Source organism: Akkermansia massiliensis (assembly GCF_018847375.1).
GTDB lineage: Bacteria > Verrucomicrobiota > Verrucomicrobiia > Verrucomicrobiales > Akkermansiaceae > Akkermansia > Akkermansia massiliensis.
Genome location: NZ_CP072036.1, coordinates 2,760,100 through 2,817,770, shown reverse-complemented (window position 1 = coordinate 2,817,770; position 57,671 = coordinate 2,760,100). Strand labels below are relative to the sequence as shown.

The following is a 57,671-nucleotide window of genomic DNA, read 5'->3' as shown; positions in this document are numbered from 1 at the left end:
GCCATCCGGAAGAGGGCGGAACACGGCATTTTCGGCTACACGCGGGTTCCGGATTCCTATTATGAGGCGGTCACGAACTGGTTTGAACGCCGCCACGGCTGGAAGATCAGTCCGGAGTGGATTATTTACACCACGGGGGTGGTGCCCGCGCTGTCCGCCATCATCCGGGCCCTGACGGCTCCGGGGGACAAGGTGCTGGTGCAGACGCCCGTGTACAATTGCTTTTTTTCCTCCATCCACAATAACGGGTGCGTGGCGGAAACCAGCCCGCTGAAGTACGAGAACGGGAAGTACGCGCTTGACGCGGAGGACCTGGAGCGGAAGGCGGCGGATCCCGCCGTCAAGCTCCTGCTCCTGTGCAATCCCCACAATCCCGCCGGGCGCGTCTGGACGAGGCCGGAGCTGGAGAAGATCGCGGATATCTGCCGGAGAAACGGCGTGCTGGTGGTGGCTGACGAGATTCATTGCGAACTGACGTATCCCGGCCATCCCTACACGCCGTTCGCCTCCCTTTCGGAGGAGGCCCTGCGCCATTCCGTCACCTGCATTTCCCCCAGCAAGGCCTTTAATCTGGCGGGCATTCAGATCGCCAATATCGTCGCGGCGGATGAGGAGGTCCGGAGGAAGATTGACAAGGCTATCAACATCAACGAGGTGTGCGATGTCAATTCCTTCGCCGTGGATGCTCTGGAAGCGGCCTACAACGGCGGAGAGGACTGGCTGGAGGAGCTGAAGCTTTACCTTTACGGGAATTACGAGACGGTCCGGGACATGCTGGGCGAACGCCTACCGCAACTCCGCGTGCTGCCGCTGGAGGGAACGTACCTGGTCTGGATAGATTGCTCCGCGCTGGGGCTTTCCTCCGCGGAAATTGTCCGTTTGCTGGAGGAAGAAGGCCGGGTGATGGTGAACGGCGGCGAAATGTACGGGGAATCGGAGGGCTGTTTCATCCGCCTGAACATCGCCTGTCCCCGGAAACTGCTGCTTGAGGGGGTGGAAAGAATCTGCCGTACGCTGGGCGGCCGCGTTTCCGGAACATGAACGCGGCCGGCGGCCTGAAAGGTCTCAATGGAGAGAGCGCGAAGAACGATCATCAAGAACAAACAATCAAGTTGCCATGAGAAACAATATGACGAGAAGAGCGTGGCTCCAGTCTTCCACCGCGGCCCTAGCGTGCCTGGCCTTGCCGGAATATGCGCTGGGCGCGGCCGCGGAGAAGAACGGAGCTTCCAGGGTATGGATGACGAAGGAGATTTCTCCGGAGGCTCTCGTAAGAATTTACGAGGCCCTGGGGCGTCCGGCCACGGGAAAGGCGGCCGTCAAGATCAGCACCGGGGAGCCGGGCGGCCGCAATTTCCTGAGTCCGGCCCTGATCAAGGGCCTGGTGCACCGCGTGAACGGCACCATCGTAGAGTGCAATACGGCTTACGGCGGCAAGCGGTCCCGGACGGAAGACCACCTACGTGCCGCGAAGGAGCACGGTTTTTCCGACATTGCCAGGGTGGACATCATGGACGCGGAGGGAGAGTTCACCATTCCGGTGAAGGACAGGAAGCACCTGGAATACGATATCGTAGGGAACCATTTGAAGAATTATGATTTCATGATCAACCTGGCCCACTTCAAGGGGCACGCCATGGGCGGCTTCGGCGGCGTGATCAAGAACCAGTCCATCGGCGTGGCTTCCGCAAGCGGCAAGGCGTACATCCATTCCGCCGGAAAAACGCGGGACGTTGCCGCCGTGTGGAACAATCTGGCCGCGCAGGACGACTTTCTGGAGTCCATGGCCGCCTCCGCTCAGGCGGTGGCCGATTACTTCGGGGACAGGATTCTGTATATCAACGTGATGAACAAGCTGTCCATTGACTGCGATTGCGATGCCCACCCCCATGACCCGGAGATGAAGGGCATCGGCATTCTGGCTTCCCTTGACCCGGTGGCGCTGGACCAAGCCTGCCTGGACCTCGTTTACGCCGTCAAGCCTTCCGCCGGAGACAACAGCAAACCCCTGATCGAGCGCATTGAAAGCCGTCATGGGCGGCACACGGTGGATTACGCCGAACAGATAGGCCTGGGTACCAGGAAGTATGAGCTGAAGGAGCTGGAACCGCAGGAGGGCGTTTAACGGAGTATTTTCCTTTCAATATCAAAAATAATAAAAAACAGAAACAGTTATGGAAGAAGTTACATTAAACAACGGAGTTGTCATGCCTATCCTGGGCTTTGGAGTTTTTCAGATTCCCGACGCCGCAGAGTGCGAGCGCTGCGTGCTGGACGCGATCGGCGCCGGCTACCGTTCCATTGATACGGCCCAGATTTACAGCAATGAGGAGGCCGTAGGCCGCGCGGCGGAGAAGAGCGGGGTGCCGCGCGAGGAATTGTTCCTCACCACGAAGGTGTGGATTACCAACGGCGGGTATGAAAAGGCGAAGGCTTCCATTGACGAGTCCTTGCGCAAACTGCGCACGGATTACGTGGACCTGCTGCTCATCCACCAGCCCTTCAACGATTATTACGGCACTTACCGGGCCATGGAAGAGGCTAACCGGGCCGGAAAGGTCCGTGCCATCGGCGTGAGCAATTTTTATCCGGACCGTTTTGTGGACCTGGCGGAGTTCTGCGAGATCAAGCCCGCCGTCAACCAGGTGGAAACGCACGTGTTCAACCAGCAGGTGAAGGCCCGGGAGCTGATGGCGAAGTACGGTACCAGGATGGAATCCTGGGGGCCCTTCGCGGAAGGCCGCAATGGATTTTTCACGAATCCGGTGCTGAAGGACATCGGAGAGAAGTACGGCAAGACTCCGGCGCAGACGGCCCTGCGCTTCCTGATCCAGCGCGGCGTCATCGTCATTCCGAAGACGACCCACCGGGAAAGGATGGAGGAGAATTTCAACGTCTTTGACTTTGAACTTTCCCAGGAGGACATGGGGGCCATCGCCAGGCTGGACCGCGGAGAGAGCCTTTTCCTGTGCCATCAGGACCCGGAGTCAGTCCTGTACCTGATCAATTACGTAAAGTAATAATTCACCTCAAGTATTGGAAAGATGACAGGGCATTCATTTAAAAGGTTTTGCGCGGCTTTCTCCGCCTGCATTTGCTGTGCAGGGAGCTTATCCGCTGAAAACAATAACGCCAACACGGACAGGATCATGAACGAACAACTGAATTTAACGCAGGAATGGGACAAGGTGTTTCCGAAGAGCGACAAGGTAGACCACCGCAAGGTAAGCTTCCGCAACCGCTACGGCATTACGCTGGCCGCGGATTTGTATATCCCCCGGAAGGCCGGCGGAAAGTTGCCGGCTATCGCCGTTTCCGGCCCCTTCGGAGCCGTGAAGGAACAATCTTCCGGGCTCTATGCCCAGACGATGGCCGAGCGCGGTTTTCTAACGATCGCGTTTGATCCCTCGTATACGGGAGAGAGCGGCGGGGAACCCCGTTATGTCGCTTCCCCGGACATCAATACGGAGGATTTCTCCGCAGCCGTCGACTACCTCTCCACACGCGACGACGTGGACCCCGAACGCATCGGAATCATCGGCATTTGCGGGTGGGGCGGCATGGCGGTGAACGCGGCGGCTATCGACACCCGCATCAAGGCGACGGTAGCGTCCACGATGTACGATATGAGCCGCGTGAACGCGAACGGCTATTTCGACGCGATGGACGCCGACGCCCGTTATGAGCTTCGCAAGCAACTGAATGCCCAGCGCACCGCCGATGCGAAGAACGGTTCTTATGCGCTCGCGGGGGGCGTGCCCGATCCCCTGCCTGACGATGCCCCAGGATTCGTGAAGGATTACTACAATTACTATAAGACGCCCCGCGGCTACCACAAGCGTTCGCTCAACTCGAATGGCGGATGGAATACCACCTCCGCGCTCTCGTTCATCAATATGCCCCTCCTGGCGTACAGCGGTGAAATCCGCAGCGCCGTGCTCATGATTCACGGAGAAAAAGCCCATTCACGCTATTTCAGCGAGGATGCCTTCAAGAAGTTGAAAGGGGACAACAAGGAGCTGATGATCATTCCCGGCGCGAGCCATGTGGATCTCTATGACAATCAAGCCGGGGTTATTCCTTTCGGCAAAATCGAGCAGTTCTTTCAGGAGCATCTGAAATAAGGAGGTTCTGCGGCTGATTTTGAAGGGAGCTGATTACGGTGAGGGACTCAACATGATAAGCCGTCTGCCGGTTGTTCGCAGGGGAAGGACAGCGTTCTTCCCGTTCCGGCGGGGTTCAAGCCATTTTAAGCAAGAGACACATGATACTGATTTTCGGAGCATTGCTGGCGGTTTACGTTTTCTGCCGCGCCATTCTGCCGCTTAGGCTGAAATGGGGCTGGAAGGCCCTGCTCGCCGTCCTTCTGGCGGTGGCGGCGTTCAAATTCCATCTGCTGCATTTGTTCGGCGGCCCCATGTTTTTCTCCCCGGTTCTGCCGGAAGGCGTCCTGCTGGCGGCCGCATGGCTGTTCTCCGTGCTTTTCTTGTTCTTTTTCCTGCTGCTGGCGGCGGACGTGGCGCGCCTCCTGTATTTGCTGGTTCTGTTCTGCCTGCGGAAGAAGAAGACGGAACGGTTCCGCATCATCGGCAACCGGGTGAATCTTGCCCTGCTGGCTTTCGCCGCCGTACTGGCTACCGTGGGGATGGCCGGAGGAACCGGGGTGCCGCGGGTGAAGGAGGAAACGATTTCCGTGAACCATCTGCCGGATGGGGCGGACGGCCTGACAGTCGCCGTGCTGGCGGACCTTCATGTGGACGGCATCACGCGGGCGGACCGCATCAGGAAAATTGTGGAACGCACGAATGCCCTGAATCCGGACATCGTCATTATTGCCGGGGACTTCGTGGACGGGACGGTTCCCGTGCACGGGGATGATTTGAGGCCGCTTGCGGATTTGAAGGCCAGGTACGGGGTGTTTGGCGTGCCGGGCAATCATGAGTATTATTCCGGTTATGAGGAGTGGATGGAGTTCCTGCCCACCCTGGGCATCCGTATGCTTCACAATGAACATGTGCAGACGGGCGGGGGCGCGGTAGTGCTGGCGGGGGTGACGGATCCTGTAGCCGGCATCATGGGAAAGGAGGTGCCGGATATACGCAAGGCGCTGGCGGGAGCCCCGGAAAAGGGGGTGCGCATCCTCGCCGCCCATCAGCCGCGGCTGGCCCCGGAAGCGGCGGAGCACGGCGTGGACCTCCAGGTTTCCGGCCATACGCACGGCGGCATGATTGCCGGCATTGACCGGCTGGTGGCCCGGTTCAACGAGGGCTTTGTGTCCGGATTGTACACGGTGGGGGGTATGAAGCTGTATGTCTCCAACGGGGCGGGGATTTGGAACGGCTTTCCCATCCGCATCGGCGTTCCTTCGGAAATCGTGCTGATCCGGCTCCGGAAAGAGGAATAAGAGTGTTTAGAGTGGAGTGGGTGCAATCTTTGGAACAGATGAGGGAAAACATGTTGACTTATAGCTGCTCTAACGTTTAGACAGGAAGAAGGAACAAGGGTCGTGCACGGAGACTGCCGGATGAAGCCGTTTTTCTTCCCGGGCTGTTTTCTGCGCGGCCTTCCAACCCAGACATTAAATTCATGAAAACAATATCAATGATATGCACGCTGGCGGCCGCCCTGATGACGGGGGCCGGATGCTCGGGACAGGAACAGCCCAAGGTTTCCGTGGAACCTGCCAAGGTGCTCGTCGCCTACTATTCATGGGGCGGCAATACGAAGTACGCCGCCGCGCAGATTCAGAAGGCGACGGGCGGAACCCTGTTTGAAATCAAGCCGGTCAAGCCTTACCCGTCCGGGTACCGGGAATGTACGGTACAGGCCAAAAAGGAGATTCAGGAAGGCGTCAGGCCGGAGCTGGCCGCCAGGGTGGAGGACATGGGCAAGTACGACGTGATTTTCATCGGCAGTCCCAACTGGTGGAGCACGATTGCGCCTCCGGTCGCCTCTTTCCTGGCAAGCCACGACCTTTCCGGCAAGACGGTGATTCCGTTTGTGACGCACGGAGGCGGCGGCATGGCGCGCTGCGGGGACGAGGTGCGGAAGCTGTGCCCCAAGTCCACCGTTCTCAAGGGCGGAGCTTTTGCCGGGGAAGGCATCCGGACGGCCAGGCCCGCGCTGGTCAAGTGGGTCAATGACACGATCACCATCAACAAATAATGCTCCTTATGAAACGAACCCTTGCGGGAATGGCTTTTTCCCTTGCCTGTTTGATGAACCTTTCAGAAGCCCAAACCATGAATAACGATACAAGCGCCTTGTCGCCAAAAGAACAACAGATTGCCGCCATCAGCGCCCATACGGCCAGGGGCGACATGCCCGGCCTGCGGAACGCCCTGACGGCGGGGCTGGATGCCGGACTGACCCTGAACGAGCTCAAGGAGGTGCTGGTCCAGATGTATGCCTATTGCGGTTTTCCACGCAGCCTGAACGCTCTCAATGAGTTGATGGTTCTGGCGAAGGACCGCGCCTCGCGCGGCATCAATGATACGGTGGGAGCGGAGGCGGGAGCGCCGCCCGCCGGAAAGAGCATCGACTTCGGCACGGCCAACCAGACGAAGCTTTGCGGCGCTCCGGTGAAGGGGGATCTTTTCCTGTTCGCCCCGGCCATTGACGAGTTCCTGAAGGCGCATTTGTTCGGGGACATTTTCGGCCGCGACAATATGGACTGGAAGACCCGGGAGCTCGCCACCATCGCGGCCCTGGCCGCCATGACGGGCACGGAAAGCCAGTTGAACTCCCACATCCGCATCGGGAAGCACAACGGCCTGACTGACGGGCAGGTGGAGGCCATTCTGGCCGTATCCGCCGCTGCCGGGAAGAAGGACGCCTTCCCCAAAGGGGAGCCGGCTCCGGCCAATTTCACCGGAAAAGCCTGGGTAGCCATGCTGGTGGACAACAGGGATTACGACATGTCCGCCTATAACGTCACCTTTGCCCCCGGCACGCGGAACAACTGGCACAGCCATTCCGTGGGCCAGGTGCTGTTCTGTACGGAAGGCACGGGATACTACCAGGAGCGCGGCAAGGCCGCCCGGCGCCTGACGCCCGGTTCCGTGGTGGAAATCCCGGCCAATACGGAGCACTGGCACGGCGCGGCGCCGGACAGTGAGTTCGTGCACCTCGGCATCACGCCCAGGGCGGCTTCCAACAGGACGGCGTGGGGAGGCCCCGTGACCGATGCGGAGTATGCGGAGGCGACGGGAAGCAAATAAAAGCGCAGGGATTTTCCGGCGTTTCCTCCTTTTCCTTCGGAGAGGGGGGAAGCCGGGAAGGTTTTTCTCCTTGACGGGAAATGAAGGAAAAAACGGGGCGTCCGGGAATTCCACTGGAATTCCCGGACGCCTCCTGTTGCGGATTTAAGGGAAAGCTTATTCTTCCGGAGCGATGTTCGGTTCGCTGGCGCTGACGTGGTTCAGCGGATTGCAGCTGTCCGGCCTGTGGTTGTTCAAAAGATCCTGGTAGAATTTCTTCTTGTACTTCAAGACTTCCATCTGTTTTTTCAGGATGCGAAGCTGTTCACGGAGGCTTTTCTCCTGCTTGAAAATCAGTTCGGCGCGTTCCGGAATGGTGGTGTCCCCTTCCTGGCACAGGTCGATGTAGTGCTTGACGCCTTCAATCGGGAGGCCCGTCATCCGGAGGCAGTGAACCAAGCGCAGCCAGCCCAGGGTGTAGTCTGAAAACATGCGGGCATTGCCTCCGCTGCGGTCCACGTCCGGAATCAATCCGGCGTTTTCATAGTAGCGGATGGTGTAGGCGGACATCTCCATCATTTCCGCAACCTGTTTCACGGTATATTTGGGAGTGCGGTCATAGGAAGGCCGGTAGGAGCTGGATGGGGTCTTTTGTGTGATCATTGTGCAGTTGATGGCTTACAGTTACTCTAATATACTACCGGTTGCGGGATGGCAAGCGTTTTGCGTTGCCTCGCGGGCAATAACGTGTTCATAAGGCAGGGAAAACGGCTGGGACCGCCTTCCGGCGGACGGAAGGGTTTTCTGACTGACTAATTGCCGGATGAAGGAAAAGGGGAAAGGCCGGAAAGCCGTCTCCATGGTTGCTCCTGGAGAAGACGCCGGAACATGAAAAAGGCTGTTCCGGTGAAGGAACAGCCTTGATTCATTGGAAGAAAGCACATTTCAGGCGCGTACCCTGCGGCGGCGCAGCATCATGGCGGCAAGCCCCAGCAGGCCCAGGGAGGCCGCGGCCGGTTCGGGGACGGCCAGCGTCCCTTCCAGGGAAAGGTCTTCCACGGTGGCGTTATCTCCTCCCCGGCCTCCGGAGCTTCCCACCACGGCATAGACCTTGCCGTTGCCGTTTTCCTTCATGGCTCTCAACTGGTCTTCCGTGAGGTCATAGTGAACGTTCCAGGGGGAGCCGTCATTGTTCCTCGTTCCCTTGCAGAGTTCCACCATTTCCCCGTCCCTGGTTTCATACCAGACGGAATACGTGTACGTTCCGGTGGTTCCGGACGGGGTGAGGTTCATGCTGAAGCTCAGGCCGGAGTAATCCTGAATGTTTTCAATGGTCATTTTCAGACCGAAGCAGACGCCCGCCGTGCCGGGCATGCTGGGCAGGTTGATGGTCTGGTCTTCCGTGTTGGAGGTGGCGTTCCCCCAGCGCATGTCGCCGTTGCCGGTAGTGGTGTACCATCCGTCAGCCCGGGAACCGAGCCAGTTTTTAACGTCGTCTCCCGTGATGCCGTCCCCGGCAAGGCGTCCCGCTGAGTTGTAGCCCTGGCCCGTCATGGCGCCGATGTCGGGCATCAGCTCGACGGTTGCCGCCGCAGCGACGCCTGCCAGAGAGGCCACGGCCAGGTGGATGATGAGGTATAATGCTTTCTTCATATTCGTGTGGAATGATTGAATTATTCGCAAACTACCGGATTAACAATCCGCGGAGCTCCGGAGACGTTTCAAACGGGAACGAAGGAAAGCTCAAATGCATGGTTAACAAACACTTTCCCGTTTTCTTCCAAGCCCGCATACTGCCTGGGAATTGGGAACTCCCGGCCCTAATGGATACTCTCGCCGGAGCAGGATGGCGGCTATTGAAGGAGAACCTCCGCTGCGCTGCGGAAAGATTTTTTACCCACGAAAGGCGGGAGCCTTCCGTTCCCAGGCGCGGGAGGTGCAAATCCACCGTTTCTTTTGCAGGTTGCCTTTCGCCTGGAAAGGACGGGAGCCTGCTCCTCATCTCATGGCTGTTTCCTTTCCCAGACGCGTCTTTCCCGGAAGTTCGGGCTTCCCTGCTTCGTTGCGGAACGAAGAGAAAATCTATTGCATCAGGAACAGAAGCTGACGATTTACGGAGTATGGACAAGGGAAATTTCCCGAAAACGTTTTTCTTTCAGATGTTCATGCTTGACTCCGGATTGTTAATCCGATGCATGGTCTTCTCTATGTTTTAGGTAATTGAAACAGAATATATTATGGAGACGTTAAGAAGGTGTTTTCCTGCGCTGGTGATGCTTGTAGTTGGCAGCCGCGGGGGAGGAATACCTCAATAAAGGGAGGCGGATGGAGCCAGTGCCTCCCCGTCCGTTTCCTGAAACTCCGGTTTCACGGCTTTCCTTCCGCCGGACGGGGGCCCGGTCAGGAATTGTCCGGAGCGGGAAGTGGGGGCCGGCGTGCGCCGTGTCCCGGCAAGTCCGGGAATTCCCATGGAAAAGGGTCAAAGGGTTTGACGGGCTTTTCCGGCCCGTTACAATGAGACCGCTCCGGGATGGAGCCTGCGCCATGATTATTGCCTCCCTTTCCGATTCCGCCCGTTACGAGTCTTTGAATCCCCTTTTCCAGCGGGCTTTCGATTTTGTCAGGGAGGCCGGTCCGGCTTCCCTGGAACCGGGCCCCCATGTCCTGGAGGAAGACGCCCTGATTGTGATGGTGAATGAGCCGGCGATGAAGAAGCCGGAGAAGGCCCGCATGGAAGTGCACGACAGGTTCATTGACATCCACGTTCCCCTTTCACGGGAGGAAGGGTTTGCGTGGAAGGACCGCTCTGCCCTGGAAAAGCCTTCCGAACCGTTCAACATGGAAAAGGACGCGCAGCATTACGACGATGCGCCGGACACCTCTTTTACCGTGAAGCCGGGGCAGTTCGCCGTCTTTTTCCCGGAGGACGCCCATGCCGGCTGCATCGGGGAAGGGGCTCTCCGTAAACTGGTGATTAAAGTCAGAACGGCCTGACCCGCCTTCCGGAAAGATGGTCCGGCGCCGGAACAGGCCGTTCCTCCACGCCCGCTCCGGCTTGCCTGCCGGCGGGGCAATCATTCAATTTATTCCTCGTCTTCCACCCTCGCGTCCTGCTTGGGGTCCTGCGGAGCATTTTCCGGAATCCAGACGGCCACGTTGCCGCCGTGGACGAGGAACTGGCCGTTGCCTTCCTCGTCAATGGTGACGGTTTCCTCCACGTTTCCGGTGGCTTCCTTCCAGGTTTCCCCGGCGTGCTGCTTGCCCACGTTCATCACCTTGTCTCCGTCCTCCCCGTTGGAGATGAGCACGGCCACGCCGGAATGCGGGTGGTCGTCATCCCCCACGCGGGTGAAGCCGATGGTGTTCGGGTGGTCAAAGTAGTAGTTCTGCTCCCCGAAGGCATGGTTTTTACGGATTTCCAGCAGGTTGTCGATGATGCCGCGGTGCATGGGCGGGTTGCCGCTTACTCCGTAGTAGTCCCCGTAGAAGATGCAGGGATAGCCTTCCTTCATGAGCAGGATGAGCGCATAGGCGGAGGGCTTGAACCAGTCTTCCACGGCTGATTCCAGGGAGCTGCCCCACTGGGAGTCATGGTTGTCCACAAAGGTGACGGCCAGCGTGGGGTGGTTCTGGACCAGGGTGCCGTCCAGAATCTTGGAAAGGTCGTAATCACGGCCCTGCTTGGAAGCCTGGTACATGTTGTAGTGCAGGGGCACGTCAAACAGGTCCACCTTGTAGCGTTCCTCCTTGAGGTATTCGTTCAGGGAGTCCAGGTCCTGCTTCCAGTATTCGCCCACGGCGTAGAAATCCTCTCCCCTGTCCTTGCGGACGGCGGCCAGGAATTTCTTGATGAACTCGTCATTGATGTGCTTGATGGCGTCCAGCCTCATGCCGTCCAGGTCCAGTTCCCGGGATACCCATACGCCCCATTTTTCCATTTCTTTCACCACTTCCGGGTGGTCGAAGTCCAGGTTGGCGAACATGAGGTAGTCATAGTTGCCGTTTTCTTCATCCACGCCTTCGCTCCAGCTTTTCCCGTCCCCCATGATCTTGAAGATGGAAGTTTTTTCCGTAGCGGCGTCGTAGTCCGTGCCGGTGAAGTGGTACCAGTGCCATTTGAAGTCGGAGTACTTGTCTCCGCGGCCGGGGAAGTTGAAGCCGGTCCAGCCTTCGATTTCGTAGGCGTCCGTGATTTCCTTGTCCCGGTTCTGCTGGTCCACTTCCTTGGCCATGAATTTTTCCGTATAGTCCGCTCCGGCCTTGTGGTTCATGACGGCGTCCAGGTAGACGCCCACATGGTGTTCATGAAGGGCCTTGATGGCGTCCTGGAGTTCCTGCTTGGTGCCGTATTTGGTGCGGACCGTGTTCTTCTGGTCGAATTCCCCCAGGTCAAACAGGTCGTAGGTGCCGTAGCCCACGTCGTTCTGTTCCTTGCCCTTGTAGGCCGGCGGAATCCAGACGGCTGTAACGCCTATTTCCTCCAGATGGGTGGCGTCTTCCTTCAGCTTGTTCCAGAACTGCCCGTCGTTGGGCAGGTTCCACTCAAAATATTGCATCATGATTCCGTTTTTCATTTTGTCAGATTCCTTGTAAATGTCGTTCGGGTTGTTCCGCCTTCAGGAGGCCGGCTGATGGGGAAGACGGTTCCCTGGCGTCTGCCGGGCGGGGCTCCGGATGATGATTTCACACGAAGCCGTCAACAAAATAGAGTCCTTAAAGCGCGGCGCGTTCGGCATACTGCCGGTGTTATGTCCCGCAAAATGTCAGGGAGAACGTGTGGAAAGCTGGAAAAGAGGGCTTTCCGCCAGGGCCGGACTGAACCTGCCCGCGAGCCGTCAGGAGTGAAACTGGCCCTTGTTGCTGCTGGAAAAACGAGCGTCAGCGAACGAGTGTGGAAAGAGAGGGCGCGGCCTTTGTCCGCCTGTTCATTCCGAAGCCGCAGGGGCCTGCGGCGCTCCCTGGAAGGGTTTCACGCTTCGGCCGTGCTGTGGTCCAGGTAGTGCCTGTTTTTCAGCCGGTAGTATTTGAGGAACCTCCGGATGAAGAGCAGGGTGACGATGAAGGAGAGCACGTCCGCCAGCGGGAGGGAGGCCCAGACGCCGTCCTGTCCCCAGAACCTGGGCAGCACCAGCAGGAACGGCAGCAGGAAGAGCATCTGGCGCGTCAGGGAGAGGAAGATGGCCAGACGGGCCTTCCCGATGGCCTGGAAGAAGTTGCCGATGATGATCTGGCTGCCGATGAGCGGGAAGGCCAGCACGCAGATGGTGAGGCCGTTGGCCGCCAGGCTGATGAGCGCGGCGTCATCCGTGAAGAGCCCGGCAATGCCGCGGGGGAAGAAAACGCAGGCCAGGAAGCCCAGCGTGGTGAAGGAAGTGCCCGCCAGCACGCCGTACTTGAGGGTGAGCAGGACGCGTCCCGGCTTCATGGCCCCGTGGTTGTAGCCGATGATGGGCTGCATGCCCTGCGTGAGGCCGATGACGAGCATGGCGAACAGGATGAGAATGCGGTTGATGATGCCGTAAGCGCCGATAGCCAGGTCCCCCCCGTGGTCCGCAAGCTGCCTGTTGATGGCGATGGTGACCGCGCTGCCGCAGACGTTTACCAGGCACGGAGCCATGCCGATGGACAGGATGCCGGTGACGATGGCCTTCCGCAGTTCCCAGATGCCGCGCCGGAAGTGGACCGTGCTGGCCGCGTCGGAGAAGTGGAGCAGCACGCGCGCCATGCCGGTGACCTGGGCAAGCAGGGTGGCCAGGGCGGCTCCGGTGATGCCCCATTTGAACCAGAAGATGAAGATGGGAGCCAGGATGATGTTGATCCCCACGGAGAGCAGGGTGGAGCCCATGGCCTTTTTCGGGTAGCCGGTGGCCCTCATCACGTGGTTGAGGTTGAAAAAGACGTACGTGACGGGCAGCCCCAGCAGGGTGACGAGCATGAAGTCGTACGCGTAGGCGAGGGTTTGCCCGCTGGCGCCGAAGGCGGTCAGGATTTCCGTCAGGAAGAGCAGTGTGGGAACCACCAGCACCACGGCGGCGATCAGGCTCATGATGAGGACGTTCCCCAGCGTGCGCTCCGTCCCCTCCTGGTCCTTCTTGCCCAGACGGATGGAGCTGATGGCCGCCCCGCCGATGCCCACCAGCGTGCCCAGCGCAAAGGTCAGGTTCATGATGGGGAAGGTGACGGCCAGGCCGGACAGGGCCAGGGGGCCCACGCCGTGGCCGATGAAGACGCTGTCAATGATGTTGTACAGGGAGTACACCACCATGCCGGCGATGGAGGGCAGGGAGTACTGGACCAGCAGACGCCATACGGATGCGTTTTCCAATTCTGCGATGTTGCGTGACTGGGCTGCCATGGACGGACCTCCTTTTCAGACGGGAGGCAAACTATAGGAATGCGCGGAGGGGTTGTCAAGCTGTCCACCCGTCCGGGGAGCGGGCATTTTTCCGCCGGAGCGGCCGGAAAGGCCTGTTTTTGATTGACTGGGGAAGCTTTTGGGGGTTGATTCCTTTCCGCCTTTTTCCAGGAACACGCCATGACTTTTTCCGTTTGCCCTTTCCTGCGCCTTGCCGCCGTCTGCGGAGGCGCCCTTCTGTGCTCTTCCTGCCTGCCCATGCTCGGCACCGGGCAGATGCTGGCGGGCAGCCATCTTGCGGACGGCCTGCTGTCCACCTCCCCCCTGGACCTGGTGTGGAGGGGGGACATCCGGTCCTTTCCCTCCTCCGGGCTGGATACGCCCAGGGGCTTCAAGGTTTCCCCCGCGGATTCCTATTCCCTGCTGATGGAGGCGCGCCCCGGCATTGCCGGAGAGTGGGCCTGCTACCATGACCGGAACAGTTACTACTGGGCCTTTGTGGCCGGGAAGAAGGAGGAGGAAGCGGGGCTTTACGCCGTGCGCCGCGGCGTGGCCGTGAACGGAACCACCGGGGAGATTGAAGACCACCCCGCCGCGCAGGCCGTCAAGCCTCCCTCCGTCATGTAGGCGCGGGTTCTGGTCTTTTTGCAAAAACCGCTGCCGGGAACCCGTTTTCCGGGCTGTGGAACACGATAGATTTGACAGGCAGGGGCCTTTGCGGGCGTATTATTACCCGCATGAAGTTCCTTTTATTATCGTTTGCGTGGATGTGCATGGCGTGCGCCGGGGCGTGGGGACAGGATACGGCTCCCTCCTTCCCGGCGAACGGAGCCAATTACAGGCTGTTCCCGGCGGACCAGCCGCCCCTGGTTCCCAAGCCCCAGCAGCTGCACTGGACCGGCAAGGCCATTCGCGTGCAGTCCGTTCGCATCCTGGCCCCGTCTCCGTCCAGGACTTCCTATCCGGAACAGATGAAGTTCATCGTTTCCGAATTGAAGTCCTTTCTGGCGGACCACCGGGTGAAGGTGGCTCCGGACGGGGCGTTCGCCGTCAAGTTCGTGAAGGGGGAGGTGAAGGCCGGCACGGAGAATCCCAAGCTGAAGGAGGAGGCCTATTCACTCCGCGTGACTCCCGGCGGCGCGCTGATTACGGCAGCGGACACCAGGGGGTTTTATTACGGCATGAAGACGCTGGAGCAGCTTCTCCTGCGGCGCGGCGGGACGACGACCATCGCCGCCTGCGACATCGTGGACTGGCCGGATTTTGAAATCCGCGGGTTCATGAACGACGTGGGCCGCAATTACATGCCGCTCCCCCTGATCGCGCAGGAGCTGGATTCCATGGCGCAACTTAAGCTGAACGTGTACCACTTCCATTTCACGGAGCATCCCGGCTGGCGGCTGGAGTCCAAGATTTATCCGGAACTGAATGATCCCAAGAATTTCACCCGCATGCCGGGCAAATTCTATACGCAGAAGGAGTTCAAGCAATTGGTGGAGTACTGCCGCCTGCGCAACATCCTGCTGATTCCGGAGATGGACATGCCGGGGCACAGCCAGGCGTTCCGGAAGGCGCTCAACGTGAAGATGAGCGATGAAAAGGCCACGAAGGCCCTGGTGGCCCTGATCAAGGAGATGTGCGCCCTGGTTCCCAAGGAGAAGATGCCCATCATCCACATCGGCACGGACGAGGCCCACGGCAAGGACGAGCAGGTGAACAATGACATTCTGAAGGAATACATCAATGCGGTGGAGTCCTGCGGCCGCACGCCCATGAGGTGGCACCCCGGCCTGACGCCTAAGGGCTATAACGGCTCCATCCTGCAATTGTGGTCCGGCCGCCAGAACCGTGGCGCATGGCCTGTCAACGGGTCCAAGTACGTGGATTCCCTGGAGACCTACCTGAACCACCTCGATCCGTTTGAAACGGCCATGACCATGTACTTCCGCCGGGCCTGCCCGTTCCAGAATGCGGACGGCCTGGGCATGATGCTGTGCTCTTTCCCGGACCTGGAAATTACGGACCCGCGCAACCAGGTTCTCCAGACGCCCGTTTACGCAGGGATGGCGTTCGTTTCCGAGCCCTTGTGGAACAATCCCCATGAAAAGGTGCAGGGAGACCCCAACCAGGACGAGTACATGAAGTATTTCTCCAACCTGCCCGTGCAGGGGGACCCGCTGCTGAAAGGATTTGCGGAGTATGAAAACCGCGTGCTCGCCATCCGGGACCGCTTCTTCGTGAACAAGGAGTTCAATTACGTGCGGCAGGCCAATATTCCGTGGAAGCTGCTGGGCCCCATTCCCAACGGAGGGAAGACGGAAACGGAGTTCGCCCCGGAGGCGGACAACAAGACCGGGAAGATGAAGGATTCCTACGAGATTGACGGCGTTACCTACGAGTGGTCCAAGGACGCCTACACCGGAGCCACCATCATCTTCAAGCATTACTGCGATTTCCCGACGCTGTTCAACGGGGCGAAGATGGGGGCCTATCCCCACAAGAACCACACCTATTACGCGCAGACCTGGATTTATTCCCCGAAGGCGCAGACGGTGCCCTTCTGGATCAGCGGCCATACCTGGGCCACGTCCGACTGGCGCAACGGCCCGGCGAGCGTCCCCGGCAAGTGGTTCCACGCGAATCCCAGGTTCTTCGTGAACGGGCAGGAGATTGACCCCCCGCAATGGAAGAAGCCGCGCAACGGCGGCGTGCTGGTGGATGAAAACTACCATTTCCGGGAGCCTTCCATGGTTCCCCTGAAGAAGGGCTGGAACCGCGTGCTGGTGAAGAGCCCCAGCAACAATTCCGCGCGCCGGTGGATGTTCACGTTCGTTCCCGTGCAGGTGAACCCCAAGACGCCTGGCTGCAACGTGAAGGAGTATCCCGGCCTCAAGTTCGCCGCGGAACCGAAGTAAAGGGCTTTTCCGGTTGTTCCCGGGCAAATGACGAAGGCATGAAGCGCGTTCCGCTTCATGCCTTCTTTGTGTCCGGACGAAGTTCCGGGAGAGCGCGGCGTCCTGTCAGAGTTTTTTCCAGGGCAGGGCTTCCAGCATCCCGTCAAAGCCCAGTCCCGTTCCGGCGGGAACGGCTACCTGCGGGTTCATGCCGCCCATCTGGTCAAGGAAGGGGTCCGGTTCAAACAGGAGGTGTGTGCAAAGGCCGCAGAGGGGGATTTCCGTGGGCAGGGCGTTGCGGTAGTAGTCCGCCGCCTGGTAGACGGCCCAGAGCTGCCCCACGGGATGGTCCATGACGGTGGTGAACACGGGGGGCTCGTAAAGATACTCCGGCGTAGCTTCCCTCGCGGGCTTGACGATGCGGATGATGGGCAGGTCCGAGGAGATGGCCGGCTGGTGCTCCGAGTCCGAGCCCATGTCCAGGGCCAGCGGCATGCCGGCGTCCACCAGCCGTTCCCAGCTCTGGACAGAGAAGGGGCACGGGTCTTCAATGAAATCTATCCGGGTTTTCAGGTGGTGGGGCAGGGATTTCCAGAATTTCAGGGCGTCGTTTTCATTCAGGCAGCCGTTGAAGTCCAGCCGCCAGCGCCAGGCGGGGACCATGGAGGCGAGCATGGTCAGCCGTTCCAGGGCGGCGGCCAGGTTGGGGCTGGCCTTGATTTTTCCGGCCTTGAACCCCTTGGATTCCATGATGCGGATGGTGGCGGGGCTGACGCAGGAGGGCAGCGTGGCGTGGCTGGCCGGAATGTGCAGGCCGTCAAACAGGCTGGCGCCCTTCGCGCGCGCCTCCCCGTCCGTCCGGGCGCATTCCAAGGCGCGGATGCCCAGCGGCAGCGGGCTTCCCTTCCTGAGCGCGTCCAGTTCCTCCTGCAACGTGGCGTCCCCCAGCTCCGGCCACGGCTGGATGCAGCCGTACCCGCCTTCATCCGTTTTAATGAGGGCTCCTTTCCTGCATACTTCCGCGGCTCTGGCGTTCAGCGGACCGCAGGCCGTTAAAGAATATTCATGGTAAAACACAACTTTAATTCAAACAGCCTTTCAATCTTTTGTCACGATGAAAAAAGGTTTTCATTGGATTTTGGAGGGGGAATGGCTAAGCTCCGTGTCATGTACAGAACATTGGTGTTCGGAGCGGGCGGCCGTGTGGGGAGCCGCCTGGCGGCGCATCTGGAAGAGGAAGGCATGGAAGTGGTGGGATGCGGACGGGACGCCTGTGATTTAAAGGATTTAAAAGCCCTGAAAAACGTGCTGCTTTCCTCCGGCGCCACCCACGTGGTGAACTGCGCCGCCGTGAGCGGCCTGGAGGCCTGCCTGGATGATCCGGAGACGGCGCACCGCGTGAACGCCATGGCCCCGGAGATGATGGCTCGCATCTGCCGCCTGGAGGGCATGCGCTTCATCCACCTGAGCACGGACTACGTGCTGGACGGCAGGAGGGCCGGCCTGAAAACGGAGTCGGACAAGTGCCGCCCCGTGAACGTGTACGGAGAATCCAAGCTGGAGGCGGAACTCCGCGTGCGGGAGGAAATGCCGGAGGCGCTGGTTGCCCGCGTTTCCTGGGTGTTCGGCAATCCGGAACGGCCCTCCTTCCCGGAGATGGTGCTGCGGAAGGCGCTGAACGGAGAACCCCTCTCCGCCGTGGCGGACAAATGGTCCATGCCCGCGTGGGTGGAGGATTTGTGCGGGTGGCTCCGTTTCCTGGCCTATGAAAGCGACGCGTCCGGCGCGCTGCACCTGTGCCAGTCCGGGGAACCCGTCTCCTGGCACGGATATGCCGTGACCGCTCTGAAATGCGCCGTGAAGCACGGGCTGCTGCCTTCTTTGCCGCCCGTGGCGGAACAAAAGCTCGACGAACAGGCCGGTTTCAGGGATGCTCGGCCCCGGCATACCGCCATGTCCTGCGAACGGCTCGCTTCCCTGATGAAGCGGCCCGTGAGGACGTATGAAGAGGCCATCGACCTGGCCGTGGCCCGCTATGCCTCAGATCCAACCTTCCTCTCCCGCATTTCATGAACGATTTCCGCAATTCCCGTGATTCTAGCGATTCCCGCCCCAGGCCCGCCTACCGGGACCGCCGCTCCCAGCCGGGGCGCCCGCGCACGGCTCCCAAAAAGAACCTTTTTGTCAACAAGTCCCCGGAGGGCAGTGAACAATGGCTCACGCCGTGGGTGGAGCTGAAATACTTCACGTACAATCCCGCCGTTTTCCCCCGCATGCTCGGCTCCGTGAGCGGGGAAATAGCCCCGGGAAGCCTGGTGCACGTCTATGACAAGAACGGGGAACTGTTCGGCGCGGGCTTCTGGAACGAGGCCAGCCGCACGCCCCTGCGCGTGGTGTACCACGGGAAGGACGCCTTTACCGAGCGGGACCTGGACGCCGCCCTGGAACGCGCCGTGAAGCTGCGCCGGGAGATTCTGTGCCTGGATGAAACCACCAACGCTTACCGCGTGCTGCACGGTGACTCCGACGGCCTGGGCGGCCTGGTGGTGGACCGTTACGCGGACGTGCTGAGCCTGGAGGTGAGCACGCTGGCCGTCTGGCAGAGGCTGGACCGCTGGCTGCCCCTGCTGCACCGCCTGTGCGGCACGAAGCGCCACGTGGTGCAGGTGGACGAAGGCATTGCCCGCATGGAGGGCATCCGCGCGGAGGACGCCCCGGAATCCCCCGCTCCGGTCCGGCTGGTGAAGATTGTGGAAAACGGCATCACTTATGAAGTGGACTTCGCCCAGGGGCACAAGACGGGCTTCTTCTGCGACCAGCGGGACAACCGCCTTAAATTCGCCTCCCTGGTGAAGGGGGCCGCGGTGCTGGACCTGTGCTGCTACAGCGGCGGCTTTTCCATTGCCGCCAAAATGCTGGGAGGAGCGGCGGAAGTCACGGGCGTGGACCTGGATGAAAAGGCCATCGCCATGGCGAAGAGGAACGGCAATATCAACCAGCAGCGCATCGACTTCGTGCATGCGGACGCCTTTGTCTACGCGCGCCAGATGGTGCGCAACGGACGCCTGTTTGACGCCGTGCTGCTGGACCCGCCCAAATTCATCATCGGCAGGGAGGGATACGAGGAAGGCATCAAAAAATACCATGACCTCAACATGCTGGGGCTGCAATGCGTGCGGCCCGGCGGCCTGTTCGTCACCTGTTCCTGTTCCGGGCTGCTTTCCCCTGCGGAGTTTGAGCACACCGTCATCAAGGCCGCCCAGCGGCAGGGGCGCAAGCTCCAGATCATGGCGATGACCGGCCCCGGCTGGGACCACCCCTTCCTGAGCACGTACCCGGAAGGCCGCTACCTGAAGGTGCTCTGGGCCATTGCCTTGTAGGGAAGGACTGGATATTCAATGTTTCCCCGCACTTTACGAAAGTAATGACTTGAAAAAGCACCTGCCGTTTTTATGGCAGGTGCTTTTGAAAGGTTATTCTTCAAAGGGGAACAGGTGTTTTTATTTCTTTCCCTTCTTTTTAAGAAGTCGGTCATGTTCAACCCGGTGCCTGCCCTGGTAGAGAAAGTCGGTTTCAGGTTCACGGCCAACGGTGTGGTCAATCAGGTTGGGAATGTCTTCCCTGGTGTATCCGGATTGAAGCAGGAATTCTTCTACCTTGGAATATTGACCGGGAAATTCGGAGACGAGCAATTCCATGAACACTTTTTCCAGATGCTTGACTTCGTCTTCCACCATGACGTTTCTTGCTTCAATGAAAGACTCTCCCCACGCTACATCATTGATAAGAATCTTAAGCTCTCTCATGCTGAGTTGTTTGAGTTTTCTCACCTGTTCTTCAGAGCGTTTCCGGTTTTCCTCTGTTTGGGCAGGCATATCTTTAAGATCTTTATAGGCTGCAATCCTGTAGGGATTCTTCTCTCCGGCATTTTTAAACTGTTTCAGAATACGGGCGTAATAGGGAAGCAGAAGTTTCCGAATGACCGTTTTTTTCAGGGGTGGTTTCATTTTCCCGGAATTTCGGACCAGGGTTATATATTTTTCCAGATGGCCGCATACCATGGATTTACGGTTCAGGTCCTCCGCATCGTCCATATCGACATCCGGTTCCGTTTCCCGGTAGGTCTTAAAGGTAAAAACTGGAGCCAGGGCGGCGAGGTAGCAATGCCAGACTTTTTCCTTTAACTCAGTATGGATGTTATCCTGCGTTGTCACTTTAAAAATGAGGGCATCTTGTTCCATCTTCTTGTAAAAGGATTTGAACCGTTTGTCTTTCAGCATGGCGGCAAGCTCTCCGATGCCGGGGGAAGGGTGTTTGTACTGCTCAAGGCAGTCCGGGCTTTCCAACTCAGGAGCAGCCAAGGCGGAATTCCAGCCGATTATTGGCAAGACAAAACAAAGGAATAAGCGTGGCAGTATTTTCATTAAGGTTTTAGCCATCATTGCTGTTTCTTTCAAATTTAATATTGAATTTTTCGACAATCGTATTTGTCGTAGATTCATCAATGGCTTCTATATGATATTTTTGATTAGTTGTGCTCAACAGAATGGTATCTTCTGCTTCGCTTCCCTCTCCTCCATGTCCTCTATGTACATATAATTTGCATACAAGCCAAAATTTTTGAGGATTATATTTCGAATTCTTAATTGTTTCTATAATTTCTTCGATAAAACGATTATCGCCTACCATGTCATAAAAATGATTTTTGTTTCCAACGGAACCGGCAAGATTACAAGTTTTATGTTCATTCGCCAGTTCTGGTTTAGTTTTTGGAGGCTTGGAATTTTTCCCTTCCCACATGAGGCCCCCATCCCGTTCAATGATTTTGATCTTTTTGAAACTGACGTTAGTAGGGGAAAGCGTTAATTGAATAAAGCCTAAAAGGCCATGTTCCCCTTTGGAGAATTGAAACATATCAGTAGATATGGGGTTTCCGTCTCCCATGTCTATTATACCCTCAAATTTTTCTTTCTTTAACTTTTTAGGGATTCTGATATTGATAGTAATTTCAGCTTTTTGACCTTCACTTGTTTCTGCTTTGATTTTTGCGGTCGCGTCCTTCTCCAGGTCATCCTTTGCAGTCAGAGCAATTTTTAATTCTCCCTGAAGTTGTTCGGTATTAACTTGTTTGAACCCATTCCCTTCTATATTCCATTTAAGTTCTTTGATGGCGCCTTTCGGTTTGCCGACAAGCAAGAAAGTGATTTTTTCACCGATCCCGATGTTTTTCCTTTTCCGATCCTCTTCCTTATCTCCTGTTCCGCCTTTGATGTAATAATCTGCAGAACAAAGTGCTGTTTGCTGTTTAATTTGCAGGGGGCCGGTGGCTTCTTCTTCCGTTTCTTCCAGAGTGTCTTCCTCTTCTTCATCAGCCCACAGAAAAACGGAACTGAATAGAATCATCAGAATGAGGATCGACAAACGGGAAAGAAATGAAGGGGGAGTTAGCGGCATTTTATAAAAGAATAATTGAATTTTATATAAAAACATATTACCCGTCAATATGGGTTTTTGAAATATAGGGTTATGAAAATTTTATACCAATAAATGGTTAGTCTGTTCCGTATATGGTGCGCAAAGGAGATTGAAACAGGCAGGCGCCGGAAGAGGCGATTCTTCACATCACCTTTCAGGCGTGTTGACGGCTTTTCCTCCTCCCTGCTTTGGTGGGAAGGAATATGGCAAAACAAGTATTACAGCGGCTCAGTTTCACCGCCGGGGAACTGACCCCGTGGCTGGCCGGGCGCGCCGACCTGGACCCTGTGTCCCGCGGCGCCTCCCGGCTGAGGAATTTCCTGGTCAGCCCCTTCGGCGGACTCCGGCGCAGGCCGGGAACGCGCCTGGTTGCCCGCGCTGGGTGCACGGAGGGGGGCGTGAGGCTGGTTTCCTTCAAGTACTCCACGGGGGTGCAGTTCATGTTGGAAGTGGGGCGCGGCTACATCCGGTATTTCAAGGACGGCGCGCCCCTGCCGGATGCGGAGGGCGGCGTGCTGGAAACGCCTACCCCGTGGAAGACGGACGAGCAGGTGGGGAACCTCCGGATGCAGCAGCTGAATGATGTGATTTACTGCGTGGAGCCGTCCACGCCGCCCATGACGCTGGCCCGCCATGCGGACGATGACTGGAGGCTGGAGGCGCTGGAGTTTTCCGGCATGCCCTATGAAAGCTCCCTGTTCAATGCCGTGAGGCTGGAATGCCGCATGGTGCGGGACGGCAGCGCCAACAGGCTGCTGGCCACGGCGGACGATGATGTGTTCACGCCGGAAATGGAGGGAAGGGAATTTCTGCGCGTCACCAGGAAGTACGGAGAGGCTGTTGTGGAGGGAACGCAGATGCCCTTTTACCATCTGACGACCCTGGACCGGGACCTCTACAAGGGGGAGACTTTTTCCATGGACCGGGAGGACGGCTGGCGGCAGGCCTATACCTGCATCCGTGATTTCAGCCGGAAAAACGACTACCAGCCCGGAGTGAACCGCCCGGAGCGGTACACGGCCTTTTTTGAAAAAGGTTCCGATGCCAGCGCCCGCGTCCATGTCAGCGGCGCGTGGACGCTGGAAACGACGGGCACCTGGGATGCGGAGTGGGAAATCTGCCGGGGGTATCCGGACGGCTCCAACTACCTTCCCAACCAGCCGGAGCTGGTGTGGCATTCCGTGAAGAGCTTCCAGCAGCGGGACGGGTTCCGGAACAACTTTACCCTGAGCGGCAATGAAGAGGAAATGTCCTACTACAAAATCCGCCTGATGGCGTACAGGAACGGCGTTTCCACGGGAACGCCCGTGTTCCGGGCCGCCGCCGGCTCCTTCAACCATGAAATGGTAGTGGAGGAATATGTTTCCCCCCGCAGCGTCTACCTCGCGAACGCCCTTCACCTGTCCTATTACGTGCTGGGCGACTGCGAGACCAATGACTGGTCATTCGGCGCGTTCGGCGTCCGGAACGGCTATCCGTGCACGGTGGAGTTCCACCAGGGGCGGCTGTGGTTCGGGGGTACGCCGGGGCAGCCGCAGACGCTGTGGGCCAGCAGGGTGGATGATTTTTCCGCGTTCACTCCCGGCATTCCGTCGGATTCTCCCATGATTCTGACGATGGCGGCCTCCCAGCAGAACCGCATCTCCTGGATTGCCTCACTCCGGGGGCTGATGATCGGCACCAGTGAGGGAGAGTGGCGCTTGTCCGCCTCCAACTCGGAAGGGCTGAATGCGTCCAATGCCGGGTTTGAGCGCCATTCCGGGGTGGGGTCCGCCTCTCTGGACGCCCTGACGGTGGAAAACAGCCTTCTGTTCGTGCAGCAGGGAGGGATGAAGGTCCGGGAATTGTTCTATTCCCTGGAGGCGGACGGCTACCAGACGCGGGACGTCAGCCTGCTGTCCGACCACCTGCTGGCGGCGGGGATTGTGGACTGGACGGTGCAGAGGAGCACGGCGTTCCACGTCTGGTGCGTGCTGGGGGACGGCAGCGCCGTGTGCATGACGCTGAACAGGGAGCAGAACGTGGCGGCGTGGCACGCTCACCGCCTGGAGCATGGACGCATCCTGTCCGTGGCGTCCCTGCGCGGCTCCCATGGCACGCCGGATGAAGAGGTGTGGTTTGCCGTGGCGCGCGGGGAAGGGGAGCGGGCCTGCATCACGGTGGAACGCCTGGCGGACGGCAACGTCTGCCTGGATGCCTGCACGGAGGCCGTGGTGCAGGGAGAGAAGATGGCCGGCCTGGGCCATCTGGCGGGGTGCGGCGCCCTCCTGCTGGACGGGGAGGGAGCCTGCCTGCCCGTCAGCGTGGACGGGGAGGGGAATGCCGCCTGTCCCGGCAGGCTGGACGGAGAAACCGTGACCGTAGGGCTGGCCGCTCCGGCGGAGGTGAGGACGATGCCCCTGGAGACGCTTGAGACGCTGGGCAGGTTTAAAAAGCAGCTTGGCGCGCGGGCGCTCCTTCATGAAAGCACCCTGAAATTCCGTTACGGAACGGGCCATCCGGATGCGTGGAGGGATTTCCAGCCCGGCAGGTACGGCGTGGCGGAGCCTTATTCCGGCTACGTGCGGATGATCCACAACTACGGCATGGATGAACAGTCCTGCTTCGCCCTCCGTGTGGAGACGCCGGACCAGTTCAATCTGCTGGCCCTGGTGCTGGATGTGGAATTATAGGGCGCGGGAGCGCTTACGGCTGTTCGGCCGCCTCCTCATGGGAAAGCATGTGCACGATGACCTTGATGCCGTGCTTTTCCCCGGCCGCCTTCGCCAGGGAGCGGATGGCGGAGGCCGTCATTCCGTTGCGGCCGATGATGCGGGCCACGTCCGTCTTTTCCAGAATCAGGCGGAAGCGGACGGCGTCTCCCTGCGGAGATTCCGCAACGCGCAATTCCGCCTGTTCCGGATGTTGCACGAATTGCAGGGCGATCAATTGCAGGTACTGGCGGATTTGTTCTACGGCAGGATGCATGAAGGGAAATGTGGGTTATTTCCATTACCCTACTATAAAACCGCCTGATTGAAAAGATGCAATTCCAGACATTCCCTGAAAAAGAAAGTCGCCCCGGTCGTAAAACGACCGGGGCGCCCCAACTACCCTATGAAACTGGATCCGTTAAGATCCAGAGAGCTTTTTTAACGAGCGCTCACCTGCTCGAAACGCAATATAGGACAGGAAAAAGGGATAAGCAAGTATTTTTTCATTGAAACGATTGTTTTTATTCAGGGAAAACAACATCGTATTCTTTACAATATCAGGCCGGAAAGAAGGATATTGTTATAATAACAAAATCATCTGCCGGGAAGCAGTTCATAAGTGAAGCCCTTAAGGTATTCCGTTTCCGGAATGTTCAGTAAAATTGGATGATCCGGTCTTTGGCCGTGTTGCTGTATCAGGCGCAGGGTGGCGGGCGCATCGATGGCGGCGTCGAGAACGCTTTCCCGGAACAGGTCCGCCCCGGCGTGGTGGGAACAGCAGAAGGTGGAAAGAATGCCTCCCGGGGCCAGAAGCTTCATGGCGCGGAGGTGGATTTCCTTATACCCGCGCATGGCGTCATGCACGGACTTCTTGTTTCTGGTGAAGGAGGGCGGGTCCAGGATAATCAGGTCCCACTTGTGCTCCCCTCCGTCCCGGACGAGGGCCGCCTCCTTCTTCAGGAAGTCAAACGCGTTGTCCGTAACGCACTGGATGGAGACGCCGTTCAGCTTTGCGTTGCGCGCTACGGCGTCCATGGCGTCCTGGGATACGTCCACAGCTGTTACCTCCGCGGCTCCGGCAAGGGCGCAGGCCAGCGCAAAGCCGCCCTGGTTGCAGAAGCAGTCCAGCACGCGGCGTCCGCGGGCAAAGCGCGCCACGGCGGCGTAATTGTCAAGCTGGTCCAGGTACAGCCCTGTTTTCTGCCCCGTCTGGAGGTCAATCATGAATTGCACTCTGCCGCTGCTTGCGGCGAAGGGTTCCGGCTCCTGCCCGCGCGCCACCCGGACGGAAGGCTCAATGCCCTCCGCCGCCAGCATGGGGGAATCGTTCCTGACGATGATTCCCCTGGGGGAAAGCAGGTCTTCCAGAACGTTCAGGATAATGGGGAGGCGGCGCTCCATGGCGATGGTCAGCGTCTGGACGACCAGGTAATCCGCGTAACGGTCCACAATCAGGCCGGGGAGGCCGTCAGACTCGCTCCAGACGAGGCGCGTGAGCGTTTCCTCCGGCAGCCACTGGCGGCGCAGTTCCACCGCCTGGCTGATGCGCCTGGAAAAAAAGTCCCCGTCCAGTTCCTGCTTGCGGCGGGAAAAACGCCTGGCGACGATCTGGGAATGGGGGTTGAACATGGCGGATCCCAGGAAGCGGTCCTTGAAATCCTTCAGCGCCACGACGTCCCCCGGCTGGGGATTGCCGAAGACCTTGCGCACTTCCGTGCCGTAAACCCAGTCGTGCCCCTGAAAAATGCGTGCTCTTGGAGAAATAATCAAACCTGCCATGTCAGGAAAGGCAATACATGATCAGGGTGGAAAGTTCAAGGGTAATGCGGAGGGGTGGCGCAAGGGCCGCGGCTGCCGGAGGGAAGGGGATGTCTGTTAAAGGAGAAAAGCTTTTTTCTCTTCCCGTGCTGTTTATGCCCTTGTGGGAAGTAAGAAATAAGCTCCCTGCCATGCTCCGGATGATGGTTCGGGAGGGAAGGCCGGGAGAACCCGCCTGGTGGCTGGACGGAAAGCGAAGCATGCAACGCACGGAACGGATGAATTTGAAAGATGAACGGCTCAACCCTACGCTTCCAGTTGGCCGTTTTCCATTTAAGCCGTGAACCTCCGCTGTCTCTCTTGATGTCCGCGCCCCGGGAACAAGGGCCTCCCGGCCCTCGTAAATCAAAACAAACCGGGTTTTCCTTCCTTGGCAGTCAGGAGCGCCGCAAACCTTTGCGGCAACTGAAGGGGAACTGGATGGTAGCGAAGTAATATTAAAAATAGCCTTTTCTGATTAAAGGGCGCGTCTTTCAGCCGAATATCCATCCGGCTGTGGCAGAAGCCTGCGGTCATTTTCCGCAGCGGGAAGGGTGAAGGCTTCCGTTCCCTGGAATTTTCCGCACAAGTGAACCAATGCGCATCATTCCGGGACTATTTCGGTTGAAAATGCCCGGAAACGAAGTAAAATGTGGCGCGTTATGAAAGTAGAAACTTTTGAAACTCCCCAGGATGCTGCCAAGGCTTTGGCAGGAGAAGTTGCGGAACTGATCCGCACGCGCGCCGCCGAAGGCAGGAACGTGGTTCTTGGCCTCGCCACGGGCGCCACTCCGCTGCCCTTTTATGCGGAGCTGGTCCGCCTGCACAAGGAAGAAGGCCTTTCCTTTGCCAACGTCATCTCCTTCAATCTGGACGAATACAGCGGCCTGGACCACGACCATCCGGAATCCTACTGGTATTTCATGCATACCAATCTCTTCAACCACATCGACATGAAGCCGGAGAACATCAACCTGCCCTCCGGCACGGTGAAGGGTGACGAGATTGCCGCCCACTGCGCCGCCTACGAACAGAAAATCAAGGACTGCGGCGGCATCGACCTCCAGATTCTCGGCATTGGCCGCACCGGCCACATCGGCTTCAACGAACCCGGCTCCGACGATACCACCATCACCCGCCAGGTGCATCTGGACGAACTGACCCGTTCCGACGCCGCCCCCGCTTTCGGCGGCATTGAAAACGTTCCCACCACCGCCATCACCATGGGCGTGGCCACCATCATGGGCGCCCGGGAAGTGGCTCTGATGGCCTGGGGCGAAAAGAAGGCTTCCATCGTGAAGAAGGCCGTTCAGGGGCCTGTGACGGTGGATGTGGCCGCCTCCTACCTGCAGAAGCACCCGAACGCCAAGTTCCTTCTGGACAAGGGCGCCGCTTCCCAGCTTTAATTATCCGTTCAACAACGAACACGCCGCTTTTCCCGGTTCCGTGGAAAGGCGGCGTTTTTGATGGAATGAAGGAAGGCGGAATCTTCTTTTTCCAGCGGGGATGGCGTGGAGGGAGCTCCGTATGTCCGGACCGTTGGCCCCGTGAAGGAAGATTTTGTGTCATTGAGGGGAGTGTGGAACAGCCGTGGCTGCTCCGGTGGACGCAGGCCGGCAGGTAATAAAGAAGGTCCGTTTTTCCCTTCCATGGCTGGTCCGGCGGGATGAAATGGGAGTGATATTTTTATTGTTTATTAAAAATGAATGAGTTTTAATGCTGTGTGGGACGTGTTTTCCTGTTTCCTGATGCGGTTCCGGAGCCCGGAGGCAAACCCGGAGTTCCTGTCAGGGATTTCCTTTAAAAGGGGGATGGCGGATTGGCCGTTTAACCGGCTGCACCTTTTTATTAGGATGGAGTGGCGCATTGACAAGAGTTTCATTTTCCGTGCATGGTTGAAGGTGCCAATAGATGAAAAATAAATATATCCGGCAGTGTGTAATTAATATTTCATTCAGGAATTACAGATGATGGCCGGTTTTTATAGATAGAACAGGAAAAACAGAAATATGAAACAAATGAAGATACTGATGGTCGTAACCGGAACCGGGATGTTTCCCGACGGAAAACAGGAAACGGGATTGTGGCTCAGCGAGCTCACCCACATTTACGACAGAGCGAAAAAGCGGGGATATGACATCGTCATCGCAAGTCCGAAGGGAGGCGACACCCCCGTCGATCCCATGAGTCTGAAAACGATGTACATGGACAAACTGTCCAAAAGCTGCTGGGACGATTCGGAATTCCGGGATGTGCTGCGGCACACGAAAAGCCTGGATGAAGTTTCCGGTGAGATGTTCGACTGCATTTATTTGGCCGGAGGCCACGGCGCGATGTTCGATTTTACGGATAACGCCGTTCTGCAGGAACTCATCAAAAACCACTATGAAAATAATAAAATAGTTGGTGCTATTTGCCATGGCGTATGCGGATTGTTAAACGTGAAGCTCTCGGACGGACAATATCTGGTAAAAGATAAGAAGGTCACGGGATTCAGCTGGTTTGAGGAAGGTCTGGCCGGAAAGAAAAAGGAGGTGCCTTTCGATCTGGAATCCGCGCTGAAGGAACGGCGGGCGGATTACAAGAAGTCATTGATTCCGATGATGCCGGAAGTAGTGGCCGACGGAAATCTGATCACGGGCCAGGACCCGTTCAGTTCGGAAAAGATGGCTGAAACGGTCATGGGACGGTTTAATCAATAGCAGTTGGCGGTGAATGGCATGAATTTGGAAGAAGCCTTGAATTACCGCCGGGCCGTGCGGGTATTTGATAAAAATAAACCGCTGGACCCTGAAAAGGTGAAACACTGCCTGGAATAGGCCTCCCTGGCTCCCAGCAGTTCCAACATGCAGTTGTGGGAATTCTTCCAAATCACCCGGCCTGAATTGATAGCCCGCGTTGCCGGGGCCTGCCTAGGCCAGCCGGCTGCCGCCACGGCTTCGGAAATAGTCGTTTTCGTGACGCGGCAGGACCTGTACCGGCAGCGGGCGCAATTCGTCCTCGAATTCGAGCGTGGAAACATCCGGCGGAACAGCCCGGAGGAACGCCAGGCCAAACGCATCAGGGACCGGGAATTATACTATGGAAAGCTGATGCCGTTCCTCTATGCGCGCTGCTGCGGTATTTTGGGGGCTTTCCGGGCTTTGCTGGCCAGGGGCATAGGCCTTTTCCGCCCCATGATGCGCGAAGTCTCGGAGTGCGATATGCGCGTCACGGTCAACAAATCCTGCGCCCTCGCCGCCCAGACGTTCATGATTGCCATGGCCGCTGAAGGATACGATACCTGCCCGCTGGAGGGATTTGACAGCAAGCGGATGAAAAAACTGCTGAAATTGCCTCATGGCGCCGGGATCAATATGGTAATCCCCTGCGGCATACGGGACGGAGAGAAAGGTATCTGGGGCGAGCGGTACAGAGTCCCGTTCGATGACGTGTACCATAGGCTCTGACCCGCCGGGGAAGGAAAGTTCCGCTCCGCCGGCAGCGTGCGGCGTCAGCGGGGAGCGGGGAGCGGGAGAGGACCGCCTGCGCTGCGTTCCTGGGGCGCGGCATGCCTCACAGGAAAAGGGTTCCGGCTACTTGAGCCACGCCAGGAATTCATGGTTCCCGTCGGTTCCGGTGATGGGGGAGGGCTCGCAGCCCATCCAGGAGCGGTTTAGTTCTTCCGTGACGAAGGCGCGTATGGAGTCCACCGCCCGCTGGTGCAGGACCGGGTCCCGGACGATGCCGCCGGGGCCGATGTCTTCCGGCTGGAGTTCAAACTGGGGTTTGATGAGCACCAGGGCGTCCCCTCCGTCCTTAAGCAGGGGGAAGGCCGCGGGCAGGATTTTTTTCAGAGAGATGAAAGAGACGTCGGAGACGATCAGGTCCACCTGTTCTCCGATGTCTTCCGGAGTCATGTAGCGGGCGTTGAATTTCTCCTTCACGACGACGCGGGGATCCTGCCGCAGTTTCCAGACGAGCTGGTTGGTGCCGACGTCGATCGCGTGCACTTTGACGGCGCCGTGCTGGAGCAGGCAGTCCGTAAAGCCTCCGGTGGACGCGCCGATGTCCAGGCAGACCTTGCCTTCCGCGGAGACGGGGAAGGCGTTCAGGGCTCCCTCCATTTTCAGGCCGCCGCGGCTGACGTAGCGGGGGCGGTTCCGGATGGCTATTTCCGCGTCTTCACTGACCTTGAGGCCCGGTTTGGTGGAAGGGTGGCCACCCACGCTCACCTCTCCGGCAATGATAAGCCTCTGGGCCAGTTCCCGGGATTCTACGAGATTGCGGGAAACCAGAAGGACGTCGAGTCGTTGCTTGCTCATGATTCGGAAGGAAGGTGCGTACGCAGGTATTTCATGAAACCGCATGGGGAATCAAGAAAAACCGCGCGAAGAAAGGCATTTGGGGGCAAAAAGGAGGCATGGCGCGCGCTGGAACATTTTACGATTGATTCAGCCCGGATTTATAGGAGACTTTGCGGCGAATGGAACACCGCTACAGGCAATTGATGCGCAAGGTCAGGCTTTACCTGCTGACGGAGGTGCGTAAAAAATCGTGGGCCAGCAAATTCCTTTCCGCCAGGATTTTTGACCATGTTTACTGGTCCTGGAACAGGCAGTCCGTGGCTACGGGCGCCGCCTGGGGGGCCGCGGCGGCGATTGCCCCGCTGCCCATGCAGAGCCTGTGGGGCGTTTTCGCCTGCCTGTGGCGCAAGGGGAATATCCCCGTAGCCATCCTGATGGCGTGGCTTTCCCCTCCCGGCTTCACCTTTTTCGCCATTCCGGCCCAGTGGTGGCTGGGGTGGTTCCTTTTTTCCCTTGTGGGGCTCCCCACGTCCGGAGCGAACTGGCAGATGCTGAAAACGGGAGTGCAGCAATGGTCCTGGGCCCCGTTTGACGGGTTGAGCATCGGCATGGTAAGCCTGGAGTTCCTGACGGGCTGGATTGTTTCCAGCGTGGTGCTGGGCTGCCTGTGCTACGGTCTGGTGCAGCTGGGGTGGGGGATAGGCCATTTTCTGCGCAGCAGAAGAAAGGCTGCCGGGAAATAACAAGAACCCGCCGGCCATTCAGGGCAGGCGGGTCCGGAAGCCGTTTGCGGCCATGGCACGGTGGCGGGAAGGTCAGACGGCCACTTCCATCAGAAGAACGGTTGAGTTCTGGATGGCTTCAATGGTGATGGAGTCCGTATCCGTTATTCCGGCTCCGTCCCGGCGGTGCAGCACCGTGTCTCCGATCTTGATTTCTCCGTCTATCACGAAGACGTACACCCCGGTGTTCTGGCACTTGAATTGATATTCCCGTTCCACGCCCCGGTCGAGTTCCGCCCAGGAGAACCAGGCCTGCTGCATGATGGAGATATCCGTTTCCGGAGCCAGGAAGGTGGAAATCTCATTGTGCTTCAGCAGGGGCTTGATGTCGTAGTCCCGGTATTTGGGGGGCGTGTTGACCCTGTCCGGAATGACCCATATTTGAAGGAATTCCAGGGGTTCCGTGGAACTGCCGTTGAATTCGCTGTGCTGGATGCCCGTTCCGGCGCTCATCACCTGGATTTCTCCGCGGGTGATGGTATGGCTGTTGTTCAGGCTGTCTCCGTGGCGGAGCTGTCCTTTCAGGGGAATGGAAATTACCTCCATGTTCTTGTGGGGGTGGGTGCCGAAGCCTTCTTCCGGGAGAACCGTGTCGTCGTTGAGTACGCGCAGGGCTCCGAACTGCATGCGGTCCGGATTGAAGTAATTGGCAAAACTGAACGTATGGTATGTATTCAGCCATCCGTGGTTGGCATGCCCACGGGAAGATGCACGGTCAATGATGATGTTCATGATTGATAGGGTTGGTATGGAAAGCGGATTCCCGCCTGTAGATGGTTTGACCGGATGGACCCCGGGGCTGTTCAAGGCGCATGACAGCATGTCCGTTGCCGTAAAATAAATCGGCAACACAAATTGATGGTGCAATGTCTCTTATTTTAAGGTAGCGTGTCGCGGTACCTGTGCAAACAAGACAAGGCGTATGGCTCATCGGACATTCATGAGATGGATCAAGGGATTGGTTCCTACGGTGATTATTTTGCTGGGCGCCTTGGTGCTTGGGTGCATCTGTTATGTCTCCATCTGGGGCGCTCCCTCCTTTGTCGTGCAGCGTGTGGAACAGGCTCTGATGGAAAAAGGCATTCCCGTCCACATAGAGACGCTGAAGATTTCCCTGTGGCCCCGCGCCGTGGTGACCTTGAAGAACGTGGAGCTGCTGGATCCTGGTGTTCCTCCGGAGGCGCGCCGCCCCGTGGCCCTGCTGCATGAGGCGGACGTGGCCCTGAACTGGAAGGAGCTGATAGACGGGCAGGTAGTGCCGGAACGGCTGAACGTGAAAGGGCTGGACGTCAATCTTCCCGTGGACGCGGAAAAGCCTGAAAGAGTTTTTTCCACCGCAGGGCTGAATGCGGAGCTGGACCTGGGGCGTCCCGGCATGGTGGACATCGTGAAGGCTGATGCCGTGGTGCAGGGTATCCGCGTGACTGCCCAGGGGGCGTTTTCCATCGGGCAGGGGGATTCCGGAGATTTTACGCTGACGGCTGAAGACATGGCCGCCGCCAGGGAGCAGTTGAACCAGGTGCTTAAATACCTGGACCGGGTGAAGTGGCCGGAGGCGTCTCCGCCCAGCCTGGCCGTCAATTTGAGCGACGACCCGAAAGGGGGAGTGCGCGTGGGCATGGATTTGCAGGCTCCTTCCCTGAGGTACGGGAAAATCCGGGTCAGGGATTTCCTGTTCAGCGGGGATTACGCGGATTCCGTCATCATGGCCAAGCGCTTTACCATGAGGGATGCGGAAACGGCCGGCTTCGTCAATCTTTCCCTCCAGGCCGATTTGAAGAAACGTTCCCTGATCTGGGATGTCCGCAGCACGGCCCCCCTGGTGTCCTGGGCCGTAGCCATTGTTGATGAAGCCCTGGTGCCGCGGGAGATGAAGTTCCTGAGCGAGCCGCACGTACAGGTGTCGGGCCGTGCGGTTTTCACGGAGAACTGGGAGGGCGTGGAGCATCTGAACGTCATGGGCTCCGGTTCCATGGGAGCTTTCTCCGTGCTGGGGGAAAAGTTCCAGAGGGCCTCCTGCGATTTCAGCTATGAGGACGGCAATTTTTATGTGACGGATTTGGACATACGGCACCCCGGCGGCGTTTTTTCCGGCAAGGTGATGGGCGTGGACGGAGAGATCAAGATAGACGTGCACAGCACGCTGCCCATGCATGCGATGCTGGACATGGCCCGGTCCATTGCTCCGGAAGACGTGAAGCTGCCGCCTACGCTGGAAATCAAGGGAGACCCTGAATTGAAAGTGTACGGCACCGTGGGAATGGGGAAGGGCTGGAAAGGGCCGTTCCGGGTGGACCGCCTCCAGATTGAAGCGGCCGTGACGGACGTCTCCTACCAGGGGGTGGAGTTCGCCTCCGCCGCCGCCAGGGGGGAATTGATCGGCCGCTCCATCAATGTCACCCAGTTGGACCTGGCGCGGGAGGACGGCCATGTGAAGCTGGAAGGCAGCTATCTGGGAACCGATCTTGTCTTCACGCTGGAATCTGATTTGAAGCCTGAATTGCTGGTAGCCCTGGCCGGGAATTTGGCGCCCATTCCCGAGAATTTGAAGCTGCCGGAAAAAGCCTCCCTGTGGGTGCACGGCAGGCTGGATATTCCGGAAGGCAAGCCTGTGGAGCCCACGCTGGTCCGGGCGCGCATCAATGCGGAAAACCTGGCCTGGAACAAGGTGCCCGTGAAGACGGCGAATGTGGAGGTGGAGTACCGCCCCAACCAGCTTTTTGTACAGAATTGCCGGATCGGGATGGAGAAGGGCGTTTTTGAGCTGTTCGCCAACGGTTTCCTGGACGGCCAGATGTTCGTGATGGGGCAGTCCACGGTTCCTCTGGAAACGATAGACCGGCTGCTGGGCATGAAGGATGACGACTTTTTTATGAGCCGCTTCGTCTTCCGCAAGGATTCCGGCCTGGAGCTTTCCTTCCAGGGGACGCTGGGCCTGTACAATCTGGAAAAGGCTTACGATTTGCAGGCCACTGTTTCCGCGACGAATACGCGGTACAAGGGCGTGGACCTGAAGTCCGCGCGGGCGGATGCCCATCTGGTGACGGACCAATTGGTGCTGACCAACGTGACGACGGTGGTTTCCAACGGGAATTACCTGTCTTCCGCCGGGTTGTCCGGCGGTCCCGCGGAGTGCACGCTCAAGGCCAAGAGCATAGATTTCCGCTTTGTCCAGGATACGGTGGAGGTTCTGGGCATGGAGGGGCAGGCCTACCCCGGTTATACCATGCGCATGTTTTCCGACAACGCCGCCAAGGTTTTGAAGGAGTTTGTCTTTACCCGGCCCGTGACGCTTTCCGGCGGAGGCATGTTCCCGATGGGGGACGACATGAAGCTGATGAAGGGGCGCATCCGCTTTGACGCCTCCGCGGGGCGCGTGCGCTATCCCTTGCTGGGAACTACGCTGGACCTTGGAAAGGCGAAAGGGGAAATTCTTATTTCCCCGCAGTGGGTGGTGGTGGACAAGATGAAGGGCACCATCTGGGACGGCTCCTTTACGGGGCGCGTGCTGGCGCAGATTGACGATGGGGACGCCCTGAATGGCTCCTTTGTCCTCCAGGACATGAACCTGACCTCCATCGGGAGATCCTACGGCAAGAAGATGGAGAAGGCCACCGTGCACGGGGCCATTGAATTTTCATCCAAGGGAGGCAATATGAACTCCATCCAGGCGAAGGGCGAGGCCGCCCTGGTGCATGGGGACCTGGTGGAAATCCCCCTCTTCGGCTTTTTGGGGGAAGCCCTCTCCAATTATATTCCGGGCCTGGGCCACCTGATCAATTACAAGATCACCAGGGCCGACTGCGATTTTTCCATTGAGAAGGGCTATATCCGCACCAGCAATTTCTCGGCCAAGGGCAGCAATATGTCCCTGGAAGGAGGCGGCTGGATACGCCTTGCCGACTTGCAGGTTAATTCTGATTTCAAGCTGGGGCTTCGCGGCCTGCCGGGGCTGATTACCTCTCCCGTCTTCCTGCTGGCGGGGGGATTGTTCCAGGTGCGCGGCACGGGGCCTTTGAGCAATGTTTCCTGGAGCTTTGCGCCGTTCTCCGGCGGAAAAGCCCCTGTTCCCCCCGCGGCGGCTCCCGCCCGGAGGAGGTAGAGAAGGGGAATGCCGGGTTTCCCGGAGAAAAGCGTCATGGAGCGCCGCATGCCCACGCGGCGACTGAACGGAAACGCGGCTGCAAGCCGCGCCCTTTTGTAGTCCCGTATTGGATTGATGTTTCCCGTCTTTAATGAACCGGTCCGCCAACGCTCATTGATAATCCGGTTGACACACAGCATGCAATGTTCCGTGACGCAGCAGGGCCGTTCCGGACAATGCCGGAACGGCCCTGCTGGCTTGGAGAGTGGAACGTCTCCGCTCCACTCTCCACTCTCAAACTTCAACTCTCCTCAAAAGTCATACCGGTAGCCCACGCTTCCGTTCACCGAGTTGGCTCCGTCACGGAAGTCCGCGTTCCCGTTGATGAAGACCGTTCCCTGCGTTCCCACCGGCACGCTCAGCCCCGCTCCTATTTGCAGAGCCGTCGTTCCAACCTTGGTCCCACGCACGCTTTGCATGAAGCCGGGGTTGCCCAGCAGCGCCACATTGGTTTCTCCGCGGCGGTCGCCCATGTCCTGGGCCGCGTTCACCCGGAACTCAGCCAGCGCTTCTCGCCCGAAGATGTTGCTGCCAATGAGCCCCATCCACCGGCCGCCCAGCGCAACCGTTCCCGTCGTCCATTCCTGCTTGCCTACGTTCAGGCCCGCGTTCCCCGCTCCCGTTTCCGTGTAGCCGTCCATGCGCGTCGTCACCACGGAGGCGTTGGCCAGGGGCTGCAGGATGCTGCTCCTGTCTTCATTGAGGTACACGTCGTAGGTCAGTTCATACATCGCTCCAAAGCCCCACCCGCTGGTGTTGCCCTGCGTCCTGTAGCTGCCTTCCCCGTAGTTGACCGTGCGGTTGAGCTTGGCGTTGTCCCATCCTCCGGAAAAGGAAGAAGCGTCCCAGCGTCATTCATCATGGATTCCTGTAGAAAATGGATTTCCTGAGGGAGATTCCGTCTTCCTTCTGCCAGAAACCATGATACAGACGGAAACGGCAATGATGAGCAATTCCAGAAAAAAAGACCAGTGCAGCAGGAAGTTCAGCCACCAGGGGTGGTACTGCGCCTGGACAGTGGCCAGCGCGTGAAAGCGCATGGACCACGGAGCCAGGAGAGGGATGTCTCCCACGATGCAGTCCAGAAGGAGGTGCAGGAAGCCGCTCATGGAAAAGATCAGCAGCCATGTTCCGCCCGTGCTCCATGGTTTGATCCGGCTGGCTCCCCATGCGAGGAGCATCAGCGCGAACCAGACGGAAGGATAGTGCGTCCAGTAGGAATGATGGTGGTGCTGGCGGCCGTCCAGGGTATAAAAATAAAACAGGTCCAGGTCCGGGGCAATCGCCCCCAGAAGGGCGGCGGTCATGACGGCCTTCCTTCCCGGTGTGCGTAAACGGATGGTTTTTGCCAGGAGATAGCCTGCAGGCAGATGGGCGATGAACATGAGCGTTCAATAGAAGAAAAACGGACAAAGACGGACAGTCCGGGTGCGTACTACCTGGAAAAAGGTTTTTCCACCCAGTCAAAGGATAGTTCCCTGTTTCCGCCTCCCACGGAAGAATAGACTGTTCTAACGCCGCTGGATGAAGGATTCTTCCAGATGAGGGACAGTTCCTCAATCCGGCTTTCCCCCGATTCCAGGAAGATCTTGTGAATGCGGAGGCCAGGCAGGCGCCAGGCCCTCACGTCCGGGTGGACATAGGTGGTTTCCCAGGCGGTTTGATGTTCTTTGCCGGTTCCGCACGTCCATGTAATGCTCAAGGACATTTTTTTATCAGGGGTGCTTTTTCCGGCCCCGGTATATTCCACACTGACGGGAATGGTCCCGGAAGATTGCGGGATGGCTGCCGGGCTGCAAACAAGGGCGGCGAGGGATAGGGGAAGGAGGCTGATCATTTTTTCACAAGGGAGGGGGGCGTTGAGAAAAAAGGGGGCGGCTGGCCTGCATCAGCCGCCGCCCCCTTGGAGAGGGGGTTATCTGCCGGATTTGCCCAGCTTGTACCCGGCGTAGGTTTCCGTGTTGTACAGGGGCTGGTTGTCCGGCACGGCGTAGCCGATGGATTTGCGGATGGCGAGGAAGTCCGCCACGCCTTCCGGTCCCACCTGGTTCAGGGGGGCCTTGTGCAGCCCGGCCATCAGCACCATGCGGCAGTAGGCGTCCGCGTTTTCCATGAACCATTCCGCTTCTTCCACGTCGCGGGCTCCGGTGATCACGCCGTGGTTTTCCATGAAGACCACGGTGGATTGTTTGGCCGCTTCCGCCACAGCTTGTGCCGTCTCCAGAGAGCCGGGCGTGCCGTAGGGGGCCAGCGGGATGTGGCCCAGGAAGATATCCGCTTCCGGATTGATGCCGGAGGGGGGAACCTGCCCGGCGAACAGGAAGGCGTTGCAGTGCGGGGGATGGGCGTGGATGCAGGAGTTGACGCCCACGGATTTCATCATGGAGATGTGCGTTTTCACCTCACTGGTGGAGGGGCGTATGCCCGCCTTCTGGCGCGCGTCCATGTCCACCAGGCAGATGTCTTCCACGGTCATGAAGCCCTTGGAGCACAGGGTGGGGGAGCAGAGCAGCAGGTTCTGCGCCACGCGCACGGAGATGTTGCCCCCGTTGCCGTCCACATATTCGCGGTTCCACAGGCGGCGGCCTATGTCGCACATGCGTTCCTTGATAACCAGGATTTCAGGGGAATGGAAGAATTCGTTCACTTCCTCCCGCGTGACGGGGTTGTATTTTTCCCACGGGAACACCTTGTCCCGGAGGGGAGGGGAGATTGACCAGTCTTCTGACATATTTAGTTGCGTGTTAGTGGTTGAGCTTTTCGTAGGCGGCTTCCTGGGGACCCGGCATATACGTCCGGTAAGTGATGCCGAAGGCGTCCCTGGCCTGCTCTGGCGTAGAGTACACCCCGGCGCCCGCAAAGGCAAACATGGATGCGCCCAGCACGGTACTTTCAGATACTTCAGAGACCTTCACGGGAATGCGGAGGATGTCCGCGCGCATCTGGGTCCAGACGCTGTTTCTGGCTCCTCCGCCCACCAGGATGAGGAATTCGCTTTTGAACCCGCCCACGGATTCCAGGCGGCGCAGGCGGGATTTCAGCCGCCAGGTAAGCGCCTCCATGGCGGCGCGGTAAATGTGGCCGCGCGTCCGGCCCAGCACCAGGCCGCCGATGGAGCCTTTCCGGTCCCCTGAAGCCAGGAAGTCCGGAACCATCGTTACGCCGTCGCAGCCGGGGGGGATGGCGGCCGCTTCCGCATCCATGGTATCGTAGGATTCACCGCGGAAGCAGGCGGCTTTCACCCATTCAATGATGCCGGAACCGAGCCATTGCAGGCCGGGGTTCAGAAGGCCCGGTTCCGCGTCGAACTCCGCCGTGGCTCCGTCCTCATAATCCTCCCGGGTCAGCCGGGCCTGTGCGGAGCGCGCCATCAGGATTTCCCAGGTGCCGGAGGACAGGACCGGCTGGTCCCTGTCCGCGCCGGAACCGAAGATGGCGAACTGGGTGTCGTGCCCCGCGGAGATAACGGGAACGCCCTCCAGGGCGGGAATGCCCATGGCCGCCGCCGCTTCCGGAGTAAGAACGCCGATGGTCTCCCCCGCGTCCACCGTGGGGGGGAAGAGGCCGCGGCGCAGGCCTAGGCGGTTCAGGATAAGCTCGGAAAAGTCTCCCGTTTCCAGGTCCGTGAGCTGGGAGGTCCCGGCCATGGTCCGGTCCGTCGCCATGACGCCGGTGAGCTTGTACGCCAGGAGGTTGGAGATGAAGAGCCACGCATGGGCCTTTTCCAGCAGCTCCGGGCGGTTTTCCTTAATCCAGACGAGCTTGTAAATGGTGTTGAAGGCAAAGGCGCCCACGCCGGAGATGCGGTCAAGCTCTTCCTGGGAGATGTACTTGCCGATGTTTTTCATGACCTCCGCCGTGCGGGGACACTTCCAGGATATGACGGGGTAAAGCTGGCTGCCGGAGGCGTCCACCAGCGCGCCGTCCACGCCGAAGGTGGTGACGGTTACCGCCCGCACCTGTTCCACATCCAGGCCCTCAAGGGCCTTCACGGCGCATTCGGAGAGCTGCTTGAAAATCCGGTCCGCGTCCCAGACGTGGAATTCCGGGTTTTCCTTACCGGGCAGCGTGGCGTTCGGCTGCGAGGCCTTCCCCGCGATGACGCCTTGTTCATCCACAACCATCGCGCGCACGTTCGTCGCGCCGCAGTCCAAGCAGAGGGAGTACATAGAGAAATACTAAATATTGAAGATTAGATACTAAAGGGAAACTGTTCAGAGATTTTGCCCGGCAAGCGTTTTTGTCGTAGCGGTCAATAGCCGCATTAATTCCAGGCAATCCTGTTTCAAGCTTTCAAATTGCTGGTCCGTCAGGCAGGAAGTTGCATGCAGAAGGCGGAGCCAATACCAAGTCTCCGAACATTCTTTTAGTGAAATGTGTACTTTGGAGAAGAAGTCTTTTTTGCTTACGGCATAGGAAGCTTCTGCGAGGTTGGCTCCTATGCTTGTTCCGGAGCGCAGAATTTGCTGGATCAGTGCCTGCTCGCACCGTTGCTTGCGAAGATGGCGGCATAAGGAAACGATACGAATGGAAAAGGCAAAACTTTTTTCATGAGCGGCACTTTCGTTCATCTTTTAGTCTTTAATCATTCGTATTTAGTCTTTGATATTAACGCTGAACGTCATCAGGGGAAGAATGTCTTCCCCTGATGAAAAGGTCAGTCGTTAATATTTGCCGTACAGCGGGCCGTAGTTGGCGCAGGCGCGGAAGTCGGCGCCTTCCGGGTCCGCGGTGCCGTGGAGGCCCCAGGCGGAGGGACGGTAGATTTGGTCGTCCGGGATGTTGTGGGCGTATACGGGGATGCGCAGCATGGAAGCGAGCGTCAGGATGTCTGCGCCGATGTGGCCGTAGGTGAAGGCTCCGTGGTTGGCGCCCATGTTGGCCATGACGCTGTAGACGTCCGTGAAGGCTCCCTTGCCGGTCAGGCGCGGGGCGAACCAGGTGGTCGGCCAGCCCGGATCGGTGCGTTCGTCCAGGGTCTTGTGCACCTTGGCGGGCAGGTCCACGGACCAGCCTTCCGCCACGATGAGGACGGGGCCGAGGCCCTTGACGATGTTCAGGCGCATCATGGTGACGGGCGCGCCGCCCTTGGTGACGTAGTGGACGGAGTAGCCGCCGCCGCGGAAGTATTCCCGGTTGGCCGGGCACCAGACGGCTTGTTCCATCATGGTTTTCGCGTCGTCCGGGGTAACGTCCCAGTGCTTTTTCATGACGGGCTTGCCGTCCTTGTCCGTGCAGGCCATGCAGCCGTCCAGGGCCGCGGAGCCGGAGTTGATGAGGTGGATGATGCCGTCCTTGGCATGGCCTTCCAGCTTGTAGCCCGTGACGCGCTTCACGGCTTCCGGGCTCCAGTAGGTGCGCACGTCCGCAAAGACGTTGGCCTGTCCGGTGAGCAGGTAGCCGAAGAGGAGGCAGGCTCCGTTCAGGGAGTCGTTTTCCGTGGCGAAGGGCATCGGCGCGCGCGGGCCGTTCCAGTCAAAGGTGGAGTTGAGCAGGGTTTCCGCAATGTCTCCGTTCGGGTAGAAGTCCGTCCAGTGGCGCTGGCCCTGGAAGCCGCCGGCAATGGCCTGGTAGCCCATGGATTCCTCTTCGCGGTCGATTTTCTTGAGCTTGGGGTTGCCCTGCATCATGTCCCGGAAGATCATGGCCATCAGCACGCTTTCCTTGAAGGTCCTGCGGCGTCCGGCTTCGTCCAGCTTCAGGTCCGGGCGGTTCTTGTCTTCGGCGAATTTGAAGACGGCGTCCGCCCATTGCATGGCGAGGTCGAATTCCGCTTCGTCGTAAATCTTCTGGTCCATGCGGCGGCGCACTTCCGTCATGTCCACGGCCTGTACGCGGATGCCCAGGTAGTTTTCCCAGAAGGACTGGTCCACGATGGAGCCGGCGATGCCCATGGAGCAGCCGCCGATGGAGAGGTAGCCCTTGCCGCGGAGGGTGGCTACGGCCAGGCCGGCGCGGCAGAAGCGCAGGATTTTTTCAGCCACGTCTTCCGGAATGGAGGTATCCCCGGCGTCCTGGACGTCTTTTCCGTAAATGGAGAAGGCGGGGAAGCCCTTCTGGTTCAGTCCGGCCAGGGCGGCGGCCAGGTACACGGCGCCGGGGCGTTCCGTGCCGTTGAAGCCCCAGATGGCCTTGGGAGTGAACGGGTCCATGTCAAAGGTCTCGCTGCCGTAGCACCAGCAGGGCGTGACGGCCAGGGAGACGCCGACGTTGTTGGCCTTGAATTTGTCCGCACAGGCGGCGGCTTCCGCCGGACCGCCGATGCAGGTGTCTGCGATCACGCACTTGACGGGTTCGCCGGAGGCGTGGCGGATGTTGGCCTCAATGAGAGCCGCGGCCGCCTTGGCCATGTTCATGGTTTGATCTTCCAGGGATTCCCGGACGCCGAGGCGGCGGCCGTCAATCGTGGGGCGGATACCGATGGTTGGTAATGCTGTTTTCATATCTTGCGTAGGTGATGTGAAGCTGGTTCAGGCCTGGGCAGGCGCATCCTCTTCCTTTTTCAAATGGGTGTTGCGGAAGAAGAAGCCGTAGATTAGTACCACGGCAAAGCAGATGATGGGAATAAAGAAGGATGACCGCACCGCTTTTTCCACAAAGTTTTCCTGGGCCGTCTGGAATTGCTTCATGTCCAGGGGGTCGGAAATCAGGTTGCCAAGTACCTCGGCCTGGTTCCCGGAGAGCGTGGTGAGCGCCGGAATCAGGGAGAATTGCTGGATCTGCTGCTCCCGGTCCGCGGGGGCGGGCAGGCGGTCCAGGTTGGCCTTGAAGACCGCCAGTTCTTCCGGCTTGAGGCCGGAGCAGCCGGGCAGGGATTTGGCCGCCCGGTCAAAGGCTTCCCCGTCCAGGGTATGGAGGGAAAGGAAGGTATCCAGGTTTTTCTGGAATTTGGCGGCGGCTTTGGCCTGTTCTTCCCCCCCGGCGGGATTGGCTTCCGACATCTTGTAGAGGGCCAGCATGGCGCCGGAGACGGATTTGCGGGAGTCCGCTGCTTCCGCCTGCGCGATCAGGGGACGGTCAATGGATTCAAAGTAGGCCACCTGGTTTTTTACCGTGGTGTTGTCAATGAAGGTGCCCATGTACGGGGTGATGACCGCGCCCCCCAGAATGGCCATGATGAGGCCCGCGGCGCCCAGCTTCACTTCGGAACCCAGTCCGCGCAGGGCGATGCCGTAAATGGTGGGGAACATCAGGGACATGCAGCCGGAGATGCCCACCAGCGTCCAGACGGAGATTTCCTTGGGCAGGTACATGGTGCCCAGGCAGCAGAGGATGCCCGCGATGGCAAAGAGGGACATCATGTTGGCCGGGTTGAATTTTTTCATCAGCGCCGTGGTGATGGCGCGGCAGGCGATGAACAGAACGATGGAGAAGATGTAGTAGTTGGAGGCCGCCGCTTCCTGCATGCCGGGGAAGACGGACATGATGTACTTGATGGTCCACGTCCAGACGGCGATCTGCACGCCCACGTAGAAGAACTGGGCCACCACGCCGCAGAAGTAGCGCGGCAGCTTCACCAGCTTCATGAGCTGGCAGCGGTAGTCCGGCATGATGAGCAGGAAGGCGATGGGCCCGATCATCATGATCAGGATCTGCTGCACCATGCTGAATTCAAAGGTGGAGTAGTACTGGAACAGGAAGGGAATGAGGATGAAGGCGACGCACAGGCCCAGGCGGCCGAGCTTGGAGGAAAGGGGCTGCGTGTTTTCCCGGGTGGGCACGCTTTCATCGTCGGACTTGTAGCGGCAGAAGAAGAACCAGATGACGGCGGCGATGGCGACCAGGCCCACATAGGGAACGCACACCCAGAAGAGCTCGTCGCTGACGATGGCGTTCAGTTGTTCCGGGTCCATGGCCTTGCGGGTGTCCATGTCCGCATCATTCAAATGCGCCAGGATGAAGTATTTGGCCAGGAAGATGCCCGTCAGGGAGCCGATTGGGTTGAAGGCCTGGGCGAAGTTCAGGCGGCGTACGCTCGTCTCCTGGGACCCCATGGAGAGGACGAACGGGTTGCAGGTGGTTTCCAGGATGGAGAGGCCGCCCGCCAGCACGAAGATGGCTACCAGGTAAATGTCAAAACTTTGCCCGATGGCGGCGGGTATGTAGCACAGCGCGCCGATCATGTAGAACCCCAGCCCGATGAGCACCCCGGCCTTGTAGGAGAATTCCTCCAGCAGGATGGAGGCGAAGATGGCAAGCACCGCATACGCCCCGTAAAAGGAGATTTGCACCCCTGCGGATTCCGAAGCGTTGATCATGAAGATCTTGCTGAATGCCGGGACCAGGTTGTCCGTCATGTTGTTCAGCAGCCCCCACAGCGCAAAACAGGAGACCAGCATGAAGAACGGCAGCCGGTACTGTTTGGGAACGATCGGCACGGTAGAGGTACGGTTTTTGTCCATATTGCTTTTGTCAATCTCTCACAAGGACGGCGGTGCGTCAATCTGGAAACGGAAAAGAGTCCAGAAATCATCCAACATGTTGACAAATAAAACAAAGCGGTATGTTTGGGTTGGGATATCCTGTCAGCGTTCACGGGAGACCCGGCTTCTTCTTGACTCCTGTTTCCGAGGCGGCTAAGGATGGGCTGATGAAGAAGTGCATTCTTGCCGTTTGTCTTGGGCTGGCCGGTTTTTGGGGCGTTCAGGCGGAAGATTCCCCCGTCGCCAATCCGGAAAAGACGGATGAAAAAAGCGGCGTGACGCTGCCGTCCGGAGAACTGCTGTCAGACCATGTGGCGGAGGCGGAGTTTACGGGTATTATTCACCGCAAGTGCAGGTTCCTTACCTCCCTCTGTCCGGACAAGTGTGACCACGCCAAGGATTTCGCCGCTTTCCGGATCATCAAGTATCTGGATTACCGGAAACCCGGCAAGTACGGGGATGAAAAGCAGGAGCAGCTGATGATTGACGTCAATCCGGCGCACAAGCCCATCCTGCAGGGGGCGGACATCCTGAAAAAGGTAGCCGCCCTGAAGCCGGGGGACAAGGTTGTCCTTCACTGGTCCCATTACTACATGCACCGGGATTCCAGCTCCTTTCCGGAACGTCCCGTGATTTCCATGGAGCCGGCGTCTCCTTCCAGTGAAAAGACGAAAGATTGAGGACTGGTCTTTCTACAGGCCTCCCAGGCAAGGCTGGACGCGGCGGAAAAGCGTGTGTTAGGAAACAGGCTGGCAATGACGCAGCTCCGGGCAAGATTGTTCCGGTTCGCTGCGTATTGTCCTGCGAAACACACCATAAATACGATGCGTTTACCTTTGAATACATTAACGGGGCTTGCCCTGCTGTGTGCCCTGGGCATGTCTGTTCCCGCTGCCTTGGGTACGGAAAGCTTTGAGCAGGCCAAACACGGCAAGTTTACCACGCTTTCCACCAAGTACGGCCCCATGTCCTGCCGGGACGGCGTGGCGGAAATCGGGGGAGGGGGAAAATCCGGGAAATCTTCCCTGCGGATGTTCGGCGGGCAGGATACCGAACTGAAGCTGGACTTGAAGGATACTCCTTCCAGGGAAGTACGGCTGTCCGCCTGGGCGGAGCGCTGGACCGGACAGGCCCCCTTTGAATTTTCCATTGTGGCCGTAGGGCCCAAGGGGGAAAAGAAGATTTATGACGGCAAGGACATCAGGACGGGCGGCTTCAATACCAGGATAGAGGCCGGCGTTCCCGCCGGAACGCGCTCCCTGGTGTTCAAGCTGACGTCGCCGGAGAACAAGGGGTTGAAGCTGGACGACCTGTTCATCGTGCCCTGCATCCCCATGAAGGTGAATCCGCAGGTGGAGATGGCTTCTTCCGCCTATCCGGTGATGGTGCGCATCCCGTGCAGTCCCGTTCTTTCCCTGAAGGTTCAAACGGACGGCTGTCTTAATCCTCAGTTCCTGACGGCCGTCAATCTGGATTTTACGGGCACGACGAAGCTTTCCGACATTGAATCCGTGACGGTGGTGCGGGGAGAAGAGGCTCCGCCCATTCAGCACGGGGAAGACCCGTTTCCGAAGGATGCCTCCCAGGTACTGGGTACGGTGAAGCTTTCCGGCTCCTCCAAGCCCCAGGTTTCCGTGAAGGGGAAGCTGGAGCTGGACCCCGGCGACAATTACCTGTGGGCATGCGTGACGATGAAGAAGGGCGCCTCCCTGGACGGCAGGGTGGTGGTGCGCCCGGCCAGCGTTGTGGCGGGGAACAAGCTGATGAAGGTGGCCAATGCCGCCCCGGTGGCGCAGCGCATCGGCGTGGCCGTAGTGAAGCACGGGGATTTCAACTCCAAGTTCTACCGCATTCCCGGCCTGGACAGGTCCAGGAAAGGGACTCTCCTGGCCGTTTACGACATCCGTTACAACCATTCCGGCGACCTTCCGGCCAACATTGACGTGGGCGTGAGCCGCTCCACGGACGGGGGCCGCACCTGGTCCGACGTCAAGATCGCCATTGACGATTCCAAGATTGCCCCCTCCCTGGGGGCTACCAAGGGCGTGGGGGACCCCGCCATTCTGGTGGATGAAAAGACGGGCCGCATCTGGGTGGCCGCCATCTGGAGCCACAAGCATTCCATCTGGGGCAGCAAATCCGGGGACAATTCCCCGGAAGCCTGCGGGCAGCTGGTGCTGGCGTACAGCGATGACGACGGCCTTACCTGGTCCAAGCCCATCAACATTACGGAACAGACCAAGGACAAGGACTGGCGCATTCTGTTCAACGGCCCCGGCAACGGCATCTGCATGAAGGACGGCACGCTGGTCTTTGCCGCCCAGTACTGGGACGGCAAGGGCGTGCCGTGGTCCACCATCGTTTATTCCAAGGACCAGGGCAAGACCTGGCACTGCGGCACGGGCGTCAATGAGCAGACGACGGAAGCCCAGGTGATTGAATTGAAAGACGGCTCCATCATGATCAATGCCCGCTGCAACTGGGGCGGCTCCCGCGTGGTGGGCGTTACGAAGGACCTGGGCAAAACCTGGGAAAAACACCCCACCAACCGCACTCCCCAGTTGAAGGAACCCGTCTGCCAGGGCAGCCTGCTTGCCGTGGACGGAGTGCCGGGCGCGGGCAGGGTGGTCCTGTTCTCCAACCCCAACACCACCTCCGGGCGTTCCCACATGACCCTGAAGGCTTCCACGGATGACGCCGGTTCATGGCCGGAGGACAAGTGGCTCCTTTACGATGCCCGCAACGGCTGGGGTTATTCCTGCCTGGCTCCCGTGGATAAAAACCACGTGGGCGTGCTGTATGAATCCCAGGGTGCTCTGAACTTCCTGAAAATCCCGTACAAGGAGGTTCTCAACGCGGGCAGTGCGCGCTGACGCCGCTTTCAGGTAATCGTTTACGGGCCGTTTCCTTCCGGGAGCGGCCCTTTTTTTTGGTAACTGTCTTTGGGTAGGAATTTCTCCAAAGCGCAGGGGAGGGAGTTCTGGTATGAGGGACGGGAGGACGGAAAGAGAAGCTTGAAACGCGCAGGGGGAGTGAATCTGAAAGAGGCACGAATCAAGCTTCCGTTTCCCGGCGGCGGTGTTTCTTCCAGGCCGCGGGAGTGTGAGTCCCTGGTGGCTGCGCTGCTGGAGCAAGGGCCGCCGGGCCCTTGTAAAAAAGCTTTCTCCGGATCAGCCCTTTTTCCTGTTCCCTGGCCGTCACTCCAGAAAAGAAGCCAGCGCGTCCTTCAGCATGTTCCTGGCGCGGAACAGCAGGCTTTTGGTGGCGGGAACCGTCATGTCAAGCGTCCGGGCTATTTCCTCGTAAGGCATGTTTTCAAAGCGGCGCAGCTGGACGGCCAGGCGCGCCTTTTCCGGCAGGGCGGCAATCGCTTCATCCACGGCCCGCTGGAGTTCCGTGTGCTCCATGGCTTCATCCGGGGCCTGGGAAGGTTCCAGGAACACGGTCATGCCGCCTTCCTCCTCCATGGCGTCCGCGGAGGTGGTGGGCTTGCGCTTCTGGCGCCGCACTTCATTGAAGACCAGATTGCGCAGGATGGTGAACATCCAGGTGGTGAAGCGTGCGGAGGGCTCATAATTCCCGGCTCCTTTCCAGATGCGGATGAAAACCTGCTGGGCGATGTCCTCCACCTCCGGCCCGTTGTTCAGCATGCGTGCTACGGTGGCGTACACGGAGTTCTGGTGTTTGCGGACCAGCATTTCCATGGCGGAAGCGTCGCCATTCCTGACTCTCAGCATCAGCTGGGCGTCCTCGTCTGGTTCCGCAGGCGGCATGTCTTGTGCTTCGTCCATGAAATTCCCTTCTATAAACCCCGTGTCCGGTGAAAGGTTGCATCCGGAAGGGCGCATGCCCCGGAAAAAAGGTCTATCCCATTTTTCCGCGGCTGACGAGATGAAAACGGGTCTTTCTTCTCTTTCCGCGCAAGGCTCCGGACAAAACGTTTTGCTCCTGCCGATGGCCGGGGACGGCTGAGGGGGTGGAACATTCCGTTCTTTTCCCGGTGGGAAAACGGAGCATGATGGAAATACGGAGGCCACCCTCCATGCCGCTCCGGTTTGACAATGACCGGAGGGGCCTGCTAGGGTAAGGGAAAATGAAAGGGAGAAACGCCGGTAAATTGGTCTGTTTAAGGAATCATCCTGAATTCCTTTCCACAGCTTCCGTCTGGTTCGGCTCCAAGTGGGACGTTCCCGTAGAGGCCTATGAGGAAAGCATGAAGGAATGCATGGAACGGAAAACGGGCATTCCGCAATGGTACGTGGTCATGAACGGACAGGGGGCAATCATTGCGGGTGCCGGAGTGATTGAAAACGATTTCCATGACCGGAAGGATTTAGCCCCCAACTTATGCACGCTATTTGTGGAAAAAAGGCATCGCGGCAGGGGCGTGGCCGCGTCCATCCTGGACTTTGTGCGGAAGGATTTGGCTGCGCTCGGATATCCCCGTCTCTATCTGGTGACGGACCTGGCGGGGTTTTATGAAAAATGCGGGTGGGAACTGCTGACAATGGCGACGGGCGGTCATCATGCCCGGGAACGCCTGTATACGGCTCCCGCCATGGAAACCGGACCCGTTTGACGGGGGAAGGCCGGAACTTCGTTCTTCCGGTCTTCATGCGGGGGCGGGAAGGGATTGTTGCGCCTGGAATAAGGAGGAAAGAAGGGGGGCCGGACACAGTAGGCCCTTCCGGATGGTACGCGCCTGCGGGAGGACTCTGTTCTTGACAGCATTTCCTGTCTGCCTGATAACTTGATGATACAGATACCCCTAACAGTATAAGGAAACGCCGCAATGAAACAATGCATGAATTCTGAAAATTTGCATCGCCGCCTCAAGAAAATCATCGGACAGGTGCAGGCGATCGACAGGATGGTTGACGAGGACGTTCCCTGTGAAGATGTGCTTGCCCAGCTCAATGCCGCCAAGTCCGCATTGCACAAGGTGGGCCAGGTCGTGCTGGAGGGGCATATCAGCCATTGCGTCCGGGACGGACTGGAGCACGGAGACCCGGAGCAGACCATCGCACGCTTTACCAAGGCGGTCGAACGGTTTGCCAACATGATTTAGCAGGAGGGGTCAAGAGCCTTTTTTCAACCGCCATTTCCGGGGATTTTTCCGTCTCATCTTGACAAACCTATACCCCTATAGGTATATAAAACCCGTACCTGCATGGGTATGGAAAGGAGAATCATATGCTGGACCGATTGGAAAAACTGCTGGAATGGGGAGGGACAAGGCGCGACGTCGCGCTGCTGTCCGTTTCCGGATTCGCGCTGCTGTTGAGCATGCTTGATATTGAACCGCTTCCCTTTGGCGTCGCGTGGATAGCCATTGTGCTGTGCGGCGTTCCCATCGTGCTGGAAGCCGTGCTTGGACTGGCGGCGGCCTGGGACATCAAGGCGGATGTGCTCGTTTCCATCGCGCTGGTCGCTTCCGTCATCATCGGGGAGGACTTTGCCGCGGCGGAAATTGCGTTCATCATGCAGCTCGGCGCGCTGCTTGAGAACCTGACCGTGGCCAAAGCCCGGGCGGGAATTGAAAAGCTGGTTCATCTGACCCCGGCTACCGCCCGGAAAGTGGACGGCTTCCGGGAGGAGGTCATTCCGGCGGAACAGGTATGTGCGGGGGACGTCCTCCGCGTGCTGCCCGGAGAGACGGTTCCGGCGGACGGAGTGATTCTTTCCGGCCACACTTCCATCAACCAGGCCGTAATGACGGGTGAACCCCTTCCGGTGGACAAGGAAGCTGGGGACGAGGTTTCCAGCGGAACGGTCAACCAGTTCGGAGCCTTTGACATGAAGGCGTCCAGGGCCGGGGAGGACAGTTCCATTCAGCGCATGGTCCGTCTCGTCCAATCCGCGGATGCGGGAAAGGCCGGAATCGTGAGCGTGGCGGACCGCTGGGCCACCTGGATCGTCGTCATTGCCCTGGCTTCCGCAGGGCTGGCCTGGCTGGTCACGGGCGAACTGATCCGCTCCGTCACCATCCTGGTGGTATTCTGCCCCTGCGCGCTTGTGCTGGCTACCCCCACGGCAATCATGGCGGCCATCGGAAACGCCACCAGGCATGGATTCCTGGTGCGGGAGGGGGATGCCCTGGAACGCCTGGCCTCCGTATCCCACCTCACCTTTGACAAGACGGGAACGCTTACCCACGGGACGCCCCGCGTGGCGGCGGTACGCAGTTTTCTGCCGGACCTCCCCGAACAGGTGCTTTACAGGTATGCCGCCTGCGCGGAACTGCGGTCGGAGCACCCTCTGGGCAAGGCGGTCGTCCGCTGTTACCGGAAGGGAGAAACGCGGGAGCTTCCCCAGCCGGAACAGTTCCGCATGATTCCGGGGAGAGGCGTCCAGGCCGTCCTGGACGGGAGGGAACTGATGGCCGGGAACCTGGAATTGTTCCGGGAAAACGGGCTGGAGGTGCCCGGCGAAGTCAGAAGGGCGGCGGAACAGTACCAAAGGGAGGGATGCACCGTGATTTTTCTCGGCATGGACCGTAAGGCCGCAGGCTTCATCGCCCTGTCGGACACCCTGCGGGAGGACGCCGTCTCCACCATCCGGGAAGTGGCGGAAACCGGGGTGGTTCCCGTGCTGCTGACCGGAGACCATGGGAATGCCGCGGCCCATGTAGCCGGGCAGCTAGGCATTGAGCGGGTTTACGCGGACTGCCTGCCGGAGGACAAGTTCAACTGGATTGACGCATTCCAGAAGGAACGGAACCGGGTGTGCATGATCGGGGACGGAATCAATGACGCTCCGGCTCTGAAAACCTCCCATGCCGGAATTGCGATGGGAGGCATAGGCAGTGACATTGCCGTGGACGCCGCGGACATTGTCCTGGTAAGCGACGATATACGGGAACTCCCCCATCTGCTGCGCCTGGCAAGACGCATGATGCGCACGATCAAGTGCAATCTGACGTTTTCCATGGCCCTGAACTTCATCGCCATCATGCTGGCGGTGGGCGGAATATTGAATCCCGTGGCGGGCGCATTGGTCCATAATGCAGGCTCCGTCGTCGTGATCGTCAATTCCGTCTTTCTGCTGAAATGGGGGAGGAAGAAGAGCATGGCTCCCCGCGGCGCGGAGGGAACAGCTCCATAACGGGGGAGAGGGGAGTATCGCGCACCCTGCGGACGCATGATATCAAGTTGCCGCATTGGCATGCGGCGCTCCTGCGCCGTGGGTTTGGCACCCGGACCGGAAAACGCTTGGATGGGACGGGAGCCCGTGCTATCTTTTTCCCAAGTTCGGCAGGGGTGCCCAAACAAAGGCTGAGATTGCGGGAACGGCATGCTGTTCCCGCAGAACCCTTCAAACCTGATGCGGATAATTCCGCCGCAGGGAGTTCGATTGAACGGGCATGCCCCGTTTCTCGGGAAGGTCTCGTTTCCGCTGTTCCCCTGCCGGCACAGAACAGCATCCATTCCATGAACGACACCGCCAATTTGACCTATCCCGGCTCCCGACGCATTTATATTCCGGGCCGTCTGCATCCGGACGTGCAGGTTCCCTTGAGGGAAATCCTCCTGAGCGATACCCTGCTGCCAGATGGCACCGCCCACTCCAATGACCCCGTGCGCGTGTACGATTGTTCCGGGCCGTGGGGGGATGCGGCTTATGAGGGAACCCCGGAGCAGGGGCTTCCCGCCCTGCGCGCCGCGTGGATCCGGGTCCGCGGTGATGTGGAGGAGGCGGAAACGGACCAGGGCCGCTGCCTCCGGGCTGCGGGGGGCACGCCTGTGACTCAGCGGCATTACGCCCGCCAGGGCGTCATTACGCCGGAAATGGAATTTGTAGCCATCCGGGAAAACCTGGGCAGGGAAGAAGCGTTCAAGGCGGTGTATGACCGTTATCCGAACGCCAAGAGCCGCCCGGACGAAGCCCGGGAAGTCCTGGAGGCGCTCACCATGATGCCGCGGCCGTCCGAACTGGAGGCGCAGGAAGGCTTCGGCCCCTCCAGCATGGTGGCCCGCGACCGGCTGGACCACCAGCACGCGCCGGAACGCCGGAACGGCTGCCGCATGCCCGCTTATTTTACGCCGGAATTCGTCAGGGACGAAATTGCCGCCGGACGCGCCCTGATTCCCGCCAACATCAACCATCCTGAGTGCGAGCCCATGGCCATCGGCCGCAACTTCCTGGTGAAAATCAACGCCAACATCGGCAACTCCGCCCTGGGGTCCGGCATTGAGGAGGAGGTGGAAAAACTGCGCTGGGCCATCCACTGGGGGGCGGATACCGTCATGGACCTGTCCACCGGAAAGAATATCCACGCCACGCGGGAATGGATCCTGAGGAACTCCCCCGTTCCCATCGGTACCGTGCCCATTTACCAGGCCCTGGAAAAGGTGGGCGGCAAGGTGGCGGACCTGAGCTGGGAAATCTTCCGCGACACCCTCCTTGAACAGGCCCGGCAGGGCGTGGACTATGTGACGGTGCACGCCGCCCTGCTGTTCCGGTTTGTGAACCACACTGCCCGTCGCATGACGGGCATCGTCTCCCGCGGCGGCTCCATCATGGCGCAGTGGAGCATGATCCACGAACAGGAAAACTTCCTTTATTCCCACTGGGATGAAATATGTTCCATTCTGGCGGCTTACGACATTGCCGTCTCCATCGGGGACGGCCTGCGGCCCGGCTCCGTGGCGGACGCCAATGACTTCGCCCAGCTGGCGGAGCTGGAAGTGCAGGGGGACCTGACCATGCGCGCGTGGAAAGCGGGCGTACAGGTCATGAATGAGGGGCCGGGCCACGTGCCCATGCACCTCATTGCCGAGAACATGAGCAAGCAGCTGGAATGGTGCATGGAAGCTCCCTTTTACACGCTGGGTCCGCTGGTGACGGACATCGCCCCCGGCTACGACCATATTACCGGAGCCATCGGCGGAGCGATCATCGGCCAGCGCGGCTGCGCCATGCTCTGCTATGTGACCAGGAAGGAACACCTGGGCCTCCCGGACCGGGAGGACGTGAGGGAAGGCGTGGTCACCTACAAGCTGGCAGCCCACGCCGCGGACCTGGCGAAGGGGCACCCGTCCGCCCAGTGGCGGGACAACGCGCTGGCGCAGGCCAGGTTTGAATTCCGCTGGGAGGACCAGTTCAACCTTTCCCTGGACCCGCAGAAAGCGCGTTCCTACCACGACCTGACGCTTCCCCATGCCAACGCCAAAAAGGCCCACTTCTGCTCCATGTGCGGTCCGGACTTCTGCGCCATGCGCCTGAGCCAGGACATCCGCCGCCGGTCCCGGCAGTAGGGGGACCGAAGGCGCGGCGTCACGGCAGCCGCCGGGCTGCCAGGAGCGGGAACGTCTGAAAAAGAATGACAAGGGCAGGGATGGTGCTATGATGCCTTTAAGATGAAGAATTCATTTTTTCCTGTCCTTGGCGTTCTTTCTCTGGCTTCTGCCGTGGTTTGTTCCGCATCTCCCGTCTGGGAGACGGATTGGAGCAAGGCTCTGGAGAAAGCCGGCAAAAGCGGACAGCCGGTGCTGGTTGACTTCACCGGCTCCGACTGGTGCCCGGGGTGTATTTATCTGCGGAAAAATATTTTTGATACGGACGCCTTCGCCAAGTATGCGGAAGACAACAACTTCATGCTGGTGGAGCTGGATTTTCCCAGGACGGAGGGGAAAATGCCTCCGGAACAGCTCAAGTTTCATGAGGAATTGATGCGCCGTTACGGAATTTCCGTATTTCCTTCCGTCCTGCTCATGGAGGGGAATGGAGCTCCCTATGCCAAAATAGTGGGACCCTCCAGAACGGCGGAGGAATACTTGAAGAAATTGGCAGCCGCCGGGGAGACGAGGCTGAAGCTGAAAGAAGCCGTGGCTGCGGCCCGCGCGCTGGAAGGAAAGGAAAAACTGGAAAAACTGGTGCAGGCTATCAAGCTGCTTCCGGAGGATTTGCAGCCCTATCAGAAGGAATTGATCGCGGAAATCTCCGCCCTGGACCCGGAGGACAAATACGGATTTGCCGGGAAGGCTGAAAAAGCCGTGACCCTGGCGGCGCAGCGGCTCATGATGGAGCAATTTTACAAAAAACACGCGGGCCCCTTTTCCGCAGAAAAAGTCCGCGCGGGACAGGAGGAAGCTTTGCAAATGCTGGAGAAGCGGGACCTCCTGCCGGCCATCCGCCTGGAAATAGCCAAATACGTCAGCGACGGGTATGCGCTGGAGCGCAATTATCCCAAGGCCCTGGAATACCTGAACATGGCCCGTGCCGCCGATCCGGAATCTCCGGCGGCCAAAAAGCTGGAGCCATGGATCAACAATATGCAGAAAATAATCAATAAGGGAAAATAAGCCCTTTTCATGAAGGCATTCCCTCTTCCCGTGAAGAGGAAAACTATATTCCGTCTTTTATTTTAAACAAAAAAATGAACTTGCTGCGCTATGATTGATGAAGGAACCGAACATGCAGAAATGAATACGTCCGCCTACATCAGGGAAGAGGAAGTTAATGAAGAAGACAGCCATTTGCTGAGCTGGGATGAATGGCTGCGGAGGCACGTCGCTCAACTGCTGCTGTTTGCCCGCCAGCAGTCCCGCTCTCCGGAAGATGCGGAGGACATCCTTCAGGATGCCCTGATACGGCTGGCGCGCAAGGAGGCCTCCGGAGAGTTTGTGGGAGGGCAGGAGGCATGGCTTTCCTATGTCTTTGCCTCCATCCGGCGTCTGGCGGTGGACTATGGCCGCAAATCCGACCGGCGCCAGAAAAGGGAGGATGAAGCCTGCGCCGCCGAACAGGACGAGGATGTTTATGCGGACCCCTGGTTTTCCAGCGCCGCGGCGGACGAGGAGCTCAAGCAGTTCATGGAAATGCAGCTCAGGAAGCTCCCTTCCAAATTCTCCGAGGTCATTGTCCTGAAAATATGGGGGGAACAAACCTTTCAGCAAATTGCGGAAACGCTGGAAATCTCACAAAACACGGTGGCGAGCCGGTACCGCTATGGCATCGACCTGCTCCGCAAGGCGCTGAGAAACAAAAAAGACCAACTCTAATGCCGCTCCACTCTTATGAAACATGAAACAACATCATCCGCCGCAGGGGAGGAAGGCGGCGGTACTGCCGCCATGCAGCCCCTTCCCGTATCCGATGAACTGATTTCCCGCCTGGCCGGAAGGTGTGAGGAAATCTTCCCCCTGAACGACCGTCTCCGGCATGATGAAATATCCGATGAGGAAATTCATGAGATGGAATCCCTTTTGAAGCGTTTGCGGCCTGCCCCGGTGAGGGTTCTGTTCCGGGAACAATGCTGTTCCCTGATGTGCGCCGAGTCCGAACAAGAAATGGAAACCCGGCTGAAAAGGCTTTCCGCCTCTTCCATGCTGGAATTCTCCGTGTGCAAAATGGCGCAGGCCATGGACTGCGCCGGAGAGGCGAAGCAGGAAAAAGCGGTGAAAATCCCCCTGTGGCGGCGGCTTGCCTATATTTCAGGCATTTCCGTGGCGGCTGCGGTGGGCGCCGTTCTGCTGGTTCAAAATACGCTGGTAGCGCCCGGCGGCACGGTGGCCGGAGGGAATGAGGCGGAAGCCGGAGCTGAAAAGACGGAAGCCCCTGTACTGCCCGGGGAAAAGCGGGAGCTGCTGCGGAAACCCACTCTTTTTGAATTGCAGGGCGGAGACGAGCGCGTGCCCGTGATTGCTCCTGCCGTCATCCGTAGAATTCTTCCTGAAAAGGAATATTAAAGGACCGCCGCGTGAACGCCTGTGGGCAGCGCAGTTGAAATTTTCCATTCTGTTGCTGCAAGTGTTCGCGCTCTCCGGTTCTGTTCCTTGTTCCGCGTCTCTGCTTTGTGAAGAAAAAGAAAGCGCCCTGGATGCATGGCGGAGCTCTTTTCCCATGCCCGGAAATAAATGTTCTACCGGGAGGGAGATCTCCCTGCCGGTGGAGGGAAAGGCGTCCGGATAAAGGTCTCACCCAAGTGTGGGTTGGCTTGGCTTTACTCCCGTGATGCGTTCCTTGGCGGTCTGCCGACGCTGCGGGACGGAAGGGGACGGGCGGGGCCCTGCAAAAAAAATGCACAAATTTTGAACATTGCGCGGACGGATGCTGTATATTATCTCACATGGATATGAAAACCTGTATCTTTCTGACATTGGGATTGCTGATAGGTTCGGGCTCCGGATATTCCATTGACCGGCCCGCAGGAAGTACGGACAACCTTCAGCCGCCGCCCTTGACTCCCTACACGCCGCAGACCAAGCCGCTGCCCTCTTCCAGACCGGCCAGGCTGGGCATTGTGCCCGGCACGGTGCCGCAGGCAGTTGTGGCTCAATTGGAACTCAGCGGATTTCCCGGCGTGCTGGTGACCAAGGTGATGCCGGACAGTCCCGCCGCCAAGGCCGGACTCCAGGAAAATGACGTCATCATCAAGCTGGGGGACATCTCCCTGTCCGGCCCGCGCTCCGTGACGGAAGCCCTGTCTGAAAAAGTTCCGGGAGACAAGATTACGGCTGTATTCTACCGCAAGGGCAAGCGGGAAACGGCGGATGTCACGCTGGACGGCGGAACGCTTTCTGCGGAAGAAATACTGGCGGCCCAGGGAGATCCCCGCACCCAGCCGCGCGTGGTTCCCTCCGTCCGGCGCCAGGCGGTTCCTCCCGCCGGAATGGCCGCACGGCCCAACCTTCCGCAGCGCATTCTGGACATGCAGCAGATGATGGATGATTTTTTGAGGGACTCCGCGATTGATGATTCGCGGATGGATGACATCATCGGCCGGATGAACCTGACCCCGGGAGCGGCCCAGATGCTCCGGAGCCTCCAGAACCTTCACCAGATGCCCATGCCCCCCATGGGCAAGGTGTCCGGCGGAGGGCAGAGCACGTCTTCCGTCCGGATGTCGGACGCCAACGGAACCATTGTGGTTTCTTCCAGCTCCAAGGCGGGCACCACCGTCCATGTGACGGATTCCGCGGGAAAAGTCCTGTACTCCGGCCCTTACAACACGCCGGAGGAAAAGGAAGCCGTGCCGGAAGCCGTCAGGGAACGCCTGAAAAACATAGAAACCAACTTCTGCTTTTAACCTCTTCATGAAGCAATGGAGAAATCCATGATCATTATGTTAAGGACGGCTGCCCTGTGTGGGGCAGCCTTTTTCATGCAGAAAAGGGGCTTTTTCCTCTTCTGAAAAAGCGGCGCGTTCCGGGAAGAAAAAGCACGGAACAGCAGCAGGACATCTATTCCACATCCGGAGGAACCTCCGGAAGAAGATGGAAGGAAAAGAAAGGGGATATCTTGCGGCCTCCCTGTGGGCAGGTCTTGAACTCCTTTTGAAAAGCGGAGTGCGGCAGGAACTACAGAATGCCGGTCAATTTCCGGTACGTCTCCAGCGCGAAGGAATCCGTCATGCCGGAAATATAATCAAGCATGTGCGCCAGGCGTGCGTCCTTCCCTTCGTCATCCTTGGGCAGACCGGTTCCCTGAAGCATGATGGCTACTTTTTTAGACTGTCCGGAGGAAGGATGGTTCACCCACTCCATGAAAAAGTCGATCAGCTCTCCCAGCACCTTGTAGCCCATGGCTTCCACTTCAATCACCTCCCGGGCCTGGTACACGTTCTCAATGGCGTACTGGTACAATCCGTTCAGCGGCGCGGCCAGTTCAGAACGGTCAATC

The 57,671-nt window shown here is 58.8% G+C and carries 46 protein-coding genes, 3 pseudogenes and 1 riboswitch (2 of these 50 only partly in view); of the genes and pseudogenes, 28 read left to right on the top strand and 21 right to left on the bottom strand.

All coding sequences use genetic code 11. The features are described 5' to 3' along the window. The 7 genes from J5W70_RS11775 to J5W70_RS11745 form a co-directional block, all read left to right on the top strand. Positions 1–1,041 carry the 3' portion of a MalY/PatB family protein gene (locus tag J5W70_RS11775; protein ID WP_102731870.1) on the top strand. 135 nt of this gene lie to the left of the window's left edge, so the window shows 1,041 of its 1,176 coding nt (coding positions 136–1,176); its start codon lies beyond the left edge, outside the window; the stop codon is at positions 1,039–1,041. 76 nt (positions 1,042–1,117) lie between these two features. Next, on the top strand, positions 1,118–2,125 hold the full coding sequence (locus J5W70_RS11770; protein WP_022397135.1) for a DUF362 domain-containing protein: 1,008 nt from the start codon (positions 1,118–1,120) through the stop codon (positions 2,123–2,125). 49 nt (positions 2,126–2,174) lie between these two features. Beyond that, positions 2,175–3,020 carry an aldo/keto reductase gene (locus J5W70_RS11765; protein WP_022397134.1) on the top strand — a complete coding sequence of 282 codons (846 nt, stop codon included), beginning with the start codon at positions 2,175–2,177 and terminating at the stop codon, positions 3,018–3,020. 24 nt (positions 3,021–3,044) lie between these two features. Continuing rightward, positions 3,045–4,124 (top strand): alpha/beta hydrolase, encoded by a 1,080-nt coding sequence (locus tag J5W70_RS11760; RefSeq protein ID WP_102721969.1) that lies wholly within the window; start codon positions 3,045–3,047, stop codon positions 4,122–4,124. 140 nt (positions 4,125–4,264) lie between these two features. Then, positions 4,265–5,404 (top strand): metallophosphoesterase, encoded by a 1,140-nt coding sequence (locus tag J5W70_RS11755; RefSeq protein ID WP_022397132.1) that lies wholly within the window; start codon positions 4,265–4,267, stop codon positions 5,402–5,404. A gap of 182 nt (positions 5,405–5,586) precedes the next feature. Then, complete coding sequence (locus J5W70_RS11750; protein WP_249853039.1) at positions 5,587–6,165, top strand: flavodoxin; 579 nt, start codon at positions 5,587–5,589, stop codon at positions 6,163–6,165. A gap of 77 nt (positions 6,166–6,242) precedes the next feature. Beyond that, positions 6,243–7,220, top strand: a complete 978-nt coding sequence (locus J5W70_RS11745; protein ID WP_022397130.1) for a carboxymuconolactone decarboxylase family protein — start codon at positions 6,243–6,245, stop codon at positions 7,218–7,220. Between the two features lie 156 nt (positions 7,221–7,376). On the opposite strand, the gene J5W70_RS11740 is transcribed toward J5W70_RS11745, so the two are convergent. Together J5W70_RS11740 and J5W70_RS11735 are read right to left on the bottom strand one after the other, a co-directional pair. After that, entirely contained in the window at positions 7,377–7,862 is a 486-nt protein-coding gene (locus tag J5W70_RS11740; RefSeq protein WP_022397129.1) for a MerR family transcriptional regulator, read from the bottom strand. Positions 7,863–8,144: 282 nt separating this feature from the next. Then, positions 8,145–8,852, bottom strand: coding sequence for a PEP-CTERM sorting domain-containing protein (locus J5W70_RS11735; protein ID WP_022397128.1), 708 nt, complete (start codon positions 8,850–8,852; stop codon positions 8,145–8,147). Between the two features lie 861 nt (positions 8,853–9,713). Here J5W70_RS11735 and J5W70_RS11730 point away from each other — a divergent pair. Continuing rightward, positions 9,714–10,193, top strand: coding sequence for a NanQ anomerase/TabA/YiaL family protein (locus J5W70_RS11730; RefSeq protein WP_180971813.1), 480 nt, complete (start codon positions 9,714–9,716; stop codon positions 10,191–10,193). Between the two features lie 89 nt (positions 10,194–10,282). Here the strand turns inward: J5W70_RS11730 and J5W70_RS11725 are convergent, their stop codons facing one another. After that, positions 10,283–11,773 (bottom strand): alpha-amylase, encoded by a 1,491-nt coding sequence (locus J5W70_RS11725; protein ID WP_022397125.1) that lies wholly within the window; start codon positions 11,771–11,773, stop codon positions 10,283–10,285. A 395-nt stretch (positions 11,774–12,168) separates the two neighbouring features. Beyond that, on the bottom strand, positions 12,169–13,554 hold the full coding sequence (locus J5W70_RS11720; RefSeq protein ID WP_022397124.1) for an MATE family efflux transporter: 1,386 nt from the start codon (positions 13,552–13,554) through the stop codon (positions 12,169–12,171). A gap of 180 nt (positions 13,555–13,734) precedes the next feature. Here J5W70_RS11720 and J5W70_RS11715 point away from each other — a divergent pair, with 180 nt between their 5' ends. Further along, complete coding sequence (locus J5W70_RS11715) at positions 13,735–14,181, top strand: hypothetical protein (protein WP_102728141.1); 447 nt, start codon at positions 13,735–13,737, stop codon at positions 14,179–14,181. 110 nt (positions 14,182–14,291) lie between these two features. Next, positions 14,292–16,469 (top strand): family 20 glycosylhydrolase, encoded by a 2,178-nt coding sequence (locus tag J5W70_RS11710; protein WP_102728142.1) that lies wholly within the window; start codon positions 14,292–14,294, stop codon positions 16,467–16,469. 105 nt (positions 16,470–16,574) lie between these two features. On the opposite strand, the gene J5W70_RS11705 is transcribed toward J5W70_RS11710, so the two are convergent. Then, positions 16,575–17,525: an enolase C-terminal domain-like protein gene (locus J5W70_RS11705; protein WP_022397121.1), complete on the bottom strand. Its 951-nt coding sequence runs from the start codon at positions 17,523–17,525 to the stop codon at positions 16,575–16,577. A gap of 90 nt (positions 17,526–17,615) precedes the next feature. Between J5W70_RS11705 and J5W70_RS11700 the strand changes: the two genes are divergently transcribed. Together J5W70_RS11700 and J5W70_RS11695 are read left to right on the top strand one after the other, a co-directional pair. After that, positions 17,616–18,521, top strand: coding sequence for an SDR family oxidoreductase (locus tag J5W70_RS11700; RefSeq protein ID WP_215837071.1), 906 nt, complete (start codon positions 17,616–17,618; stop codon positions 18,519–18,521). Then, a complete protein-coding gene (locus tag J5W70_RS11695; protein WP_022397119.1) occupies positions 18,518–19,828 on the top strand; it encodes a class I SAM-dependent rRNA methyltransferase in 1,311 nt (436 codons plus the stop codon). The genes J5W70_RS11700 and J5W70_RS11695 overlap by 4 nt, the downstream gene beginning before the upstream one ends. 120 nt (positions 19,829–19,948) lie before the next feature. Here J5W70_RS11695 and J5W70_RS11690 read toward each other — a convergent pair whose 3' ends face one another. Both J5W70_RS11690 and J5W70_RS11685 read right to left on the bottom strand, forming a co-directional pair. Beyond that, a complete protein-coding gene (locus J5W70_RS11690; protein WP_022397118.1) occupies positions 19,949–20,890 on the bottom strand; it encodes a hypothetical protein in 942 nt (313 codons plus the stop codon). Then, positions 20,880–21,851 carry a hypothetical protein gene (locus J5W70_RS11685; protein ID WP_215837070.1) on the bottom strand — a complete coding sequence of 324 codons (972 nt, stop codon included), beginning with the start codon at positions 21,849–21,851 and terminating at the stop codon, positions 20,880–20,882. The genes J5W70_RS11690 and J5W70_RS11685 overlap by 11 nt, the downstream gene beginning before the upstream one ends. A gap of 275 nt (positions 21,852–22,126) precedes the next feature. On the opposite strand from J5W70_RS11685, the gene J5W70_RS11680 reads away from it, so the two are divergent. Then, on the top strand, positions 22,127–24,595 hold the full coding sequence (locus J5W70_RS11680; protein WP_022397116.1) for a phage tail protein: 2,469 nt from the start codon (positions 22,127–22,129) through the stop codon (positions 24,593–24,595). 13 nt (positions 24,596–24,608) lie between these two features. Here J5W70_RS11680 and J5W70_RS11675 read toward each other — a convergent pair whose 3' ends face one another. Together J5W70_RS11675 and J5W70_RS11670 are read right to left on the bottom strand one after the other, a co-directional pair. Then, complete coding sequence (locus J5W70_RS11675; RefSeq protein WP_012420852.1) at positions 24,609–24,890, bottom strand: KH domain-containing protein; 282 nt, start codon at positions 24,888–24,890, stop codon at positions 24,609–24,611. 320 nt (positions 24,891–25,210) lie between these two features. Then, positions 25,211–26,395, bottom strand: a complete 1,185-nt coding sequence (locus tag J5W70_RS11670) for a class I SAM-dependent rRNA methyltransferase (RefSeq protein ID WP_022397115.1) — start codon at positions 26,393–26,395, stop codon at positions 25,211–25,213. Between the two features lie 680 nt (positions 26,396–27,075). Here J5W70_RS11670 and nagB point away from each other — a divergent pair. The 3 genes and pseudogenes from nagB (at position 27,076) to J5W70_RS11655 (ending at position 29,862) form a co-directional block, all read left to right on the top strand. Continuing rightward, the gene (gene nagB / locus J5W70_RS11665) at positions 27,076–27,819 is read left to right on the top strand and encodes a glucosamine-6-phosphate deaminase (RefSeq protein ID WP_022397114.1); all 744 of its coding nucleotides are present in this window, start codon (positions 27,076–27,078) and stop codon (positions 27,817–27,819) included. A 603-nt stretch (positions 27,820–28,422) separates the two neighbouring features. After that, on the top strand, positions 28,423–29,115 hold the full coding sequence (locus J5W70_RS11660) for a type 1 glutamine amidotransferase domain-containing protein (protein WP_022397112.1): 693 nt from the start codon (positions 28,423–28,425) through the stop codon (positions 29,113–29,115). An 18-nt stretch (positions 29,116–29,133) separates the two neighbouring features. Continuing rightward, positions 29,134–29,862 (top strand): annotated as a pseudogene (locus J5W70_RS11655) (nitroreductase family protein). A 126-nt stretch (positions 29,863–29,988) separates the two neighbouring features. Here the strand turns inward: J5W70_RS11655 and J5W70_RS11650 are convergent. Beyond that, complete coding sequence (locus J5W70_RS11650) at positions 29,989–30,717, bottom strand: TlyA family RNA methyltransferase (protein ID WP_102721986.1); 729 nt, start codon at positions 30,715–30,717, stop codon at positions 29,989–29,991. A gap of 185 nt (positions 30,718–30,902) precedes the next feature. On the opposite strand from J5W70_RS11650, the gene J5W70_RS11645 reads away from it, so the two are divergent. Then, entirely contained in the window at positions 30,903–31,442 is a 540-nt protein-coding gene (locus J5W70_RS11645; protein ID WP_215837069.1) for a DUF2062 domain-containing protein, read from the top strand. A gap of 72 nt (positions 31,443–31,514) precedes the next feature. Here J5W70_RS11645 and J5W70_RS11640 read toward each other — a convergent pair whose 3' ends face one another. Beyond that, positions 31,515–32,213 carry a pirin family protein gene (locus J5W70_RS11640; protein ID WP_022397108.1) on the bottom strand — a complete coding sequence of 233 codons (699 nt, stop codon included), beginning with the start codon at positions 32,211–32,213 and terminating at the stop codon, positions 31,515–31,517. A gap of 208 nt (positions 32,214–32,421) precedes the next feature. Here J5W70_RS11640 and J5W70_RS11635 point away from each other — a divergent pair, with 208 nt between their 5' ends. Continuing rightward, positions 32,422–35,583, top strand: coding sequence for an AsmA-like C-terminal region-containing protein (locus tag J5W70_RS11635; protein ID WP_022397107.1), 3,162 nt, complete (start codon positions 32,422–32,424; stop codon positions 35,581–35,583). 293 nt (positions 35,584–35,876) lie between these two features. Here J5W70_RS11635 and J5W70_RS11630 read toward each other — a convergent pair. The 8 genes and pseudogenes from J5W70_RS11630 to J5W70_RS11595 all read right to left on the bottom strand — a co-directional run. Further along, positions 35,877–36,446 (bottom strand): annotated as a pseudogene (locus tag J5W70_RS11630) (autotransporter outer membrane beta-barrel domain-containing protein); the annotation flags it as partial. A 30-nt stretch (positions 36,447–36,476) separates the two neighbouring features. Next, on the bottom strand, positions 36,477–37,010 hold the full coding sequence (locus J5W70_RS11625) for a metal-dependent hydrolase (protein WP_022398390.1): 534 nt from the start codon (positions 37,008–37,010) through the stop codon (positions 36,477–36,479). Between the two features lie 50 nt (positions 37,011–37,060). Beyond that, on the bottom strand, positions 37,061–37,462 hold the full coding sequence (locus tag J5W70_RS11620; protein WP_022398389.1) for a hypothetical protein: 402 nt from the start codon (positions 37,460–37,462) through the stop codon (positions 37,061–37,063). Positions 37,463–37,540: 78 nt separating this feature from the next. Continuing rightward, positions 37,541–38,356, bottom strand: a complete 816-nt coding sequence (locus J5W70_RS11615; RefSeq protein ID WP_022398388.1) for a class II aldolase/adducin family protein — start codon at positions 38,354–38,356, stop codon at positions 37,541–37,543. A gap of 13 nt (positions 38,357–38,369) precedes the next feature. Then, positions 38,370–39,794 (bottom strand): L-fuculokinase, encoded by a 1,425-nt coding sequence (fucK, locus tag J5W70_RS11610; protein ID WP_022398387.1) that lies wholly within the window; start codon positions 39,792–39,794, stop codon positions 38,370–38,372. Between the two features lie 45 nt (positions 39,795–39,839). Then, a complete protein-coding gene (locus J5W70_RS11605; protein ID WP_022398386.1) occupies positions 39,840–40,196 on the bottom strand; it encodes a four helix bundle protein in 357 nt (118 codons plus the stop codon). A gap of 93 nt (positions 40,197–40,289) precedes the next feature. Further along, positions 40,290–42,068: an L-fucose isomerase gene (locus J5W70_RS11600; RefSeq protein WP_022398385.1), complete on the bottom strand. Its 1,779-nt coding sequence runs from the start codon at positions 42,066–42,068 to the stop codon at positions 40,290–40,292. A 573-nt stretch (positions 42,069–42,641) separates the two neighbouring features. Further along, positions 42,642–44,027 (bottom strand): annotated as a pseudogene (locus J5W70_RS11595) (sugar MFS transporter); the annotation flags it as partial. A gap of 188 nt (positions 44,028–44,215) precedes the next feature. Between J5W70_RS11595 and J5W70_RS11590 the strand changes: the two are divergent. Further along, a complete protein-coding gene (locus J5W70_RS11590; RefSeq protein ID WP_102721998.1) occupies positions 44,216–44,728 on the top strand; it encodes a hypothetical protein in 513 nt (170 codons plus the stop codon). Positions 44,729–44,872: 144 nt separating this feature from the next. Then, positions 44,873–46,921, top strand: coding sequence for a sialidase family protein (locus tag J5W70_RS11585; protein WP_022398381.1), 2,049 nt, complete (start codon positions 44,873–44,875; stop codon positions 46,919–46,921). A gap of 324 nt (positions 46,922–47,245) precedes the next feature. On the opposite strand, the gene J5W70_RS11580 is transcribed toward J5W70_RS11585, so the two are convergent. After that, entirely contained in the window at positions 47,246–47,839 is a 594-nt protein-coding gene (locus J5W70_RS11580) for an RNA polymerase sigma factor (RefSeq protein WP_022398380.1), read from the bottom strand. Positions 47,840–48,141: 302 nt separating this feature from the next. Here J5W70_RS11580 and J5W70_RS11575 point away from each other — a divergent pair, with 302 nt between their 5' ends. The 8 genes from J5W70_RS11575 to J5W70_RS11540 all read left to right on the top strand — a co-directional run bounded on the left by J5W70_RS11575 (position 48,142) and on the right by J5W70_RS11540 (position 57,078). Continuing rightward, positions 48,142–48,627: a GNAT family N-acetyltransferase gene (locus J5W70_RS11575; protein ID WP_022398379.1), complete on the top strand. Its 486-nt coding sequence runs from the start codon at positions 48,142–48,144 to the stop codon at positions 48,625–48,627. Between the two features lie 213 nt (positions 48,628–48,840). Beyond that, positions 48,841–49,116 carry a metal-sensing transcriptional repressor gene (locus tag J5W70_RS11570; RefSeq protein ID WP_022398378.1) on the top strand — a complete coding sequence of 92 codons (276 nt, stop codon included), beginning with the start codon at positions 48,841–48,843 and terminating at the stop codon, positions 49,114–49,116. Positions 49,117–49,241: 125 nt separating this feature from the next. After that, positions 49,242–51,152 (top strand): heavy metal translocating P-type ATPase, encoded by a 1,911-nt coding sequence (locus tag J5W70_RS11565; RefSeq protein WP_022398377.1) that lies wholly within the window; start codon positions 49,242–49,244, stop codon positions 51,150–51,152. 141 nt (positions 51,153–51,293) lie between these two features. Next, positions 51,294–51,413, top strand: a riboswitch (TPP riboswitch). Positions 51,414–51,478: 65 nt separating this feature from the next. Continuing rightward, positions 51,479–53,305 (top strand): phosphomethylpyrimidine synthase ThiC, encoded by a 1,827-nt coding sequence (gene thiC, locus J5W70_RS11560; RefSeq protein WP_022398376.1) that lies wholly within the window; start codon positions 51,479–51,481, stop codon positions 53,303–53,305. A 102-nt stretch (positions 53,306–53,407) separates the two neighbouring features. Then, positions 53,408–54,352, top strand: coding sequence for a thioredoxin fold domain-containing protein (locus J5W70_RS11555; protein WP_022398375.1), 945 nt, complete (start codon positions 53,408–53,410; stop codon positions 54,350–54,352). A 120-nt stretch (positions 54,353–54,472) separates the two neighbouring features. Beyond that, the gene (locus J5W70_RS11550) at positions 54,473–55,051 is read left to right on the top strand and encodes an RNA polymerase sigma factor (protein ID WP_240454321.1); all 579 of its coding nucleotides are present in this window, start codon (positions 54,473–54,475) and stop codon (positions 55,049–55,051) included. A gap of 15 nt (positions 55,052–55,066) precedes the next feature. Beyond that, complete coding sequence (locus J5W70_RS11545) at positions 55,067–55,738, top strand: hypothetical protein (RefSeq protein WP_022398373.1); 672 nt, start codon at positions 55,067–55,069, stop codon at positions 55,736–55,738. A gap of 386 nt (positions 55,739–56,124) precedes the next feature. After that, the gene (locus J5W70_RS11540; RefSeq protein WP_215832830.1) at positions 56,125–57,078 is read left to right on the top strand and encodes a S1C family serine protease; all 954 of its coding nucleotides are present in this window, start codon (positions 56,125–56,127) and stop codon (positions 57,076–57,078) included. A gap of 271 nt (positions 57,079–57,349) precedes the next feature. Here J5W70_RS11540 and dgt read toward each other — a convergent pair whose 3' ends face one another. After that, positions 57,350–57,671 carry the 3' end of a dGTP triphosphohydrolase gene (gene dgt, locus J5W70_RS11535; RefSeq protein ID WP_215837068.1) on the bottom strand. It continues 1,007 nt past the right edge of the window, so 322 of the gene's 1,329 nt are visible here — the last part of the coding sequence; the start codon falls outside the window, past its right edge — the gene reads right to left on this strand; its stop codon occupies positions 57,350–57,352.

Excerpts from the sequence above, each read along its gene's own strand:
- J5W70_RS11770 (WP_022397135.1), top strand. The coding sequence starts at position 1,118 with ATGAGAAACAATATGACGAGAAGAGCGTGGCTCCAGTCTTCCACCGCG.
- J5W70_RS11765 (WP_022397134.1), top strand. The coding sequence starts at position 2,175 with ATGGAAGAAGTTACATTAAACAACGGAGTTGTCATGCCTATCCTGGGC.
- J5W70_RS11760 (WP_102721969.1), top strand. The coding sequence starts at position 3,045 with ATGACAGGGCATTCATTTAAAAGGTTTTGCGCGGCTTTCTCCGCCTGC.
- J5W70_RS11755 (WP_022397132.1), top strand. The coding sequence starts at position 4,265 with ATGATACTGATTTTCGGAGCATTGCTGGCGGTTTACGTTTTCTGCCGC.
- J5W70_RS11750 (WP_249853039.1), top strand. The coding sequence starts at position 5,587 with ATGAAAACAATATCAATGATATGCACGCTGGCGGCCGCCCTGATGACG.
- J5W70_RS11745 (WP_022397130.1), top strand. The coding sequence starts at position 6,243 with ATGAATAACGATACAAGCGCCTTGTCGCCAAAAGAACAACAGATTGCC.
- J5W70_RS11740 (WP_022397129.1), bottom strand. The coding sequence starts at position 7,862 with ATGATCACACAAAAGACCCCATCCAGCTCCTACCGGCCTTCCTATGAC.
- J5W70_RS11735 (WP_022397128.1), bottom strand. The coding sequence starts at position 8,852 with ATGAAGAAAGCATTATACCTCATCATCCACCTGGCCGTGGCCTCTCTG.
- J5W70_RS11730 (WP_180971813.1), top strand. The coding sequence starts at position 9,714 with ATGAGACCGCTCCGGGATGGAGCCTGCGCCATGATTATTGCCTCCCTT.
- J5W70_RS11725 (WP_022397125.1), bottom strand. The coding sequence starts at position 11,773 with ATGAAAAACGGAATCATGATGCAATATTTTGAGTGGAACCTGCCCAAC.
- J5W70_RS11720 (WP_022397124.1), bottom strand. The coding sequence starts at position 13,554 with ATGGCAGCCCAGTCACGCAACATCGCAGAATTGGAAAACGCATCCGTA.
- J5W70_RS11715 (WP_102728141.1), top strand. The coding sequence starts at position 13,735 with ATGACTTTTTCCGTTTGCCCTTTCCTGCGCCTTGCCGCCGTCTGCGGA.
- J5W70_RS11710 (WP_102728142.1), top strand. The coding sequence starts at position 14,292 with ATGAAGTTCCTTTTATTATCGTTTGCGTGGATGTGCATGGCGTGCGCC.
- J5W70_RS11700 (WP_215837071.1), top strand. The coding sequence starts at position 17,616 with ATGTACAGAACATTGGTGTTCGGAGCGGGCGGCCGTGTGGGGAGCCGC.
- J5W70_RS11695 (WP_022397119.1), top strand. The coding sequence starts at position 18,518 with ATGAACGATTTCCGCAATTCCCGTGATTCTAGCGATTCCCGCCCCAGG.
- J5W70_RS11690 (WP_022397118.1), bottom strand. The coding sequence starts at position 20,890 with ATGATGGCTAAAACCTTAATGAAAATACTGCCACGCTTATTCCTTTGT.
- J5W70_RS11685 (WP_215837070.1), bottom strand. The coding sequence starts at position 21,851 with ATGATTCTATTCAGTTCCGTTTTTCTGTGGGCTGATGAAGAAGAGGAA.
- J5W70_RS11680 (WP_022397116.1), top strand. The coding sequence starts at position 22,127 with ATGGCAAAACAAGTATTACAGCGGCTCAGTTTCACCGCCGGGGAACTG.
- J5W70_RS11675 (WP_012420852.1), bottom strand. The coding sequence starts at position 24,890 with ATGCATCCTGCCGTAGAACAAATCCGCCAGTACCTGCAATTGATCGCC.
- J5W70_RS11670 (WP_022397115.1), bottom strand. The coding sequence starts at position 26,395 with ATGGCAGGTTTGATTATTTCTCCAAGAGCACGCATTTTTCAGGGGCAC.
- nagB (WP_022397114.1), top strand. The coding sequence starts at position 27,076 with ATGAAAGTAGAAACTTTTGAAACTCCCCAGGATGCTGCCAAGGCTTTG.
- J5W70_RS11660 (WP_022397112.1), top strand. The coding sequence starts at position 28,423 with ATGAAACAAATGAAGATACTGATGGTCGTAACCGGAACCGGGATGTTT.
- J5W70_RS11650 (WP_102721986.1), bottom strand. The coding sequence starts at position 30,717 with ATGAGCAAGCAACGACTCGACGTCCTTCTGGTTTCCCGCAATCTCGTA.
- J5W70_RS11645 (WP_215837069.1), top strand. The coding sequence starts at position 30,903 with ATGCGCAAGGTCAGGCTTTACCTGCTGACGGAGGTGCGTAAAAAATCG.
- J5W70_RS11640 (WP_022397108.1), bottom strand. The coding sequence starts at position 32,213 with ATGAACATCATCATTGACCGTGCATCTTCCCGTGGGCATGCCAACCAC.
- J5W70_RS11635 (WP_022397107.1), top strand. The coding sequence starts at position 32,422 with ATGAGATGGATCAAGGGATTGGTTCCTACGGTGATTATTTTGCTGGGC.
- J5W70_RS11625 (WP_022398390.1), bottom strand. The coding sequence starts at position 37,010 with ATGTTCATCGCCCATCTGCCTGCAGGCTATCTCCTGGCAAAAACCATC.
- J5W70_RS11620 (WP_022398389.1), bottom strand. The coding sequence starts at position 37,462 with ATGATCAGCCTCCTTCCCCTATCCCTCGCCGCCCTTGTTTGCAGCCCG.
- J5W70_RS11615 (WP_022398388.1), bottom strand. The coding sequence starts at position 38,356 with ATGTCAGAAGACTGGTCAATCTCCCCTCCCCTCCGGGACAAGGTGTTC.
- fucK (WP_022398387.1), bottom strand. The coding sequence starts at position 39,794 with ATGTACTCCCTCTGCTTGGACTGCGGCGCGACGAACGTGCGCGCGATG.
- J5W70_RS11605 (WP_022398386.1), bottom strand. The coding sequence starts at position 40,196 with ATGAACGAAAGTGCCGCTCATGAAAAAAGTTTTGCCTTTTCCATTCGT.
- J5W70_RS11600 (WP_022398385.1), bottom strand. The coding sequence starts at position 42,068 with ATGAAAACAGCATTACCAACCATCGGTATCCGCCCCACGATTGACGGC.
- J5W70_RS11590 (WP_102721998.1), top strand. The coding sequence starts at position 44,216 with ATGAAGAAGTGCATTCTTGCCGTTTGTCTTGGGCTGGCCGGTTTTTGG.
- J5W70_RS11585 (WP_022398381.1), top strand. The coding sequence starts at position 44,873 with ATGCGTTTACCTTTGAATACATTAACGGGGCTTGCCCTGCTGTGTGCC.
- J5W70_RS11580 (WP_022398380.1), bottom strand. The coding sequence starts at position 47,839 with ATGGACGAAGCACAAGACATGCCGCCTGCGGAACCAGACGAGGACGCC.
- J5W70_RS11575 (WP_022398379.1), top strand. The coding sequence starts at position 48,142 with ATGAAAGGGAGAAACGCCGGTAAATTGGTCTGTTTAAGGAATCATCCT.
- J5W70_RS11570 (WP_022398378.1), top strand. The coding sequence starts at position 48,841 with ATGAAACAATGCATGAATTCTGAAAATTTGCATCGCCGCCTCAAGAAA.
- J5W70_RS11565 (WP_022398377.1), top strand. The coding sequence starts at position 49,242 with ATGCTGGACCGATTGGAAAAACTGCTGGAATGGGGAGGGACAAGGCGC.
- thiC (WP_022398376.1), top strand. The coding sequence starts at position 51,479 with ATGAACGACACCGCCAATTTGACCTATCCCGGCTCCCGACGCATTTAT.
- J5W70_RS11555 (WP_022398375.1), top strand. The coding sequence starts at position 53,408 with ATGAAGAATTCATTTTTTCCTGTCCTTGGCGTTCTTTCTCTGGCTTCT.
- J5W70_RS11550 (WP_240454321.1), top strand. The coding sequence starts at position 54,473 with ATGAATACGTCCGCCTACATCAGGGAAGAGGAAGTTAATGAAGAAGAC.
- J5W70_RS11545 (WP_022398373.1), top strand. The coding sequence starts at position 55,067 with ATGAAACATGAAACAACATCATCCGCCGCAGGGGAGGAAGGCGGCGGT.
- J5W70_RS11540 (WP_215832830.1), top strand. The coding sequence starts at position 56,125 with ATGAAAACCTGTATCTTTCTGACATTGGGATTGCTGATAGGTTCGGGC.